Below are 56569 nucleotides of genomic sequence, written 5' to 3'. Positions count from 1 at the left end.
GGGGACGCCGGTGCACGAATCGGGAAAGATCAGCAGGTCAGGGGTAACGTCCGGCAGATGAAGGTCGGCATTCCCACCGAAATCAAGAACAACGAGTTCCGGGTGGCGATCACCCCGGCGGGTGTCTACGAGCTCGCCCGCAACGGCCACGACGTCGTCGTGCAGTCCGGTGCCGGTGCGGGTTCGTCGATCACGGACAGTGACTATCGCGCTGCTGGGGCGGCGATCCTGCCGGACGCCGACGAGGTCTGGGGCGCCGGTGATCTGATCCTGAAGGTCAAGGAGCCGGTGCCGGAGGAGTACCACCGGATGCGGCCAGGCCAGGTGCTCTTCACCTACCTGCACCTGGCGGCGTCCAAGGAGTGCACGGACGCGCTGCTGGAGCGGAAGGTGACCGGGATCGCGTACGAGACGGTCGAGCTGCCGGACCGCTCGCTGCCGCTGCTAGCGCCGATGTCCGAGGTGGCCGGACGGCTAGCCTCGCAGGTCGGCGCGTATCACCTGATGCGCCAGGGCGGCGGGCGCGGCGTGCTGATGGGCGGTGTGCCGGGCGTGTACGCGGCGAAGGCGGTGGTCATCGGCGCGGGCGTGTCCGGACTGAACGCGGCGGCGATCGCGCTCGGCATGCAGGCCGAGGTGCTGCTGCTGGACAAGAACGTGGCAAGGCTGCGGGCGGTCGACGCCGACTACCGGGGACACATCCAGACGATCGCGTCGAACGCGTACGAGATCGAGAAGGCCGTCCTCGACGCTGACCTTGTCGTCGGCGCCGTGCTGGTGCCGGGTGCGAAGGCGCCGAAGCTGATCTCCAACGACCTGGTGTCGCGGATGAAACCCGGCAGCGTGCTGGTGGACATCTCGATCGACCAGGGCGGATGTTTCGAGGACTCGCGGCCGACCACGCACGACGACCCGACCTACCCGGTGCACGAGTCGATGTTCTACTGCGTCGCGAACATGCCGGGGGCGGTGCCGCACACCAGCACCTACGCACTCACGAACGTCACCCTGCCGTACGCTCTCGAATTGGCCAATCGCGGATGGCGCGGCGCGTTGCGTGCCGATGCCGCCCTGGCCGCGGGTCTGAACACGTTCGACGGAGACGTGGTCTACGGACCGGTGGCGGAGGCGCACGGGATGCGCTCGATATCGCTGACGGAGGTGCTCCGCTGACTCTCGACCGGGTGATGAAGGCCTATCTGGACCACCTGACCGTGGAGCGTGGCCTGTCCCGCAACACGCTCGCGTCCTATCGGCGTGACCTCGACCGTTACGCCGAGGGTCTGGTGGCCGAGGGTGTCGAGGATCTCGGTGACGTGCGGGAGGCGCACGTCACCGGGCATCTGGCCCGGCTCCGCGAGGAGGGTCTGGCCTCGGCGTCCGCGGCGCGGGCCATCTCGGCGGTGCGCGGTCTGCACCGGTTCGCGGCCCGGGAGCGGCTCGTGGCGCACGACGTGGCGGCGGACGTACGGCTTCCCGCGCCACCGAAACGCCTGCCCAAGGCACTGGACTCCGATCAGGTCGGCCGGCTGCTCGCCGTGCCGGGCGCCGACTCGCCGCTCGGGCTGCGCGACCGGGCGCTGCTGGAGTTCCTCTACGGCACGGGCGCGCGGATCTCCGAGGCGGTCGGCGCCGACATCGACGACCTCACACTGGACACCGAGCCCGCGGTGATCCTGCGGGGCAAGGGCGGGCGCACGCGGGTGGTCCCGGTCGGCGGTTACGCCCGGGCCGCTGTTCAGGCTTATCTGGTACGGGCGAGGCCCGCGCTGGCCGAGTCGGGCCGGGGCACACCGGCCGTGTTCCTGAACGCGCGCGGCGGCCGGCTGTCACGGCAGAGCGCGTGGACGGTCCTGCACCGCTGCGCCATCGCCGCGGGTCTTCCGGTGGAGGGTCCGTACGCGGTGAGCCCGCACACACTGCGTCACTCGTACGCGACGCATCTGCTCGACGGCGGGGCAGACGTTCGGGTGGTGCAAGAACTGCTGGGACACGCCTCGGTCACCACGACGCAGGTGTATACCCTGGTGACCGTCGAACGCCTCCGGGAGGTGTACGCGACCGCACACCCGCGGGCTCGTTAGAGGCTATGGATGCGTAGGCGCGACACGCCGACGACTGAGCCCGGCGTGGCGGCACGGTTGGCGTACAGTCGGGCATCGGCTCGGCTGCGAGTCGAAGGGGGGCGAGGTTGATGTCAGGGAACAGCGGGCGTGCGGAGGCCTGGACTTCCACGCTCCGCGAACAGCAGAACTCCCTGGATCTCGGTGCCGATCTGGGTCCCGCCGACCCCACCGCCTACACGATGCGCCGCCCGATCCCCGAGCCGATGCCGAAGGACAAGCACGGCCCGGCCCGCATCATCGCGCTGGCGAACCAGAAGGGTGGCGTCGGTAAGACGACCACCACGATCAACCTGGGCGCAGCCCTCGCGGAGTACGGCCGCAAGGTCCTCCTGGTCGACTTCGACCCGCAGGGCGCCTGCTCGGTCGGACTGGGCGTCAATCCGCACAACCTCGACCTGAGCATCTACAACCTGCTCATGCAGGACGACGTCGCCACCGAGGACGTCATCATCAAGACCGACGTCGACGGCCTGCACGTGCTGCCCGCCAACATCGACCTGTCGGCGGCCGAGATCCAGCTGGTCAACGAGGTCGCCCGGGAGATGGCGCTGGCCCGGGCGCTGCGCTCGGTGCGCAAGGAGTACGACTTCATCCTGATCGACTGCCAGCCCTCGCTGGGCCTGCTGGCGATCAACGCGCTGACCATCGCGCACGGCGTGCTGATCCCCCTGGAGTGTGAGTTCTTCTCCCTCCGTGGTGTGGCGCTGCTGCTGGACACCATCGACAAGGTCCGCGAGCGGCTCAACTTCGACCTCGAACTCGAGGGCATCCTCGCCACGATGTACGACTCCCGTACCACCCACTGCCGTCAGGTCCTGCAGCGTGTGGTCGAGGCATTCGGTGACAAGGTCTACCAGACGGTCATCACCAAGACGGTCAAGTTCCCGGAGTCGACCGTTGCCGGCGCTCCGATCACTACGCTGGATCCGGCGTCGTCCGGCGCCCGTAACTACCGTCAGCTCGCTCGCGAGGTCATCGCCGCACAGGCGGAACGAGGCTAGGTCCTGCATCCGTGCTCTTCGCGCTAGGCGACCCGGTGGCGTTCGCCGCCCTGCTCGTCGCCTTCCTACTCGCTCTGGTGTTGCGCTCCGCCGCCATGCGGTTCACGGCGCGCGTCGTCGGGCTCGGTGACGGGCGCCCGGTCATGCGGTTCAGCCCGCGTCAGGACATCGACCCGTTCGGGGCGGTGTCGGCTCTGATCGCCGGCGCGGGGTGGGGCCGGCAGTTGTCCGTCGACGAGGTGCCGCGCTGGCGTGGCCGGGGCCGGGCCGCCGCGGTCTTCGCCGCCGGGCCGGTCGCGTGCATCCTCGCCGGTGAGGTGGTGATCGCCGGGTTCGCGCTGTTCTATCCGGCGGAGGTGCTGGGCGGGATCAATCCGGGCTGGATCCTGCGCGGGCTGCCGCTGCCGTACGGCGCGCAGGCCGTCCTGTCGCTCGGTGGCGGGCTGCTCTGCTTCGGCCTGCTGGCGCTGATCCCGATCCCTCCGCTGGACGGCTTCGGCGTGCTGTGGAACGCCCTGCGCACACCGGGCCCGAGCATGAGCTGGATGCGTCTCTGGTTCGAGGACAAGAACATCGGCGCGCTGGTCCTGCTGGTCTGCGCCTTCTTCCCGACCGGCTACCCGATCCTGCTGACGATCATCGACTTCCTCGGGTTCTTCTTCCTGCGAATCTGGGCCTGAATCCCGGCCGGTTCCGTGGTTTCCGTGTCCCGGAGCCGGAATCGCTGCTGATTTTCTCGGTCACCGGCGCTACTGTTTGAGCGATGTCGATGTCACTGGCTGTCGCTGTGCTGCTGCTCGGCGTCGCCGATTCGATGGTCGGCTCCTATTTCGTCCTCTTCGTGACCGAGGTCGCCGGACTGACGCCGCTGCAAACCGGCCTCTTCGTCTCGATCCACGGCGCCGGCGGCATTCTGATCGCCTGGCTGGCCGGGCGCGGCTTCGATGTGCGGCCGTCACGCGGGTACGCCGCGGCGGCCATGCTCTCCGGCGGTGTCGCCCTGTGGCTGATGACCGTCATCCGCTCGTACCCGCTGCTGATCCTTCTCGCCGTAACCCTGCTCGGCGCCCTGGCGGCAGCCTTCCCGCAACTGTTCTCGCTGGCCCGGCACGTCCTCGGCGACGGACCGGCGGCCGGCCGCTCGGTGCCGTTGCTGCGGTCGGTGTGGTCGCTGGCCTGGGCGACGGGCCCGCTGCTCGGCGCCGCCGTCCTCACCGCCGCCGGATTCTCCGCCATCCTCCGCTCGGCGGCCGTGGTCCTCGTCGTGGCGGCGGTCTGGGTCCTGGTCGCGGTGCCCCCACCGGGTCCGCCGGGCCCGCCCGGCCGGCACGGCGCCGACCCGGGCCCCGGCCTGCCGAGAACCGCCGCCGTCCTGCTGACCGGCAGCGTCACCCTCTTCTACACGGCGATGTTCGCCGGCTCGGTGGCCCTGCCGCTGTTCGTCACCCGTGACCTCGCCCAGTCCGACTCGGCTGTCGGCGTGCTGTTCAGCGTCTGCGCCGCCGTGGAGGTGGTCGCCGCCCTGCTGCTGGCCGCCGTGCCGGCCCGGATCAGTCAGCGCCTGGTCATCCTGGCCGGCATGAGCGGCTTCGTGTTCTTCTTCGCTGTCACCGTGGCGGCCCGCGGCCTGGCCCTGCTGATCGTCGGCCAGGTCATCCGTGGCATCGCCGTCGCCGTGGTCGGTGCCGCCGGCATCCGCTGGTTCCAGGACGTGATGGCTCCCGCCACCGGCCGCGCCACCACACTGTTCTCCAACGCCACCACCGCGGGCATGGTGGTCGCCGGAGTCTTCGCGGGCGGCGCCGTCTCGCTGCTCGGTTACACCGGCACGCTGTTGCTCTGCGGTGCCGTCACGATGGGCGCGGCCGTGACGTTCGCCCTCGGCACGGCCGCCCACTCGGGGCGACCACCACCGCAGGCCGGCAGTCCGTCCTCCCCACTCGGCGGCCCGCCGCCGTTGCCCGGCGGCGCCGCTGCCGAGCCGCCGGGCGGCCACCCGAGCGCACACCGCGTACCCCGCCACCCGGCGGCCGGGACGGGGTGAGACGGCTCGGTTGCGTCCGGTGGGGCGGCAGGGGCGGCTCAGTAAGCTGTGGCCGTGTACATCAAAGAGATCAGGCTCGAGGACGTGCGCGGGTTCCGCGGTGCGCGCCGCGTCTCGCTCGATCTCACCCGGCCGGACGGCACGCTCGCCGGCTGGACGGTGGTGGCCGGGCGCAACGGCTCGGGAAAGACCTCCCTGCTACGGGCGATGGCGCTCGCTGTCGCCGGTCCCGCGGTGGCGCGCGGCCTGGTCGACGATTTCGGGACGTGGGTGTCGGCCGGTGCCGACTTCGGCCTGTCGTCGGTGTGGCTGACACCCGACCCGGAGGCCGACGGGTTTCTCGGCGATGATCTCCCGGCCGCCGACATCTTCCGGATCGGCCTGGGCTGGCGCCTGCTGCGGCCCACCTCACCCAACCGGACCGAGTTGCGTCCCCTGTTGCGACCCGTGTACTTCGGGGACGGCGTGGATCGCCTCGCCGAGGCCGGGCCGTGGAGTGAGAACCCGGCCGGCTGGTTCTGCGCCGCGTACGGCCCGTTCCGGCGGCTCGCCGGCGGTTCCGGTGAGGCACACCGGCTCATGCTGAACACCGGTCCCGCCGGGCGGATGACCAGCCTCTTCCACGAGGACGCCTCCCTGGCCGAAGGCGTGACCTGGCTGATCGAGCAGCATCTGCGGGCGCTGGAGGGCCGCCCGGGTGCGGCCGAGCTCAAGCAGGCTGCCCTCGCGGTCCTCGGCGACGGGTTGCTGCCGGACGGCTTCCGGATCCATGACGTCGACTCGGACGGGTTGTGGGTGCGCGACGGGAACCGCCGATTCCCGCTGCGGGAGATGAGCGACGGCTACCGGACCGTCGCGGCACTCGTGGTCGACCTGCTCAAACAACTGCATCGGACGTACGGGCGGCTGGCGGTCGAGGAGCGGGACGGCACGACGACGGTCACCGATCCGGGCGTGGTCCTCATCGACGAGGTCGACGCCCACCTGCACGTGTTCTGGCAGAAGCGGATCGGGGTCTGGCTCAAGCGGCACTTCCCGCGGATCCAGTTCATCGTCACGACGCACAGCCCCTACGTCTGCCAGGCCGCCGACGAGCAGGGCCTGATCCGGCTGCCGGCCCCGGGTGAGGACGAGCCGCCGACGGTGGTCGACCAGGCCCGATACGAGCGGATCGTGTACGGCAGCGGCGACGACGCGGTCGTCTCCGACCTGTTCGGGCTGGACACGCCGTACTCGGAGGAGGCGGTCCGGCTGCGCCGCGAACTCGTCTCCCTGGAGACCGACGTGCTGGCCGGGCGGGCCGGTGCCGACGCTGTGCGCCGCTACGAGCAGCTCCGCCACCGGCTGTCGAGCTCACCGGCGACCCGGGCCGTGGAACTGGCCGCCGGGCTCCTGGCCGACGCCGGCTGACCGCCGACGTGATCCCGATCGTGCGGGCCGCGCTGCCGCCTCACGTCAGCAGCCGGATGGCGGTGCTGACCGCCGGGATCCGCGACGCGGACGCCGGCGAACGCGCGGGTACGGCACGTGAGCTGTGGCAGCGCAGCAGCACCCGCACGCAGGTCACCGTCCCGGTCCGGGCCGTGCTGGCGGGCATGGCGCCGGGTGCCGAGCGGTGCATGTACTGCGGCGACAACCAGGGCACCGACATCGACCATCACGAGCCGCTGGCCCGCAACCCGCTGCGCACCTTCGACTGGCTCAACCATCTGCTGGCCTGCTCGCACTGCAACAGCCACCACAAACGCGACCGGTTCCCGGTGGACGAGCGGGGGAGGCCGCTGTTGATCGACCCGTCTGCCGAGGATCCGTTCGAGCATCTGATGCTGTCGCTGTCGGTCGGCGAGTACCGCCCGCTGACCGACAAGGGCGAGCGCAGCATCGAGGTGTTCGGCCTGAACCGGCCCGTCCTGGCCCGGGGGCGTCTGCAGGCGTACAGCGTGGTGGTGATGTGCCTGCGGCATTGGCCGCAGGCCGCAGCCGGGAAGGGCGCCTATCGGCCGGAGGCCCTGGTCCGGATCATCCGGGAGCAGCCGTGCGCCGACGTCTGTCAGGCGATGCTGCGGCAGGTGAATCTTCCGGGTGCCGCGATCGTTCTCGCGGACGTCGCGGATGTCGTCGGCGTGCTGCGCGACGAGCGGCTGCGCGGGGAGTTGCTGAGGTGAGGACGGGGGTTCCGGCAGACCCCTCAGCTGCCGGAACCCCCGGGGATCAGGCGGCGGCCAGGGCCGTCCGGCGGAGGGTGGCGTCGGCCGTGGCGTCGTCGGGCTGTTCCTGGGCGGCCAGCTCGGCGATGACCCGCGACTCGTAGGCGGCGGCCTCGCGGCCGGCCTCGGCCCCGGTCCAGCCCAGGACCGGCGCGATCAGGGCGGCAGCGGCGCGGGCTGCCGCGACACCGCGGTCCGGGGTCTCGAAGGCGATGCGGGTACGCCGCGCGAGCACATCCTCCAGATGCCGCGCCCCCTCGTGGCTGGCCGAGTAGACGACCTCGGCGCGCAGGTGCCCGGGCGCCCCGTCGAGCGGCAGCCCGAGCGACGGGTCGGCCTCGATCAGGGCGAGCACCTCGTCGATCAGCGTGCCGTATCGACGCAGCAGGTGCTCGATCCGTGTCGGGTGCAGGCCGGACTCGCGGGACAGGGCGTTGCGCCGGTTCCAGGCGGCGCGGTAGCCGTCGGCGCCGAGCAGCGGGACCTGGTCGGTGCAGGACGGGGGCACCCGGGTGGCCATGTCACGGGCGGCGGCGTCGACGGCGTCGCGGGCCATCACCCGGTACGTCGTGTACTTGCCGCCGGCCACCACGATCATGCCGGGCACCGGGTTGCCGACCGCGTGCTCGCGGGACAGCTTGGCGGTGCTGGCCGCCTCGGCCGACAGCAGCGGGCGCAGACCGGCGTAGACGCCCTGCACGTCGTCGCGGGTCAGCGGGGTGGCGAGGGCCTTGTTGACCTCGTCGAGCAGGTAGTCGACGTCGTGGGCGGACGCTGCGGGGTCGGCCTTGTCGAGGTCCCACTTCGTGTCGGTCGTGCCGATGATCCAGTGCTGGTCCCATGGGATCACGAAAAGGACGCTCGTGGCCGTACGCAGGATCATGCCCGTGCGGCCGGCGATCCGGTCGCGCGGCACCACCAGGTGGATCCCCTTGCTCGCGGTGATCTTGAATTCGCCGCGCTCGCCGGCGAGCAGCGCCTGGCTGTCGCCGGTCCACACGCCGGTCGCGTTGATCACGGTGCGGGCGCGGATCGTCAGCTCGGCGCCGGTCTCCAGGTCGCGCGCGCGGACGCCGACGACCCGGCGGCCCTCGCGCAGGAAACCGATGACCTCGGTACGGGACGCCGCGTGCGCGCCGTGCGCGACGGCTGTGCGGACCAGGAACATGGTGTGCCGGGCGTCGTCGACCTGGGCGTCGTAGTAGCGGATCGCGCCGACCAGCGTCTCCGGCCGCAGCGACGGGAACGCCTTGAGCGCCTCGACCCGGCTCAGGTGCCGGTGCACGGGCACACCGGCACCGCCCCCGGACAGCGCCAGGATGTCGTACAGGGCCACGCCCGCGCCGACGTAGAGGCGCTCCCAGGCCCGCTTCTGCAGCGGGTACAGGAACGGCACCGGGCGTACCAGGTGCGGCGCCAGTTTCTGGATGAGCAGGCCGCGTTCGCGCAGCGCCTCGCGTACCAGGCCGAAGTCGAGCATCTCCAGGTAGCGCAGGCCACCGTGGATCAGCTTGCTGGAGCGGCTGGAGGTGCCGCTGGCGAAGTCGCGGGCCTCGAGGATGCCGACGGAGAGGCCGCGGGTGGCGGCGTCGAGCGCCGAGCCGGCCCCGACCACGCCGGCGCCGACGACCAGCACGTCCAGTTCCTCGCCGGACGACATGGTGGCGAGTGCCTTCTCCCGGGCCTGGGGTGAGATGACTCCGGATTTCATCGTGGTCCTTCTTCCGTGAGATTGACCCAGTCGAGGCTGCGGTCGATGGCCGCTCTCCAGCGGGTGATGCCGTCCGCGCGCCGGGCCGGGGTCCACGACGGCTGCCACCGCCGGTCCTCGTGCCGGTTGGCGCGCAGGTCGTCGAGCGATGCCCAGAAGCCGACCGCGAGCCCGGCGGCGTAGGCGGCGCCGAGCGCGGTGGTCTCGGCGACGGCGGGCCGGCTGACCGGCACGCCGAGGATGTCGGCCTGCAGCTGCATGCAGAGCGCGTTGGCGGTGACGCCGCCGTCGACCTGCAGACAGTCCAGGACGGTCCCGGAGTCCTGGGCCATCGCCTCGACGACGTCGCGGGTCTGGTAGCAGATCGCCTCGAGCGCGGCCCGGGTGATGTGGGCGGCGGTGTGGAAGCGGGACAGGCCGACGATCGCGGCGCGGGCGTCTGGCCGCCAGTAGGGCGCGAACAGGCCGGAGAACGCCGGCACGAAACAGACGCCGGCGCTGTCGTCGACCCGCCCGGCGAGGGTCTCGCTGTCACCGGCGGTGTCCAGGACGCCGAGCTGGTCACGCAGCCACTGGATGGCGGAGCCGCACGCGGCGATCGAGCCCTCCAGGGCGAACACCGGCCGCTGGTCGCCGAAGCGGTAGCCGACCGTGGTGATCAGGCCGTGGCTCGAGCGGACGGGGGTGGTGCCGGTGTTCATGAGCAGGAATCCGCCGGTGCCGTACGTGCACTTGGCCTCGCCCGGTTCGAAGCAGGTCTGCCCGAACAGCGCGGCCTGCTGGTCACCGATGGCGGCGGCGATCGGCACGCCGGGCAGCACCGTCCCGGCGGTGCCGTAGACCTCGGCCGACGACCGGATCTCCGGCAGCATCGCCCGCGGGATCCCGAACAGGCCGAGCAGCTCGGGGTCCCAATCAAGATCGGTCAAATTCATCAGCATCGTACGGCTGGCGTTGGTCACGTCGGTGACGTGCAGAGCTCCGCCGGTCAGGTTCCAGATGAGCCAGCTGTCGACGGTCCCGAAGAGCACCTCGCCGCGCACGGCACGGTCCCGCAGGCCGGGGGTGTGGTCGAGCAGCCACTGGATCTTCGGCGCCGAGAAGTAGGTCGCCGGGGGCAGGCCGGTCCGCTCGCGCAGGAGCTCCTCGTCGAGGCCGGCGACCAGGTAGTCGGTGCGGGTGTCCTGCCAGACGATCGCGGGCGCCACCGGGGTGCCTGTCGCGGAGTCCCACAGCACGACCGTCTCGCGCTGGTTGGTGATGCCGATCGCGGCCAGGTCGGACGCGGCGAGCCCGGTGTCGGCGAGCGCCACGGCGATGGTCTTGAGGGTGTTCTCCCAGATCTCCGCGGCGTCGTGCTCGACCCACCCGGAGCGCGGCTGGATCTGCCGGTGCTCCAGCTGGTGGCGGCCGATCTCCGTGCCCGAACGGTCGAAGATCATGAACCGCGTGCTGGTGGTGCCCTGATCGATCGCCCCGACGTACTGCGCCACGTGCCCTCCCCGCCGAACCCGGTGCTCTCTGACCGCCGACGCTATGAACGGATCCGGGGTGCGGCAACGGGAGGCGTGCGACAATGTCGCACGTGCCGGGGATGATCCAGTCGATCGAACGGTCGTCGGCCGTGTTGCGCCTGCTCGCCGCCGGGCCCGACCGGCTGCGGGTCAAGGAGATCGCCGACGCGCTCGGTCTGCCGAAATCGACGGCACACAGCATCCTGCGCACGCTCGAACACGTCGGGTTCGTCGAGCAGGACCCGCGGACCGCCCGCTACCGGCTCGGCCGTGGACTGCTCGACCTCGGCTCGGCCGGGATGGACGCCAACGAGCTGCGCGGACGGGCCCTCAACTGGGCCGACGCGCTGGCCGCGCGCAGCGGCGAGGAGGTACGCCTGGGCGTGCTCGACGACAATCGGGTCCTCGTCGTGCACCACGTGTTCCGGCCGGACGACTCGGCGCAGTCCCTCGACACCGGGGTCCGGTTACCGCTACACGCCACCGCGCTGGGCAAGGTGCTGCTCGCCTACTCGGCGCCGGCGGAGGAGTCGGCCGTGGCGGCCGGGCTCGACCCGTACACCAGAAGGACCTTGATCGATCGCCGTGAGCTTGCGGACGCGCTCACCGAGACCCGCACCCGTGGCTGGGGGCTCTCGGTCGAGGAGTGGCGTCCGGGTGTGGCCGGGATCGCCGCGCCGGTACGCACCTCGGGCGGCCTCGTCGTGGGGGCGGTGGGCATCGCCGGGCCGGTGGAGCGGCTCACCGACACCCGGCGGCAGGCCCGGCCGGCGCTGGTCGAGCACGTGGTGGCGGCGGCACGGTCGATCTCGCGGGACGTGGCGGGATGAGCTACGTGCTGGCGGTGGACCAGGGGACCACCTCGACGCGGTGCATCCTGTTCGACCGGCGGGCCACCGTGGTGGCGGTGGAGCGGGCCGAGCATCCGCAGTCCTACCCGCGGCCGGGGTGGGTGGAGCACGACGCGGCGCGGATCTGGCGTGACCTGCAGCGACTGATCCGCAAGGTTCTGCGCGGTGTCGACCCGTCGCAGGTGGCGGCCATCGGGATCGCGAACCAGCGGGAGACGACCGTGCTGTGGGACCGGTCGACCGGCGTTCCGGTGGCGCCCGCGATCGTCTGGCAGGACACCCGCACCGACGTCTCCACTCTGGACGCCGAGTTCCTGAAGAGCCGGACCGGACTGCCGCCCGCCACGTACTTCTCGGCCACCAAGATCCAGTGGCTGCTGGATCGGACGCCGGGCCTGCGTGAGCGGGCGGAGCGCGGCGACGTGCTGTTCGGGACCATGGACTCCTGGCTCATCTGGAACCTGACCGGCGGAGCTCTGCACGTCACCGACGTGACCAACGCCAGCCGTACGATGCTGATGAATTTGACCGATTTGGACTGGGACCCCGAGCTGCTGGACCTTTTCGGCGTCCCGCGCGCCATGCTCCCCGAGATAAGATCATCTTCAGAGGTGTACGGGACAGCCGGCGCCGTTCTTCCCGGCGTGCCGATCGCTGCGGCCATCGGTGACCAGCAGGCCGCGCTGTTCGGGCAGACCTGCTTCGAACCGGGCGAGGCCAAGTGCACGTACGGCACCGGCGGATTCCTGCTCATGAACACCGGCACCACCCCCGTCCGCTCGAGCCACGGCCTGATCACCACGGTCGGCTACCGGATAGGCGACCGTCCGCCCGTGTTCGCGCTGGAGGGCTCGATCGCGATCGCCGGATCGCTGGTGCAGTGGATGCGCGACGGGCTCGGCCTGATCGGCACCGCCTCGGAGATCGAGACACTGGCCCGGACGGTCGAGGACAACGGCGGCTGCTACATCGTCCCGGCGTTCTCGGGGCTGTTCGCGCCGTACTGGCACAGCGAGGCCCGTGGCGTCATCGTCGGCCTGACCTCGTACATCACCAAGGCCCATCTGGCCCGGGCGGTGCTGGAGGCGACCGGGTGGCAGACCCGTGACGTCGTCGACGCCATGAACGCCGACTCCGGCCTGGCCCTGACCGCCCTCAACGTGGACGGTGGCATGACCGCCGACAACCTGCTGATGCAGATCGTCGCCGACTTCCTGCAGGTCCCGGTGGTACGCCCGATGGTCGCCGAGACCGTCTCGCTGGGTGCCGCCTACGCCGCCGGGCTGGCCGTCGGGTACTGGTCGGACCAGCGTGATCTGCGGGCCAACCGGCACCGGGCGGGGAGCTGGAAGCCCGGACTCGACTCCGGCCGGCGCGCAGGCGAGTATGCGAACTGGCGGCGCGCCGTGGAGTGCGCGGTGATGTTCAGCCGTGACGGTCAGGACGGCTTGCGATAGACCGTGATGTGGTCGGTGCTCTCCGGGCCGAACTCCTCGCGCTGCCAGTTCGCGTAACGGGCCTCCAGTTCCAGGCCGGCGGCCGCGGCCATCGCGTCGATCTGCTCCGGCCACTGATAGCGCATGCCGAACGGCTGCAGGCGTACGCCGCCGTCGGTGAAGACAACGGTCTGCCGGACGAAGGACTGCTCGGTCCGGTCGTACCGATGCATCCTGACCCTGACCTCGTCCTCGGTGACCGACCAGACCTGGACCTCGCGCTCCTCCTGGTCGAACTTCGCGTCGTCGGGCACGAACGCCTCGATCACGAACCGGCCGCCGGGTGCGAGAACGCGGGCCACATTGTGGAAGCAGTCCTCCTGGCGGCCCTTCACGGTCAGATTGAAGAGGGTGTTGAAGACCAGATAGACCAGGGGGTACGGGCCGCCTGTCACCGGCACGTCGGCCATGTCGGCGACGGTGACCGGGATGCGGTCGCCGCCGGGCTTGCCTCGCATCAGCTCGATCATCTCCGGCGACGCCTCGATGCCCTCGACCTCGACACCGCGCTCGGCCAGGGGCAGGGCGACCCGGCCGCTGCCGATCGCCAGCTCCAGCACCGGGCCGTCGCCGGCGAGCGGGGCGAGGAAGTCCACGGCCGGTGCGGGATCGGGGTTGCCGGGGCTGTCGTAGTGCGCCGCCCAATGGCGGCCGAACAGTCCGGGATCGTCGAGTTTCGCCATGCCTCCACGTCTACCGGTGCCCGGGAGGTGCGGCAACTCGAATACGGAGTCCAGTTCGGACGGTCAGCGGATCTGGAAGGCGTCGAACCCCTCGGCCGGTTCGTCGTGGACCTCCACGCCGTCCACGCGCGCCCGGGTCGGGCCGGTCCGGGACCAGGTCAGCAGGCGTTCCACGCCATCGGCGTCGCCCTCGAAGACCGCCTCGACCCGGCCGTCGGGTAGGTTGCGAACCCATCCCCGGACCCCGTGCCGACAGGCCACCCGGCGGCAGGAATCGCGGAAGAAAACGCCCTGGACCAGGCCGGACACCAGGACTCGCTTGCGGACCACCGGCTCACCCTACGTCTGCTTGTGTCACCGGGAGTCGTAATTGGGTTTGGCCCGACCTTTCTTTCCGGTCTGCAGGATGGTGAACATTTGACTTCGCTCTCGCTAACCACAGGTTTCGCAAGATCATCTACAGTCACCTGCACACGCGCGCCGGTTGGTACCGCGTGAGGGTTACAGGTGAAAGGAGGCCGACGTGGCGAAGACCAAGAAGAAGGCCGAGAAGGCGGTAGAGGCCGAGGCTGCGCCGGTTGTCGAGGCGCCGGTAGAGGTCGAGACCGCGCCGGTCGTCGAGGCGCCGGTCAAGGCCAAGAAGGCCAAGAAGTCCAAGAAGGCCGCCGCCGAGGCGCCGGTCGTCGAAGAGGCGCCGGTTGTCGAAGAGGCGCCGGTTGTCGAGGAAGCGCCGGTTGTCGAGGAAGCCCCGGTCGCCGAAGAGGCCCCCGCCAAGGCCAAGAAGTCCAAGAAGGACAAGAAGAAGTGATCTGCCGGGCCGCCGCGCCTCTCGTCGGCGGCCCGTTCTTTCACTCGCCGGTCGTGAACAGCTCCAGGGTGACGTTGTAGTAGCGGTCGGTCGGCCCGACGTGCCGCATGCCGAGCCGCCGGCACACCGCCTGTGACGCGGTGTTCTCCGGATAGGTCACGGCCAGCACCGGATTCACCCCCGAACGGGCGGCGTACGACATCACCGCGTTGGCAGCCTCCGTCGCGTACCCCTTGCCCCAGGCGTCCGGGTGCAGGTGCCAGCCGATCTCGGTCTCCCCGGCCGGAAGCAGCTTCTCGCCCGACGCCAGCAGCGGGACAAGCAGTGCGGTGCCGAGCAGATGACCGGTGGCCCGGTCCTGGATCGCCCAGATCGTGTGCACGTCGTCCTGCCGGTCCCGCCAGCGGGTCAGCGTCGCGACCGCGTCGTCGCGACCGGACAGCACACGTGGCGCCGCGCCGAGAAAACGCGCCACCTCCCAGCGCGAATACATGTCGAGAAGGAAGTCGATGTCCTTCTCCTCCCACTCGCGCAGAAGCAGCCTGGGTGAGATCAGTGACCGCATCGCCGCAGCGTAACCGGGATCACGAGGAAATGTAACCGGCCGGTAACCCGCTCGCGGAGCAACCCCGCGCCGATTGTGACGTTGGAAGAGCGTGCGCCCGGAGGAACTCGTCACAGGCATGGTCTACGGTCGGCACGTGCTTGAAGAGCCCGCCCCGTCGCCACCGGAGACCGACGCCGCAGCCCCGGCCGCCGACGCCGGCGTTCCGACCGCCGGCGTGGAGATCGAGGCCAGCGGATTCACCGTCCGGCTGGAGAACTTCACCGGTCCGTTCGACCTGCTGCTGCAGCTGATCGGCAAGCACAAACTCGACGTCACCGAGATCGCGCTGCATCAGGTCACCGACGACTTCATCGCCTACATCAGGGCCATGGGCGACGACTGGGACCTCGGCGAGACCAGCGAGTTCCTGCTCGTCGCGGCGACGCTGCTCGACCTCAAGGCCGCCCGGCTGCTCCCCGCCGCCGAGGTCGAGGACGAGGAGGACCTGGCGCTGCTCGAGGCCCGCGACCTGCTCTTCGCCCGGCTCCTGCAGTACAAGGCCTTCAAGGAGGCGGCCGCGCACATAGCGGAACTCGAGGCCACCGGGGCCCGTCGCTGGCCGCGGATGGTCACCCTCGAGCAGCGGTACGCGGACGCGCTTCCCGAACTGGTTCTGGGCATCGGGCCGGAGCGCCTGCTCAAGATGGCGCTCAAGAGTTTCCTGCCGAAACCCGGTCCGCCGCAGGTCTCGATCGCGCACATCCACCAGGTGCGGGTCAGTGTCCGCGAGCACGCCAACCTGCTGCGCGACCGGTTGCGCCGGGCCGGTGTCGCCACGTTCAGCCTGCTCGTCGCCGACTGCGAGAACACCCTCGAGGTGGTGGCCCGGTTCCTGGCGCTGCTCGAGCTCTACCGCGAAGGGCTGATCGAGTTCGACCAGCCGGTCTCCCTCGACGAGCTGACCGTCCGGTGGATCGGTGGCGACGGTGACGTCGAACTCGACGTCGACGACTACGAGGGCAGCAAACCGGCAGACGACGACACCGGTTCGGACGATGCCCCGGCCGCGCGGCTTGACTCGGACGCTCCCGATAGCGATCTTGGCACGGGTGACGACGAGGCCCCGGCCGGCGGGCCGGTGGCTGTGGAGGAGACATCGTGAGCAGCGAGGAGCGTCCCGAATCCCTGGCCGCACAGGCGGCCGCATGGGTGCCGCCGTGGGAGCGGCGCCGGGAACCCGACCGCGAGTACCAGGCCGAAGCCGAGGCTGCGGCCTCTTCTGCCGAGCCCACGGTCTCTTCTGCTGAGGTCGCGGTCTCCGCCGCCGAGCCGGCGCCGCAGATTCTGTCCGAGCCGCCGCCTGGGTCTCCGTCCGAGCCGTCGGCGGAGTCGGCGTCCGGGCCGGAGTCCGACGCTGCGGCGGCAGGGGAGTCGGTCGGTGAGCCCGTCGCGGAGTCTGCGCGCTTGGCGGAGCCTGGGTCCGTCGCGGAGTCTGCGCGCTTGGCGGAGCCTGGGTCCGTCGCGGAGTCTGGGCGCTTGGCGGAGTCTGGGTCCGTCGCGGAGTCTGGGCGCTTGGCGGAGCCTGGGTCCGTCGCGGAGCCTGCGCGCTTCGTGGAGTCTGAGGCCATCGCGGAGCGTGAGGCCTTTGCGGGATCGGCCGTTACGCCTGTCGTGGAGGCTGGGCCTGTCGCGGAGACCGCGCCTGTCGCGGAGACCGCGCCTGTCGCGCAGACCGTGCCTGTCGTGGAGACCGCGCCTGTCGTGGAGGCCGAGCCGGAAGTCACAGTGCCGGCGCCCGTGCCCGTTGTGGTGGCCACGGTGCCGTCACAGCCGCGCCGGCCGCGGGACGACGTTCCGGCGGTTGCCGAGAGCGTGGCCCGTACACCCGCACCGGTTCTGATGGATGAGGCCGAACTCGCCGCCGCGCTGGAGTCGATCATGTTGGTGGTCGACGAACCGGTCGGTGAGCTGCAGCTCGCGCAGGTTCTGGAACAGCCGGTGGAGCGCATCGCGCGAACGCTGGAGAACGTGTCGGCGCGCTACACCGCGGCGGGGCACGGCATCGACCTGCGGCGGGTGGCCGGCGGCTGGCGCCTCTACACCCGTCCGGAGTACGCGGCGTACGTCGAGCGTTTCGTCCTCGACGGCCAGTCGGTGCGGCTCACCCAGGCAGCGCTGGAGACACTGGCCGTGGTCGCCTACAAACAGCCGGTGACCCGATCGCGCATCTCGGCCATCCGCGGTGTGAACTGTGACGGGGTCATGCGTACGCTGGTCACTCGCGGCCTCATCGAGGAGGTCGGGACCGAGCCGGAAACCGGGGCATACCTGTACCGGACGACCTCGCTGTTCCTCGAGAAGCTCGGCCTCAACTCGGTCGACCAGCTGCCGCCGATTGCTCCGTTCCTGCCCGACGATGTGGAAGAAGTGCTCGATGCCTCAGGCTGACACCGCCGAACGCCTCCAGAAAGTCCTGGCGGCGGCCGGTGTTGGATCCCGGCGCGCCTGTGAAGATCTGATCTTCCGCCGGCGCGTCACCGTCAACGGCCGGGTCGCCAAGCTCGGCGACAAGGTCGACCCCGCCACGGCGGAGATCCACGTCGACGGGCAGCGGGTGATCACCAACACCAAGCTCGTGTACGTGGCACTGAACAAGCCGCGTGGCGTCGTCTCCAGCCTCGACGACGAGAAGGGCCGCACCGAGCTGGCCGACTTCCTCGGCGCCAACTTCGAGCAGCGGCTGTTCCACGTCGGCCGGCTCGACGCCGACTCCGAGGGCCTGCTGCTGTTCACCAACGACGGCGGCCTGGCCCACAAGCTGATGCACCCGTCGTACGAGATCAACAAGACCTACCTGGCCGAGGTCGTCGGACCGCTGCCGCGCACCGTGGGCCGCGCCCTGCAGTCCGGTATCGAGCTGGAGGACGGCCCGGCCAAGGTCGACTCGTTCCGCCTGGTCGACGCGATGGGCAAGACCGCGCAGGTGGAAATCGTTCTGCACGAGGGTCGCAAGCACATCGTCCGGCGGATGATGGACGCCGTGGGACACCCGGTGACCCGCCTCATCCGTACCGCCGTGGGCCCGATCCGCCTGGGCGACCTGCGTCCCGGCGGTTTCCGCCACCTGTCAGCCGCCGAGGTGGCAGCCCTATTCAAGGCCGTCGGCGACTGACCCGAGCCAGTCCCCGGCCGGCCCACCTCGAGCCGGCCGGGATAGCGCCCCCGCGCCCCGCGCCCCGCGCCCCGCGCGTCGGCGTCCGCGCCCGCGGATCTCGGTCAGCGCTGGCACAGATCTTGGGAGGTTCTGGCTGCCTGAACGGCGCAACCTCCCAAGATCTGTGAAGGTCGCTGTCAAATTTCGCGGCGCAGGGTGGCCAGGTGCCCGCCCTGCCGCCCCGCCCACCAGCGCGGCCGATCTTGTGTGGTTCGGCCGCCATCTCGACCCGAACCTCACTAGATCTGTCGTCAAGAAGGCGTGGCGGCGAGGCGGCGGGCGATCTTGTGCGGCTGCGCCGCTCCAGCGACCCGAACCTCACTAGATCTGCCGTCAGGCGAAGCGGCGAGGCGGCGTGGCGGCGTGGCGGCGTGGCGGCGTGGCGGCGGGCAATCTTGTGCGGCTGCGCCGCTCCAGCGACCACAACCTCACAAGATCTGCCAGCTGACTCGCGCCTTCGGTAGATCTTGTGCGCATCTCATCGTTCCGGCGATTCTTCCTGGTGATCGCCGGCATCCAAGATCCACCACAGTCGGACGATGCTGTGCGCGGTTGCCGTCAGGACTGCTCCGGGGCCGTAACGGGGCACAAGATCCCGTCTGTCAGCCGTCGGGCCGGATGACCTGGAGACCGGGTCGGGCAGGCTGGCGGGCTCGCCAGACGGACGGCGGGTGGCATGGAGGAGGGCCGGGGCGGTGGGATGGGTGAGTGGCTGGGAACCGGTGGGATGGGGCGGGCGAGATGGGGCGGGTGACCGGTCGGGAGGGCTGGGGTGGGCAGACGGCTTGGCGGCCGCCGTGCCCGCGCGTGTCCCAGTGAGTTGCGTGGCCTAGTGAGTTGCGTGGCCCTAGTAAGTTGCGTGGCCCTAGTAAGTGCGGTCGGCGATCTCGTCGGCTGCGTTCTGCGGGTCGAAGACCGCCTTCTCGGACCTGATCTGTTTCTGCACCCGTCCGCCGTGGAACAGGTCGACCACGACGGCCATGAGTGGCTCGCCGATTTCTGGGCTGCATTCGACGACGTAGTTCAGCTTTCCGGCGATGAGGCCCTCAAGGGCCGCCTTCGTGCCGTCCACGGTGACGATTTTTGGCTCTTTTCCCGGTTCCTTACCGACCGCTTCGAGAGCGATAACAGCGCCTAATCCCATATCGTCGTTCTGTGCGAAGACCGCATCGATCCGCTTGTTCCGGCGGAGCAGCTTGGTCATGGCGTCCTTGCCGCCGTCCTTGGTCCAGTCGCCGGTCTCCTCGTCGATGATCTTGAGTCGGCCACCCTTCGCGGCGGTGGCGGCGAAGCCCTCGGCCCGCTGCTTGGTCGGGGTCGCGCCGGCCACCCCGAGGATCTGGACGACGTTCACCGTCTGCTGGGCGGCGGTGTAGTCGTTCTCCAGGTAGAGCGCGGCCAGGTTGCCCTCGGCGGCGAACTCGGCGCCGATCGAGCTGGCCCAGAGTGAGGTGTCCGGCTCGTCGATCAGGCGGTCGGTGAGCACCACCGGGATCTTCGCGTCCCTCGCCCGCCTCAGTACTTCGCCCCAGCCGGTCTCGACCACCGGGGCGAAGGCGATGACGCTCACCTTGGCGTCGATGAACGAGTGGACGTCGGCGATCTGTCTTTCCGGGTCGCCGCCGGCGTCCTTGAAGTTCAGGTCGATCCGGTTGCGTTCGGCGGCCTTCTTGATCGAGGCCGTGTTCGCCTTGCGCCAGCCGCCCTCCGCGCCGACCTGGGAGAAGCCCAGGATGATCGGCCCCCTGGGCGCGTCGCGCATGTTGAAGCCGTCCTTGTCCCGGCCGCAGCCGGCCAGGACCGAGCACACGCCTGCCGCGCTCAAGGTCACGAAAGAACGTCTTCGCATGGAGGAGCCCCCGTCATCTGCGAATCGAATGATCAATTCCCGGAACGGATGTTGACGATAACAACGAGGTGATCGCCGCTCTACCCCACTTATTGAATTGTCGGCCTTAATTGTCTCAGGCTGCTAAGTGCTGATTTATCGGGTGATCCCGGCATCGGCGACCATAAAGCCGATGCCGGGAACGAGTGTCAGGCGCGCATCACGGTGGCGATCGGGATACCGGCCGCACGGATGGCCGGGATGAACCCGCCCAGCACGCCCGCGACCAGACCGGCGATCACGCCGGCCACCCCGGCCTCCCACGGGAACTGCATGCCCTGCAGGAACGGCTGCGACGAGCCGGCGAAGGCGATCACCGCCTTCAGTGCCAGCGCGCTCGCCCCGATCGCCAGGGCGGCCGTCAGCAGGCCGGTGATCAGGGTCTCGGCCAGGACGATGCCGGCCAGCAGGGCACGGGGCGTGCCGACCGCCCGGCGCAGCGCGAACTCCTCGACCCGCTCGCCGACCGTGGCGAGGCCGACGTTGAGGATGCCGGCCACGCCGATCAGCAGCACCAGCCCGGCCATCGCCAGGAACACCAGCCGCATCAGCGACAGCTGGTCGGCCATGTCCTTCTTGGAGTTGACGGTACGAACCATCGGCTCGACCCCGACCGCCTTGAGCTTGGTGGACAGGACCTGCTCGACCGGGGTACCGGCGACCATCAGGACCCGGACCTCGCCCATGTTCGGGTCGACGAGCTTACCCTCCGGCACCCAGTGGCTCAGCTCGTCCAGCCGCACGTAGGCGCGCGGCTGCTGGTCACCGTCGTCGACAACGCCCACGAAGTGCGGGGTCATGTTGGCCGACGCGCCGGGCACACGCATCTCGGCGGGCACGCTGTACTGCGCGAAGCCCTTCGCGGCCTCCTTGTTGAGCACCAGCCGCGGGCCGAGCGACGGCATCGTGGAGAAGTCGAGCCATTGACCCGACTGCGGGCGGTACGGCCGGAACTGCCGCACATTGCCGGTCAGCGCTGTCAGGCGTACCTCAATGGCCTGGCCCTTGGGTTGGATCTCCGCGGCCGGCAACTCGCGGCAGCCGGTCTCGTCGCACTCCATCGGCGGGCCCGGATCGCCCCAGGAACCGTCGAACGGGGCGCCGCCCTCATTGACCGCCCGCACCCCGGGTTCACCGATGATCGCCTGCATGCTCGTCATGGCGACCGCGTCGGAGCGTCCGGCGACCGTGCTCGTGACAATGGTGCCCAGCCGCGGTGACGTGCCGCCCATGTCCATCACCACGGTGCCGTCGACGCCCTCGTACAGCTCCATGTCGGAGAGCAGCGCGCGCTCGGCGATGCTGGCGCCGGCCTGCACCACCACGACGGCGAGCACGCCGAGGAAGAGGCTCACCATCGACAGCAGGGTGCGTGTCTTACGGGCTCGGATGCCCTGCAGCCCGATGATCAGTGCCGACCGTCCGCGGCCGGAGAGGCGCCTCATGCGGTGGCTCCGGTCCGCTCGGTGAGCACGCCCGCTTCGAGGTGCATGATCCGGCCCATCCGGGCCGCGTGGTCGCGGTCGTGCGTGACCAGGATCAGGGCACAACCACGTGCCGTGACCGCCTGCAGGGCGTCGATCACGAGGGCGCCGGTCTCGGTGTCGAGGGCGCCGGTCGGCTCGTCGGCCAGCAGGATGCGCGGCTCGCGGACCAGCGCCCGGGCGATCGCCACCCGCTGCTGCTCACCGCCGGACATCCGGGACGGCCGGTTCTTCGCCAGATGGGCGATGCCGACCTCCTCGAGCGCCGCCATCACCTTGACCTTACGTTGCCGCCGGGGCAGCCAGCCCTGTCCGTTGACCAGGGCCATCGCCACGTTCTGTGCCGCGGTCAGGTGCTTGAGCAGGAAGAACCGCTGGAACACGAAACCGAAGTGCGAGCTGCGCAGCTTGGCGGCCTTGCGTTCCGGCAGCCGGCTGATGTCGTCGCCGGTCAGGATGTAGCTGCCCTGGTCGGCGCGGTCGAACAGGCCGAGCACGCTGAGCAGGGTGCTCTTGCCGGAGCCGGACCGTCCGACGATGGCGACGCTCTCTCCGGCGTGCACGTCGAGATTGACGCCGTCGAGGATGGTGCGGGGCTCCTCCTGGCCTTTGAGGACCTTGGTGATCCCGGAGAGCTGGATCAGAGCCGTCACCCGGTCACCTCGGCCGGGTCGGGGGCGGGCAGGTTGGGGCCGGGCACCGCGACGGTCTCGCCGCCGGTCAGGCCCTTTTTGATCTCGACGACCTTGCCGTCGGAGATGCCCAGCTCGACGTCGATGGTGGTGCGCTGCTTGTTCTCGTCGACCAGGTCGACCTTGCCCTTGCCCTGCAGGCCGGCGACCGCCTCGACCGGCAGCACCAGCGCGTCCTCGACCCGGCCGGTGATGACGTCGAGCGTCACGTCCGAGCCGTTGATCAGCCGTACCTTGGCCGGGGCGACGCAGACGATCCGCAGCCCGGTGGGTTCGGAGCCCTCGGGGGCGGACGCCGCCGGGTCCTTGTTCTCGATGGGGGCCGGTGCGCCGGACGGGCCGGCGGCCGGCGCCGTGGTCTTCTCGGGTTCGGGCTCGGGGAACGTCCCGGCGGGCAGGGCAGCGATGGTGCCGACCGGCTCGCACTCGAACGGTCCCGGACCGTTCTTGATCTGCGCCTTGATCGACTTGACCGCGCCGGAGATCCGGTACGCCTGCGCGCTGTCGATCTCGGCCGTGATGCCGTAACCGACATGCTTGGCCGACACGATCGGCATGCCCTTGGACACCTCGGAGCGGTCGGCCATGAGCCGGCCGGCCATCATGGCGCCCTCCGGCACGAAGACCTTGCGCGGGGCCCCGTCGTTCCAGACCGACGCCACCCACGTGTCGCGGCTGACCGCCACGGTGGTCGGCTGCCGGGTGGTGAACCGGAGCTCGCCGGCGACCGGGGCCACGATCCCGAACACCGGGTTGATGGTGACCTTGCCGCTCAGGCTGATCTGGTTGGTCAGGTCCTGCCGGGTCGGCTGCACGGTGGTGAGCACGGTCCCCCTGGCCTCGAGCTCTGGCGTATCGACCGTGCCGGAGTCCGACGTGCAGCCACTCAGGACCACCGCGACGGCGGAGGCCATCACACCCAAACGTCTCTTCACTCGCTGCCCCGTTCCGCTGTTATCGGACATACCGGCATCGAAGAAGGTGCCTGTGAGCCGGCGCGGCAGAACGGTACCGTACGGTCGCAACCCCTGGGGAGAGGGACCGTCCTCAGATCAGACGGGTGACGAGCACGACGCCGCCCTCGAAGACGCCGCCGTCGATCGCCAGGACACGGCCTCCGCCGTACCGATGGGGCCTGCGTGCCTGCTCCCGGCTGAGGCCGAACGAGCTGATCAACGTGCTGTGGCCATGGACGATGAGCGAGCCGCCGAAGGCGGAGAGAAGGAACCCGGCGGCCTCCGGCGAATGCAGCTCGCCGCGCCCGCTGACCCGCGAGCAGAAGGTGAGCCACTCGCCCGGGTCGTGTCCGGCGAGATGACCGGCGACCGCCTTGTTGACGGCCTCGACGGTGTCGCCGAACTCCAGATAACGGGTGCTGTCGCAGTGCATCAGCAGGTGCCCGTCGATCAGCGCCATCGCCGGCAGGGCCTCCAGCCAGGCGAGGTGCTCGCCGGTCAGGCGGCGCATGTCGTCCTGGCGGCCGCCCAGGGTCAGCCAGGCGCCGTAGTAGCCGTCGGTGCGGGCCGACCATCCGGGGATCGGTGCGACGCCGAACCGGTGTGCCGCCACCAGATGGGCCTCGTGATTGCCGAGCAGCGCGCCCACCTCACCGCCGGCGGCCGCCGCCTGCACGGTGAGCCGGCGGATGTCGTCGACGACGCCGATCCCGTCCGGGCCGCGGTCGAAGTAGTCGCCGAGCACCCACAGCCGGGCGTCGGCGCCGGACCAGTCTCCGGCCGCGTCGACGAGGCCGCTGTCACGGAGGGCGGCGCGGAACTCGGCGCGATGGCCGTGCATGTCGCTGGCTGCGAAAAGGGGGCGCACGGGCGGGGACTATATCGATCCTTTGTATCGGTGGTGTTGAGATTCGGCATGGGTTTTCACGGCACCGGTACCGGGTCGGCCAGCAGCGCCGCGATGTCGGCGGCCGGGACCGGCCGGGCGAAGTAGTAGCCCTGGGCGTAGCGGTAGCCGAGCGCGTGCAGCCGGTCCGCCTGATCGCGCGTCTCGACACCCTCGGCGACCGCGCGCAGACCGAGCGTGCTGGCGATCGTGCTCAGCGACGAGGCGATCGCCTCCTGCTCGGCGGTGCCGTTGAGGTCGTCGATGAACGACTTGTCGACCTTGAGCGTGGTGACCGGGCAGGTCCGCAGCAGAGTCAGCGAGCTGTGCCCGGTGCCGAAGTCGTCGAGCGCCAGACCCACGCCGAGCTCGCGGAGTTCCCGTACCGTCTCGAGGGCCGCGCCACCGGCGAAGACCGCGGTCTCGGTTATCTCGATGGTGATCCGGTCCGGGTCGAGCCCGTGCCGGTGCAGGGCGCTGGCGACCAGGCCGGGAAGGTCCGGGTCGAGCAGCTGCCGCGCCGAGACGTTGATGTTGACCCGCGGACCGGACGGGCCGTGGCCGCGCTGCCAGGCGGCCGCGTCGGCGCAGGCCTGGTCGAGGATCCACGCGCCCAGGTCGATGATCAGGCCGCTGTGCTCGGCGACCGGGATGAACTCGGCCGGCGAGACGATCGGCTTGTCGGTGGGCTGCCAGCGGACCAGCGCCTCGACCCCGGTGACGGCGCCGCTGGGCAGCTCCACGATCGGCTGGTAGAGCAGGCGGAACTCGCCGAGTTCCAGACCGCGGCGCAGCGCGGCGGCGAGTTCGGCGTGGTGCTGTGCGGTGGCGTCGAGTGCGCCGCTGTGCTCGCGGCTGCGGTCGGCGCCGGTGTACTTGGCGGCCTGCAGCGCCACCTCGGCGCGGCGCAGCAGGTCGGGCACCTCGTCGCCGGCGCCGGTGGCGACCCCGGCGGTCACGGTGACCAGCAGATCGCGGGAATCGACCCGCAGGGGAGTACGGAAAGCGAGCACCAACCGCTCGGCGAGCAGGGTGTCGCCGCCCGGGACGAGGAGGCCGAACTCGTCGCCGAGCAGCCGGGCCACCACCGCGTCCCGGCCGGTGACCGTGCCGACCCGCTCCGCAGCGGCGCGCAGCAGCGCGTCGCCGGTCTCGTCGCCGAGCTGATCGTTGAGCGCCGCGAAGCCGTCCAGGTCGCAGACCGCGACCGTGGTCGGCGCGGTCCGCCGGGCCAGCGTGGAGGTGAACAGGCGGCGATTCGGGAGCCCGGTGAGGTCGTCGTGGTTGGCCTGGGAGTCCAGGCGGTCGAGCAGTACGGCGTTGTCGAGCAGCGCGAGGAGCTGCCGGGTCACCACGAGAACGGTGAGCACTACGGAACCGCAGGCCAGACCCGAGGACAGATACCCGTTGCGCACTGTCACGACGGTCAGCATCGTGGCTACCGCGGCGACGGCGAGGTACGGGACCACGCTGATACTGCGCCACGCGCCGTGACGCCGGACGATCGTGGGCTGCGCCGCCGCGGCACGGCCGGAGGTGTTCGTCCGGGCCTGCACCCACGCGGCGGCCGAGACGAGGAGAGAGGCCACCGGCAGGGATGCCACCGAAGGGTCCAGATGCGGCCAGGGTGCCAGGACCGGGGTCAGGATCCAGGCAGCGGGAGAGAGCAGCCCGATCGGCGTCAGCGTCCACAGCGCGGGGGCGAGTACCGGCCCGGCGCCGGTGACACCGGCCTTGATGACCGCGGCCACCGCCGCGGAGCCGGCGATCATCACGATCATGAGGAACGCCGCGGTCGCAGCGCCGCCACCGATGGCCGGGTTGTCGGCGCTCCAGAGGAAGTGGCTGAAGACGATGGCCGCGGCGGTGACGACGATGGCCATGTCCAGGCCGGTCGCTACTCCGGCACGCCAGGTGCGGCGCGGGTGCGGCAGCCGGACGACGGCCATCATCCCGAACGCGGCCGCCACCGCGAAGCAGGCGCCGGCCGCGGGTGTGAGCTCCTCGGTGTCGGCGATGAACAGGCGGTGGCCGAGCTGCAGGACGGATCCGACGCAGAGCCAGACCATCGTCGCCGTGATCCGCCGCCAGAAGGCACTGATCACCGGCTGCCCGGTCGCCGCGGCGATCCGGCAGGCCAGCATCGCCGTGCCGGTCGCTCCGATGGCGGACGGCCACAACAACCACGCCGGCACCGGCATCAGCACGCCGGCGACGCCGAACGCGACGGCCACCAGCAGCCAGACCGCCGTCAGGGCGAGCACGGCGGTGGCCGGGCGGAGGGATGGTCTCGTCACGAGCCCTTCGATCGGCACCATGGGGGTGCCGCTTGAGTCATTCGGTCGTGAGCAAACTCTTCTGCACCTTGCCCATGGCGTTGCGGGGCAGGCTGCCGACCAGGTGCACCACCCGGGGGCGCTTGTGCGCCGCGAGCCGGGCTGCCACGAAGTCGATCAGCTCGGCCGCGCCGACCGGCTCGGCGACCACGAAGGCGGTGATCTGTTCGCCCAGGTCCGGGTGCGGGACGCCGACCACGGCGGCCTCCCGTACGGCCGGGTGCAGCAGCAGCGCGTCCTCGACCTCGCCGGCGCCGACCCGGTAGCCGCCCGACTTGATCAGGTCGGTGGAGGCGCGCCCGACGATGCGGTGCCAGCCGTCCGGGCCGATGGTGGCCACGTCACCGGTCGGATACCAGCCGTCGGCGAGGTCGGGTGGGCGTACCCCGCCGTCGCGCAGATAGCCGTCGAGCAGGGTGGGTCCCTGCACCTGCAGGTGGCCGATCGTCCGGCCGTCGTTGGGCAGCGGCGCGCCGGTCTCGTCGACGAGCCGGGTCCCGATGCCCGGCAGGGGCAGGCCGACGTGTCCGGGGCGGCGTTCGCCGTCGGAGCGGGCGCTGACCGTGATCAGCGTCTCGGTCATGCCGTACCGCTCGACCGGGGACTGCCCGGTGAGCGTGGCGAGGTCGTCGAAGACCGGGACCGGGAGCGGGGCGCTGCCGGAGACGAGCAGCCGGGCCGGGGCGAGGGCGCGGGCGGCGGACGGGTCGGCGGCGATCCGCGACCAGACGGTGGGTACGCCGAAGTACATGCTTCCGCGGCTTTCGGCGTACGCCCGCGGGGTCGGTCTTCCGGTGTGGATCAACCTGGAGCCGATCCGCAGCGGCCCGAGGACGCCGAGGACCAGGCCGTGCACGTGATAGAGCGGCAGGCCGTGCACCAGGGTGTCGTCGGCGGTCCACTGCCAGGCCCCGGCGAGGGCGTCCAGGTCGGCGGCGATCGCGGCCCGGGAGATGACCACGCCCTTGGGCGCGCCCGTGGTCCCGCTGGTGTAGAGGACGAGAGCGGCGGCATTCGCCGACGGCTCCGCGGGGACGTCACCCGCCGGCGGTGGCAGGTCCGGCAGCACCGTCGCTCCGGAGTCGCGCAGGATGTGCTCGCGTTCGAGGACGCCGGCGTCCGGCGGGATCGGCACGATCGGCACCCCGGCCAGCAGCGCCCCGGTCACCGTGACGATCGTCGACAGCGATGGAACGGCGTCCACCGCCACGATCGGAAGGCCCCGCAGCCGGGCGGCCACGCCGCCGGCGCGGGCGAGCAGTTCGTGACGGGACAGCGCCCCGTCCAGCGCGACCACCGCCCCGGGCCGGTCGTCGGCGGAGTGCAGCGAGGTGAGCAGGCGCATCACCGGATCCTACGAAAGGACGACCGGCCACCCTCTTGCCGCGCTGGCATCCCTCCCGGCTCGTTGCTGCCGTCCGAAATGCCTGCCTAACGTCGGGATCTCCTGGTGAGAGGGGGCGTCATGGCCGATCTGGCCCGGTGGCGGGACCTGAGCCGGCTGGCCCGCGGATACCGCCGGTCGATCCTCGGAGCGGCGGCGCTCAGCCTCCTCGGCTCATTGCTCGCCCTGACCCAGCCCCTGCTGGCCCGTGTGGCCGTCGACGGCGCCGCCGCGGGTTCCCTGCCGTGGCCGGTGATCGGTGCGCTGACCGGTCTGTTCGCCGCGCAGGCGTCGGCGCTGGCGCTGGCCCGGTACCTCCAGGCGCAGACCGGCGAGACGATGACGCGTGATCTGCGCCGCACCGTCGCCGGGCACCTGCTGCGGGTGCGCCTGTCGGTCCTCGACGACGGCCGGATCGGGGACCTGATCGCCCGCGCCTGCGGTGACACGGCCGTGGTGAAGACGTTGATCGCGCAGAGCCTCGGCACCGGGCTGGCCGGTGTGGTCGGACTGGCCGCGGCGATCGGGTTGCTGGCCTGGCTGGATCCGTGGCTGCTGGCCGCCGTGGTGGTGCTGTTCGGCGGCTCGTTCGGCGCCCTGCTCGCGGTGGTCCGGCGGGTACGTCTCGCCTCGCGGACCGCGAGCGCGGCCGAGGGGGCACTGGTCGCCGACCTGGAACGGGTCCTCGGCGGCATCCGGCTGGTGCGCGCCTGCCGTACCGAAGGGCTCGAGGCTGAGCGGCTGGACACTTCGGCCGGGCGCGTCTACCTGGCGAACCTGCGGATGGCCGGGATGGTGGCGCTCAGCGGACCGGCCAACGACCTGGCAGTCAGCGGCGCCTTCCTGACCGTTCTGCTCACGGGTGCGAGCCGGGTGGCGTCCGGGGCCATGACGCTCGGCGAACTGGTCGCGTTCACGCTGGCCATGACGTATCTGGCGGCACCCGTCTACGAGATCTTCCAGGCGGTCGGCGCGGTCCAGCAGGGTTCCGGGGCGCTGCACCGGATCAACGAGGTGCTGGCCCTGCCGGTGGAACGGGACAGAACGGTCGCGGTCGCCACGGTCCGCGGCGCGGCTCGCCGGGTGGCGCCCGTGCTGGAGTTCCGCGACGTCTGGTTCGGCTATCGGCCGGGCCGCCCGGTGCTGCGCGGGATCGGCTTCACGGTGCCGTCCCGTGGCCAGGTCGCGCTGGTCGGGCCGTCCGGCGCCGGCAAGTCGACGATCTTCGCGCTGGCGGAGCGGTTCTACGATCCGGATCGCGGGTCGGTGCTGCTGCACGGCCGGGATGCGCGATTCCTTCCGTACGCCCGATATCGTGCCTCGATCGGTCTGGTCGAGCAGGACTCCCCGCTGCTCGCCGGCACGCTGCGGGACAACCTGCTGTACGGCGCCGGGCCGGTCACAAGCCGCGAACTGCGCCGGGTGCTGGCCATGACCGGTCTGCTCCCGGTGGTCGCCGGGCTCCCGTCGGGACTCGACACACCCGTCGGTGAGCACGGGCGGCACCTGTCCGGAGGCCAGCGTCAGCGCGTCGCCATCGCCCGCTGCCTGCTGGCCCGCCCGGATCTCATCCTGCTCGACGAGCCGACCGCCCATCTCGACCCGGACAGCGAGAACGTCCTGGCCGCGACGCTGCACGAGATCTCGGCGGTCTGCGCACTGATGATCATCGCGCACCGGTTCTCCACCGTGCGATCCGCGGAGCGCGTGCTCGTGGTCGACGGCGGGCTGGTCACCGGCTCGGGCACCCACGATGAGCTGCTGCGATCCAGCCCCTATTACCGACGCCTGGCGGCACCCCTCCTACGGTACGGGTGAAGCGGTCCCGCCGGAGCGGTGGTCATCGGCCAGCACCATCCGGGTGAGCCGTTCACCGGCCCGGACCGAGGCGTCGAGACGACGGCTGCCGCTCACCGCCGCGAAGTCCGGCCCCAGGTGACGGACCGTGATCTCACCGTCCGCCCCGGTGTCCGGCTCCCGCTGTATCCGTTGCGGATCGAGGTGGCACACCGGACGGTCGCCGGGTGTTTCGCCGAGCATGTCCACGATCCGCTCGACGACCTCCTCCGGAGCCGCGCGGGTGGTGTCGCAGACCAGGTCGTAGTTGCGCAGGCGGGTCTTGTCCACGCCGTACCGGATGAGGAATCTGCGTCTTTCGCTCTCGCTGCGGTCGGTCAGCCGGCGGCGGGACTCGTCGAGGTCGCGGTAGTTCTCCACCGCGTCGCCCGGCCGGCCGAGCACCCGGCGGGCCGCCACCACCGGGTCGGTGATCAGGTGCACCTTCAGCGCCCCGGTGAAGAAGTGCCAGGCCAGCCGGCTGTCGACGACCAGCTCCTCACCGGCGGCCGCCATGTCGTGCTGCAGCGTGTCGATGTAGTGGTCGACCTTGTCGTCGAGCTCGGCGTGCAGGTTGAGCTGCAGGGCCGTCATCTGATGGTCGGCCGCCATCTGCCGGTAGAGGTCACCGATGCTGACCCGGCGCAGCCCCAGCCGCCGCGCGAGCAGAACCGAGACGGTGGATTTGCCGCTGCCGAGATCGCCGTTGAGAACGACCGTGCGGGGTCGTGTCATCGGCCAACCATAATCGCTTCCACCGGTCCCGCGCAGTGCCAGCGTGCCTCGGACAGATCCCACCAGCAGCGGTCGCACGGCGGAGGAACGGCCGGAACGGCCTCGACGAACGCCTCGTCGGCGACCCAGGCCGGATAGTCGGCACCCATCGCGGCGATCAGCGCCTCGGTCTGCGTGGCCTGCGCGGCCAGCGCGCGGACCTTGCGTTCCAGCAGCTCACCGGTCAGTTGAAGGTGCAGCGCCAGGGCCGGTTCCGGGCAGGTCACCGGGAAGCCCGGCAGGAACACGTCGAAGCGGTCGTTGAGCGGGCGCCAGCGTTCGGCCCAGTCGTCGGTGACGGCGGCCTGCAGCAGCCGGGTCCCCGCGGGCGCGGCCCGGTCGACGGCTGCGGCCGTCCAGCGGCCCACCGCACGATGGTCGGGGTGCCCGGTGTTGCCGTCCGGCCCGAACGTGACGACCGTGTCCGGCCGGATGCCGTCGATCAGGTCGCAGAGGCGCGCGACGGCCTCGGCTGCCGGAACTTCGGCGCAGCCGCCGTCGGCGTACCCGAGCCAGTGATGCTCCTCGACCCCGAGTACGCGCAGGCAGTCGTCGAGTTCGACGGTGCGGCGGGCGGCGAGCCGGTCGGGCGGCCAGCGCTCCGGGTCGCCGGTGCCGTGCTCGCCACGGGTCGCGGTCACACAGGCCACCCGCGAGCCGGCGTCCCGGGCCAGTGCCATCAGCCCGCCGGACAGGTAGGCCTCGTCGTCGGGATGCGCCCAGACCCCGAGCACGGTCCCGAGTTTCGCGATGTCGTCTCTCATGTGCCGACCATGCCCCGCCCCGCTTGCCGCGCGCTTGCGGCCCGCTGTCACCCCCCCAAAACCGCGTGGTGATGTACGGCTTGCCGGTGGGCGTAGGTCACCACGGTGCGGGTTGGGCGGTGTTGTGTGGTGATGTACGGCTTGCCGGTGGGCGTAGGTCACCACGGTGCGGGTTGGGCGGTGTTGTGTGGTGATGTACGGCTTGCCGGTGGGCGTAGGTCACCACGCGGGGTGGGCGAGGCTAGCCGGGGAAGACGGCCAGCTCCTTGACGGCGGCGGCGAGGCGCAGGTCGAGGCCGGAGTGGATGAGTTCGCGGCAGTCGTGGTCGCCGTCGGTGGCCAGGCGGCGGATGTCGTGGATGGCGGCGCTGATCCGGTCGCGGACCTCGCGGACCATGTCGGTGGCGGTACCGCGCCAGCCGTAGGCGTCGAGCAGCATCCGCAGGCGGCGGGGACGGTCGGTGAGGTCGGTCCAGCCCTCGGCGGTGGCGTCGGTGTACGCGGTGAGCGGCACCCAGGCGAAGGCGGTGAACGCGAGGTCGGCGTCGCGGCTGACCGGGCCGGCGAAGTCCCAGCCGACGAAGCCGGTGAGGCGGCGGCCGGCGCGGGTCGCGTTGTACGGCGCGGCGTCGTTGTGGCCGATGATCAGGCCGGGTTCCCAGTCGCCGCCCTTGCGCCAAACCGCGTCCGCGGGTGGTACGAAGTCGGCGACGGCCTCGTGGTACTCACGCAGCCACTGGGCCACCTGCCAGAGGGTGTCGTCCTCCCGGGCCCACTCCGGCCAGGGGAGCGCGGCGGCGGCCGGGTCGCCGCCGACCGGCGGCGCGCCGTCGAAACCCGACTTCTCCAGGTGCAGCAGCAGGGCACGCACCGCGGGCGCCCACGGCTCCTCGACTGAGACGCCGGGTAACTCCGCGTCGATGTTCATGATCAACCTCCGGGATGGACGGTAGCCCGGAGATCATCGATCATGCATCGGCCGGGTGTCCGACCGGAAGTTGCCGGATGAAGGAATCGGTGCAGGTCCGCGCCTTGTGGATCAGCTGATCCACAAGACGCGACCTATATCACCGATCAGACGAATTGCTCACCGGCGCCGGCCTTGGCCAGCAGCAGCGGCGGCGGGGTGAACCGGTCGCCGTAGCGGTCGGCCAGCTGACGGGCCCGCGCCACGAAGCCCGGCAGGCCACCCTCGTACTGGTTGATGTACTGCAGTACACCGCCGGTCCAGCCGGGGTAGCCGATGCCGAAGATCGAGCCGATGTTGGCCTCGGCGACCGACGTCAGCACACCCTCGTCCAGGCACTTCACGGTCTCGATCGCCTCGATGAAGAGCAGCCGCTCCTTGAGGTCCTCGAAGGGGATCGTCACGTCCGGCTTCGCGAAGGCGGACAGGCCCGGCCAGAGCCCGGTGCGCTTGCCGTCGGCGTACTCGTAGAAGCCCGCCCCGCCGGAGCGGCCGGGCCGCCCGAACTCGTCGATCATCCGGTCGATGACCACGTCGGCCGGGTGCGCCTCCCAGGTCTGGCCGGCGGCCTCGGCGGCGGCGCGGTACTCGTTGCGGATCTTGCGGGGCAGCGTGAGGGTCAGCTCGTCCATCAGCTGCAGCACGGGAGCGGGGTAGCCGGCCTGGCTGCTGGCCTGCTCGATGCTGGCCGGCGGCACACCCTCGGCGAGCAGCGCTATGCCCTCGTTGGTGAAGGTGCCGATCACCCGGCTCGTGAAGAAGCCGCGGCTGTCGTTGACCACGATCGCCGTCTTGCGCAGCCGCCGCACCACGTCGAGCGCACGGCGTACAGCAAGGTCTCCGGTCTTCTCGCCCTTGATCACCTCTACCAGCGGCATCTTGTCGACCGGGGAGAAGAAGTGCAGGCCCACGAAGTCGGCCTGGCGGCTGACGCCCTCGGCGAGCAGCGTGATCGGCAGCGTGGACGTGTTGGAGCAGAGCAGCGCGTCCGGAGCGACGACGCCCTCGATCTCGGCGAACACCTTGTGTTTGAGGGCCGGGTCCTCGAAGACGGCCTCGATCACCAGGTCGGCGCCGGCCAGGTCGGCGACCTGATCGGTGGCCGTGATCAGGTCGAGCAGGGCCCTGCCCTTCTCCTCCGAGATCCGGCCGCGGCCGACGTCCTTGGCGACCAGCTTCTCCGAGTAGCCCTTGCCGCGCTGCGCACCCTCCAGCGAAACGTCGCGAAGCACGGTCGGAAGACCGGATCGGGCGCAGACGTACGCGATCGCGGCGCCCATCATGCCGGCGCCCAGCACGGCCACCTTGGTGATCGGCGGCACCTCGCCGATGTCCCGCTGGCTGACCTCGTTCAGGTCGAAGAAGAACGCCTTGATCATGTTCTTGGCGACCGGACCGGTGACCAGCTCGACGAAGTACCGCGTCTCGATGACGAACGCGGTGTCCACGTCGACCTGGGCTCCCTCGACCGCGGCCGAGAGGATGTTGCGCGGCGCCGGGTAGAACGCGCCCTTGAGCTGCTTGCGCAGGTTGGCCGGGAACGCCGGCAGCATCGCGGCCAGCGACGGCGTGGACGGCGTGCCGCCGGGGATCCGGTAGCCCTTGGTGTCCCACGGCTGGGCCGCCTCGGGATTGGCCGCGATCCACTCGCGGGCCGAGGCGAGCAACTGCTCCGGGGTGTCCACGATCTCGTCGACCAGGCCGAGCTGCTTCGCCTTGGGCAGGCGGTGCCGGGTGCCCTTGAGCAGCACCTCCATCAGGGCGGTGGCAAGGCCGAGGAGCCGGACGGTACGGACCACGCCGCCACCGGCGGGCAGCAGGCCGAGAGTGACCTCGGGCAGGCCGAGCTCGGTCTTCGGGTTGTTCAGCGCGATGCGCCGGTGGGTGGCGAGCGCCAGCTCCAGGCCGCCGCCGAGGGCCGAGCCGTTGATCGCGGCGACGACCGGCTTACCGAGCGTCTCGAGCCGGCGCAGCTGGCCCTTGACCTTGGTCGACAGGTCGAACACGTCCTGGCCGCGGTCGGCCGGCACCGAGCCGAGCTGGTCCAGATCGCCGCCGGCGAACCAGGAGTTCTTCGCCGACGTGATGATCACGCCGGTGATCTGGTCGCGCTCGGCCTCCAGCCGGGAGACGGTCTTCTCCATGCTGGCCACGTAGGCGTCGTTCATGGTGTTGGCGCCGCGGCTCGGGTCGTCGAGGGTGAGCACGACGATGCCGTCGTCACCGCGGTCGTAGCGGATGGTGTCGGTCATGGAAGTCTCTCTCCTCAGAGCCGTTCGACGATGGTGGCGATGCCCATGCCGCCGCCGATGCAGAGCGTGGCCAGGCCGTACCGGCCGCCGCGCCGCTCGAGCTCGTCGACGAGGGTGCCGAGGATCATGGCGCCGGTGGCGCCCAGCGGGTGGCCCATGGCGATCGCGCCGCCGTTGACGTTGACCTTCTCCGGGTCGAGCTTGAGGTCGTCGATGAAGTGCAGCACGACGGCCGCGAACGCCTCGTTGATCTCGACGAGGTCGAGGTCGTCGACGGTGAGGCCGGCCTTGTCGAGGGCCTTGCGGGCGGCCGGGGCCGGACCGGTCAGCATGATGGTCGGGTCGGCGCCGCTGAGCGCGGCCGCCACGATCCGGGCGCGCGGGGCGAGACCGGCGCGCTGACCGGCCCGCTCGGAGCCGATCATGACCAGCGCCGCGCCGTCCACGATGCCGGACGAGTTGCCCGGGCTGTGCACGTGGGTGATCTTCTCGACCCAGTGGTATTTCTGCAGCGCCACCGCGTCGAAGCCGCCCTGGTCACCGATGACGGCGAACGATGCGGGCAGCTTGCCGAGGCTCTCCACGGTGCTGTCGGCGCGGATGTGCTCGTCACGGTCGAGGATCAGCAGGCCGTTGCGGTCACGGACCGGCACCACCGAGCGGTCGAACCAGCCGTTCTCCCAAGCGCGGGCGGCGCGCTGCTGGGAGCCGACGGCGTACGCGTCGACGTCCTCGCGGCTGAAGCCGTCGAGCGTGGCGATCAGGTCGGCGCTGATGCCCTGCGGGATGAAGTCGGTGTTGAGCGCGGTGTCCGGGTCCATCGCCCAGGCGCCGCCGTCGGAACCCATCGGCACCCGCGACATCGACTCGACGCCGCCGGCGAGGACCAGATCCTCCCAGCCGGAGCGGATCTTCTGGGCGGCGATGTTGACCGCCTCCAGTCCGGAGCCGCAGAAGCGGTTGAGCTGGACACCGGCCGTCTCGTGGGGCAGACCGGCCGCGAGCGCCGCGGTCTTGGCGATGTCGGCGCCCTGGTCGCCGATCGGGGACACCACGCCGAGGACGAGGTCCTCGATGTCGGCGGGGTCGACGCCCGGGTAGCGCCGCCGCAGCTCGTCGATCAGTCCCACCACCAGTGAGACGGGTTTCACCCCGTGCAGGGATCCGGTCTTCTTCCCCCGGCCGCGCGGGGTGCGCACGGCGTCGTACAGATAGGCCTCGGTCGTCATCGACTGCTCCCCTGGATGCGAATTGCGACTAACTTTTGCCGATGTTTCCGCTAGGTGTCAAGGATACGGAGACGAAGGTCGGGCGAACCACAGATCACCGTTAGGCTGTTCGTCATGAGCATCGCCGCGGCCGGTGAGCCGGCCCCAGCAGGGGCCCGCAAGCGGCCGAAGAACCGGAAGACGCAGCTCGCCCTGGCCGCCGCGGAGATGTTCTGCGAGCGTGGTTACCACAGAGTAAGTCTGGACGAGATCGCCACCGCCGTCGGCATCAGTGGTCCGGCGATCTATCGGCACTTCTCCAACAAGTACGCGATGCTCGTGCACGCCACCCGCCAGCTCGTCGAGGCGGTGCAGGCCGCCACTGATCTGCCGGAGGGCGGTGACCCCCGGCAGCGGCTCGACGACCTGCTCGCGGTGCTGGCCCGGCTCGCCGTCGAGCACCGCCGGGTGGCGGGGCTCTACCAGTGGGAGTGGCGCTACCTCGAGCCCGCGCACCGCGAGGAGTTCCTGGCCGAGCTCGGCGATTTCGCGGCTCGTCTGGCCGTACCGCTGCGGCAGTTGCGTCCCGAACTGACCAACCGCGACGCACATGCCCTGGTCCGTGCCGCCCTCAGTGTCTTCGGCAGTCTCGGCACGCACCGTGCGGCGATCGCGCGCGGCCGGGCCGAGGCCGTTCTGCACCGGGTGGCGTGGGCGCTGCTGTACGAGGAGCCGCCCACGCCCGCGCTGCCCGCCACCGAGTACCCGCCGCCCGAGCCGGTGCTCGGGGTGACCGCCCGTCGCGAGATCCTGCTGGCCGAGTCGATCAAGTTGTTCCACCGGCACGGGTACCACGCGGTCGGGGTGGAGGACATCGGCCGGGCCGCGGGGATCAACGCGTCAAGCGTCTATCGTTACTTTCCCGGCAAGGCCGACATCCTGGCCGCCGCCTTCTATCGGGCCACCGAGCGGGTCGCCGAGTCGACCGCGGCCGCGCTGGCCGGCGCCACCGGTGACGACGACGCGCTGGACCGGATGGCACGCTCCTACGTGGAGCTGACCTTCGAGCGCAGTGCCCTGGTCTCGGTCTATCTCGCCGAGAACAACAATCTGCCCGAGGCTGACCGGCATGAGCTGCGCAAGGTGCAGCGGCTGCACGTCGAGGAGTGGGTTCGCCTCCTCGGCCGGCTGCGTCCCGGTCTGGCGGTTCCGGAGGCCCGGGTGCTGGTGCACGCCGCCCTCAACCTGGCCACCGACCTGAGCCGGCTGGTCCGTTTCGATCGCCGTTCCGGCATGGACCGGCACCTCACCCGGTTGATGCTGACCGTGCTGCGTGCCTGACTGAAGTGCCTGAAAGATCGCTGAAAAGTTAGTCCAGATTCACATGGTGCCTTCCCAGGAAGTTAATGCGCGTTTACAGTCGCGCCATAGCCGCCCGTCTACGGCTTCCCAGGAGGCAGCTCATGGATCCCGCCCTCAATCAGCGGTGCGCCGACATAGCCCGCGAACTGACGACTCCCGCTCTGCTGCACCGCAACGCCACCGAGTTCCCCGACCTGCCAGCCCTCAGCCTGCTCGGATCGGCGGACACGCTGACCTGGCGGCAGGTGCGCGACGAGGTGGCAGTGCTGTCGCGAGGCCTGGCCGATCTCGGCCTGAGCTCCGGTGACCGCCTGCTCATCATGATGTCCAGCCGTCCCGAGCACTGGCTGGTCGACCTGGCCGCCGCCTGCCTCGGCGCGGTCCCGTCCACCGTCTACGCCACCCTCTCCGTCGACCAGCTGCGCTATCTGGCCCGGCACTCCCACGCCGGGATCGTCGTGCTGGAGAACGAGGAGGCGCTGCGCAAGTGGGAACCGATCATCGCCGACCTGCCGGAGTTGCGGCACGTCATCGTGGTCGACCGGGACGGTGACGACGAGAACCGCATCGTCTCGCTTCGGCACGTCGCCGCCCGGGGCACGGCCGCCCACCGGGCCGACCCGGAGACCTTCGAGAAGACCTGGCGGGAGGTACGGCCGGAGCAGCCGGTCACCTTGCTGTACACCTCCGGCACCACCGGAGACCCCAAGGGTGTCGTGCTCACCCACCACAACGTGCTGTACCAGTGCGTGGTCATGCAGAACACGATCGACACCCCGGATCACGCCGACTCGCTGGCGTACCTTCCGCTCGCGCACATCGCCGAACGGGTGCTCGGCGTCTACAACCCGCTCTACCGGGCCGGGCACGTCACCATCTGCCCCGATCCGACGCAGCTGCTCGCCGGGCTGGTCCGGGTGCGCCCGGTGTCGTTCTTCGGCGTACCCCGGATCTGGGAGAAGATGGTCGCCGGCGTGCAGGGCCAGCTCGCCGCCGCCGAACCGCCGGTGCAGGCCGCCGTCGACGCGGCCCGCGCCGTGGCCACCGAGGTGTACAGGCTGCGCGAGGCCGGACAGGAGATCCCGGCCGAGCTGGCGGCCAGGCACGCCGCCATGGACGCGCAGATCCTCAAGCCGCTGCGCGCCAAGCTCGGCATGGACAACATGCTCTGGGCCGGCAGCGGCGCCGCGCCGATCCCGGTCGAGGTGCTGCTCTACCTGGCCAGCATCGGGATCGACGTGCTCGAGGTGTGGGGCATGACCGAGACCACCGGCACGGCGACGATCAACATCCCGGAGGCGTTCCGTACGGGATCGGTCGGCCGGCCCAACGGCGGCATGGAGATCCGGCTCGCCCCCGACGGCGAGATCCTGGTGCGCGGGCCGCTGGTCTGCGCCGGTTACCTGCGCGCCGACGGCGGCATCGACCCGATCACCGACGAGGACGGCTGGCTGGCCACCGGTGACGTCGGTGTGCTCGACGATGCTGGGTTCCTGACGATCACCGACCGCAAGAAGGAACTCATCATCAACTCGAGCGGGAAGAACATCTCGCCCGCCCAGATCGAGAACCTTCTGCGGGCGCACCCGCTGATCGCCCAGGCCGTGGCGGTGGGCGACCGCCGCCCGTACATCACCGCCCTGATCGTCCTCGACGAGGAGATCGCGCCGCTCTGGGCACGCTCCAAGGGCCTGCCCACCACGGCCGTCGCGGATCTGGCCGAGGACCCGGTGCTGCGTGCCGAGATCGAGAGCGCGGTGGCCGTGGCCAACGCGAAACTGTCCCGGCCGGAGCAGGTCAAGACGTTCCGGATCCTGCCGCGCGGCTGGTCACCGGAGTCCGGCGAACTGACCCCGACGCTGAAACTGCGGCGCCGGATCATCCAGGACCGCTACGCCGACGAGATCGGCGCGCTCTACCAGGGCTGAGGCGACGTACCGGCCGGCGCACGTCCACCGGCCGGTACGTCCACTGTCCTCAGTAGCAGAACTCCTTGTAGCCCTCTGCGTAGCCGCGTTCCCAGCCTTCCTCGTACCCGCGCATGTAGGCCGACTCCGGGTCCTCCCACAGACCCTTCATCTTCGTCAGCGCCCTCTTCGGGTTCAGGCATTCGTCGCGGGCTTCGCGCCAGCCGTCCTTACGGCCGTCCCGGAAGCCCTGACGGAACGCCCTGCTCGGCTTCGGCGGCCACGGGTCGGCCGAGACCACGGTCTGCCCGGCGGGTGCGGGCGTCGCGACCGCCGGTGTCGTCGTGACGGCGATTCCGGCGGAGGCCAGGAAGATCGATCCTGCGGCCAGAGCGCAGCTCTTACGAAGGTTCATGACACTTTCCTCCCCGTGATTCCCGGGGCGCCGGCTTGGCGTCCCGGCGATGAAAAAACTACGCGCGGGCCGGAGGCGGGGCAGGAGAACCGGCGGCGGTGGGCCTTTCGGCCCAACCGGTTCGCACCGTTCAGCCGAACATTCTCCCAGCTCACCGACCGTTCGGCGGAGACGGTACGGCGGTCGCCGCGGGCATGATCGCCTGCGGTCACCTTCCGTCGTGGGCAGGAGAAATCCGTGAAGCGCCGTCAGCTGCTGTCCCTCGTCGGGCTCACCGGCCTGGCAGGCTGCGGCACCGCGGCGGCACCGGTTCCGCCTTCGTCTTCGGCCGCGCCGTCGTCACCCCCGGTAGCCGCGAGTCTGGCACCGGCGCTCACCACCACGTCACCCGTTCCGCCCACGCCCACGCCGGCGCGGCCGGCCGGCAGCGGCCGCGGTGGCGCCGTCGAGGCACCCGACGGCGCCGTGATGCTCGGTTCCTACCTGGCCCTCGGCGGCCGGACGCTCCGGCAGAGCCTCGCCCTGCGCCGCGGGCAGCTCGGCCGGGAACAGCGGATCGTCCACCGGTTTTACCCGTGGGACGGCTACGTGCCCACCTCCGAACCGGATATCGCCGACGACAGCGTCCTGATGGTCTCCTGGCACGGTGCGCCCTGGGCCGGGATCCTCGACGGCGGCTCCGACGCGAACATCCGCTCTGTCGCGCGCAAACTCAAGGGCATGCGCCGCCGGATCCTGCTGCGCTGGGGCTGGGAGATGAACGGCGACTGGTTCGAGTGGTCCGGCGCCCGCAACGGCAGCGACGCCGACGACTACGTCAAGGTCTGGCGCCGGCTGCACCGCGTCTTCGCCGCCCAGGACGTCACCAACGTGTCGTGGGTCTGGAGCCCCAACTGGAACTCGTCACCGGAGGAGAGCTGGAACCGGGTGCAGCGCTACTACCCGGGTGACGACTACGTCGACTGGGTCGGGATCTCCGGCTACAACTTCTACGACGAGTCACCGTCCACCCTGTTCGATCCGGTCACGTCGCTCTACGGCAGCCGCAAGCCGATCATCCTCAGCGAGACGGCGGCGGTACGCGACAGGACGCGCTACATCAAGCGGCTGCGGTCCTGGGTGGAGGACACGCCACAGGTCGGCGCGGTCGTCTGGTTCGACACAGACATCCAGGAGGGTACGGACCACAACTTCCGCTTCGACACCGACAGCGCCTCCCTGTCCGCCTACCGGACGATGGCCCGAAGTCCGCACTTCTCCGGCTGACGCGATCAGTCGTACGGCGGACGATTGGTCAGGAATCCGGTAGCCAGAGGATCTGATCCCGGCCGGGCGGAGTCTCGGTGGAGAGGAAGTCGGTCAACGCCTTGCCGAGCCGGTGCAGGCCGGATCGCGTTCGAGGGAATCGCCGGCGGGTGACGAGGATCAGCCCCGCATGTCCGGCGCCCTGGTGCGCCAGGCGGAGAAAATCGGCCACGTTCTCGGTGACCACACAACGGTTGTTACGCGCCGCCCAGGCGAGTACGTCCTCGTCGGTCTTCGAGGCGAGCCCGACCTCGATGTCCAATACGGCGACCGCGTCATGACCCGCGTCCCTGAGTTGCTGCGCGAGGCTCGGCGGATACATCTCGCCGAGAAGGAGGCCCGTCACGTCTTCCGCTTCCGGAGAAGGCTCTGCTGGGCTTCCCACAACTTCTCCTCTCGGTCGGCGACGTCCCGGTTGAGTGCGATCCGCTCGTCGATCTCGTCCGGGTACGCCGCGTAGTAGCGCACCGCGATGCCGATCTGCGTGGTCGTCAGCCCGGTGACAGTGCCGAGCTCTTCGAGCAGGTCAGCCTCGCTGATTTGAGGGTCTTCGTTGCGGATGTCGTCCAGAGCGGTGATCACCTCCCAGACGTCCGGGCCGCCGGCGAGTGCCGCCCGGCGACCGGTCGGGCCGGGCCGGAAGTTGACTCCTGGGTGTTCATACGACTTGAGGGCCTCGTCAATGAACATGTTGGCGACGGACGACGACGAGGTCCCCGGGTGTTCCCGAACGTATCGGTCCAAGCGGGCGAGCACCCCCTCATCGAAGCGAACTGAACGTGGAGCAGTCATGACTACAGCGTAGTCGGGTGTAGTGCGGTAGTGACTGTAGCGGAGATACTCATGTCGCTCAAATTCTCTACTCATTCTCCTCCTGAGGAGTTATATGCTCGTTGATGTGGTGAAGATCGAGATCGACAACGGCACCTACCGTGACCTGACACTCATCGCCAGTGCGGTCGGGATGACACCCGGCGAGGCCGTGACGCTGCTGGTGGAACGGTTCCGAAGTTCGGCGGTCGCGCCGAAGCCGGTGCTGGCACAACCGGAGGCGGTTCCGATTCATGCGGTCTACCAGGGGCAGCGCGTTACGGCGGAGTTCGATCCGGAGACCTCGAGTCTGACGATCACCTCGGGTCCGCTCAGTGGAAAGTGGTTCCGCTCGCCCAGCGGGGCGGCGAAGGCGGTTGTCGAGGTGCTCAACCCCGGTGTTTCGCCGAACCGGAGCGGCTTCGACTTCTGGTTCGTCACCGAGACCGGGAAGACCTTGCAGTCCATCCGCTCCAGGCGTTGAGCCGCCCGTCGGAGCACGCCGGAAAATGGCAGGCGGTGGACGTGGCGCGACGGCAGACTCTCTGGGCATGTCGATACACAGCGTCGCCGACCTGACCGCCGCGAAGGCGGCGGGGGAGAGGCTCAAGTATCTGTACTTCTGGAAGCACGACCGGGAACGCGACGGCAGCGCCGGCCGTGGCTGCCTGAGCCAGTGGTGGCCGGGCCGGTTCGAGGCCGAGGGGCGGAGTTTCGCAACCGCCGAGCACTACATGATGTGGCGTAAGGCGGTGCTGTTCGCCGACGAGCCGATGGCAGAGCGGATCCTGGCCGCCCGGCACCCGCACGAGGCCAAGAAACTCGGCGGTCGCGTGGCCGGTTTCGATCAGCAGGCCTGGAACGAGCACCGCACCCCGATCGTGGTCGCGGGCAACCTGGCCAAGTTCCGTGCCGACCCGGAGCTGCACGACTACCTGCTCACCACGGGCAGCCGCGTGCTGGTCGAGGCGAGCCCACTGGACCGTATCTGGGGCATCGGCCTGGCAGGCGACGACCCGCGGGCGGCTGACCCGTACCGCTGGCGTGGTCTCAATCTTCTGGGTTTTGCCCTGATGCGGGTCCGCGCCGAATTGGCAGCGTGAGGATCTGGCGTGGGGCGTAGCCCTCGCGGCGCAGCCAGTGCTCGGTGTAGACGATCCGGTCCGGGGTGATGACACCGATCGTGCCGAGTGGTGGCTCGTCCAGGGAGCGGGAGCGTTCCACGTGGTCGGACTGCCAGCGCACCACCGGCCAGTAGTCGCCGAAACCCGGATCGCCGGGTTCGAGGACGCGGGCGTTGCCGAAGAGCTGCGCGCCACGGCTGCTGGCCTGGCCCACGAGTGGGGCGAAGACACCGGCCGAGACCCGTGGGTCGGCGCGCAGGTTGCGCATCTTCGGTGAGCTGCCGAGCGCCGTGAAGACGAGTTCGAGGCCGAGGTGGAAGTAGCGGACCGGGGTGGCGGCCGGGCTGCCGTCCGGCGCCGTGGTGGCCAGCACGCACATGTTCTGCGAGGACAGCAGGTTGAGAATGCGTTCCTCGAGCCGGTCACGGTCGAGCCGTCGCGTCGGAGAGGGGCCGGCGAGCCACGGGTTGGTCGTCATCGGTGAATGATCACACCGGGCGCCCGCGGAGATCGCGGGCGCCCGGTGTGATCAGAGAAGGCGTCAGCCCCCGAGTGAGGTGGCGGCGGAGCGGATCGCGGAGGAGAAGTAGCTGACCTGGGTGTAGACGCCCGGCTTGTTCGGGCGGGCACAACCGTCGCCCCAGCTCACGATGCCGACCTGGACCCAGCCGGACGCGCCCTGGCGGAACATCGGGCCACCGGAGTCGCCCTGGCAGGTGTCGACGCCGCCGGAGGTGAGACCGGCGCAGATCTCCTCGGCGGCGATCACCTGGCCGCCGTACATGGAGCTGGAGTTGCAGGTGCTGTCACTGACGAACGGCACGGTGGCCTTGAGCAGGTAGCGCTGCTGTGCGCCACCCTCGCGGTTGGCGCCCCAGCCGGCGATGGTGAAGGTGCCGGAGTCGTACGCCGTGGAGGTCACGATCGGCAGGGTGGCGATGTTGGCGCCGCTCACCGGGCTGGCGAGGCGGATGAACGCCCAGTCGTCACCGTTGCCGTTGTAGCCGGGCGCCCGGTAGACGTAGTTCGACTTGCGGGTGACCCGGGTGCTCGACTGCAGGTCGATCGCGCCGAAGGTGGCGGTGATCGACGTGTTGGCGCCGGTCCGGCTGACGCAGTGGGCCGCCGTGAGAACCAGGGTGGGGCTGTAGAGCGCGCCGCCGCAGCCCATCGAGAGCCGCACCATGAACGGGAACTCGCCGAGAGCGGCGCGGCTGCCCCCGACGACGTAGGGGACGACCGGGTCGGCTGCCGACGCGGGTGCCGGTGACATCGTGGCAGCGGTGACGACCGCGGCCAGCATCGCCAGAAGGGTTCGCCATCTGCGCATCTCGGTTCTCCTCTGATCTGGGGGTGCACCGAGCATGGCATTGATGTTCATAGATATAAACATCCCGCTTCGCTTATATCGCGACGGAAGGCCCGGCGGCCGCCGGGCCTTCCGAAAGGGCGGGTCAGCAGTAGGTGGACTGCTTGTTGATCACCTTGTACGGACAGTCGGCCGCCTCGGCGAGCATCAGCGCCGCCGTCCGGTTGCGGGCCGTCTCGGTCGGGATCACGCTGGCCGGCGGGTAGAAGCCGCCGCCGCCCGAGCTTCCCGGGTACAGCTCGAAGGTGTACGCGAAGATCTTGTGCTGCCCCCACAGCCAGTCGAGCGAGTCGCCGTCGGTGATGTAGAGGTCGCTGGACTGCTGCGGCGTGTAGCCGTTGGTGGCGGCCATCTGCCGGCCCAGTGTGGCGAACGTGTTGGCCTGGTCGGCGTTCATGCCGGTCGCCGTGTTGGCGGTGGTGTGCCCGTACGGCCACAGCACCAGCTTCGAGTACGAGTGGAAGTCGATCGCGGCCTTGATCTGCTGGACGCCACCGACCACGCGGCTGTTCACGAAGTCCCGGATGACCCGGGTCTCCGGCGACGAGAACGCCGACGGGCCGCGGTACGTGGCCGACGACGTGCTGCCCGACGAGCCGCCGCAGCAGCCCCAGTTGTAACCGTAGTTGCGGTTCAGGTCGGTGCCGACGTAGCTGGAACCGCTGTTGGGCTGCCGGTTCTTACGCCACGAGCGGTAACTGCCGGAGGCGATGTCGTACTCGACGCCGTCCGGGTTCACCATCGGGATGATCCAGATCTCGCGGGTGTCCACGATGTTCTTGACCCGGGTGTCGGACGCGTACGTCTTGGTGAACTGCCCGAGCAGGTACAGCGCCTGCTCCACGGTCAGGTGCTCGCGGGCGTGGTGGTTGGCGTCGTACAGGACCTCGGGCTCGGACTCGTCGGTGCCGACGTTGTCGGAGATCTTCACGGCCACGATGTCGCGGCCCTCGTACGTCTTGCCGAGCACCCGCTTGCTGGCGATCGCCGGGTAGGCGGCCACCACTGAGTTGATCTCCGCGATGGTCTCGGCGTAGTTGTGGTACGCGGAGTCGGCGGGCGGGAAGTCGAGCGTCTGCAGCACCGGTTCGACCTTGAACCCGAGCCGCTTGAGCCGGGTGACCTCACCGCCGGTGGCGGTGACCGTCGCGACGCCGTGCTCGAGGTCCTCGATGGACACACCGGTGCCGGCGATGGTGTTGCGCTGCTTGAGCGTACGAACGTCGTAGATCTCGTATTCGGCGGTTGCCGAGGCTTCGACGACCGGTTCCGCGCCGACGGGGGAGGAGGCGGACACTGCCGCGGTCGCGCAGAGCGCAACCGCGGCAAGGGCCGCGAAGGACCGTCGTCTCATGAACGACCTCCGGGATCTGGGGGATCAGTGCCTCACAGCAAACCCTCAGACATCGAAAGTCAGCAATCCATCAGGTCATGTCAATATGACCCTGATCCTGACGTGATGACCGCAGGAACTCGGCCGGCATGTCCGCGGGCGGAGGAGGTGCGCCCAGGTCGGAGGGCCGGCGGCCGGTCGGATAGCCGGGATAGGTGCGGTTGTGCTTGGGCCGGCCGAGGACCGATTCCCTGCGGGGCGGGAAAAATCGCAACGCGAACGCACGGGTCCTCAGCCCCGCCGTGGCGGCCACGCCCACCCAGCGCGGCGCCGGGCCGAACCCGAAGGCGGTCAGCATCCGTTCGTCGAGCATGCCGCGCACCCCGAGCCGGACCGCGGGGCGAAGGAACCCGGGGAACCACGCCGCGAACAGCTCCACCGTGTACTTCCCGATCTCCGCGTTCGTGTCGCTGTAGACGAAGTGCTCCGTCTCGTAGGCGTTCTTGAAGGACAGGAATTCGTCGTACGACTCCGGAATGTCCTTGATCCCCATCCGTCTGCCGACGGCCCGGTAGTAGTGGAACGCGGCCAGGCGTTCGTTGTCGTGCAGCGGCCGCCAGCCGTAGCGCGCCAGCCAGTCGATCGGGTCGTAGACGAACGTCGACAGCACGTACAGCATGTCGTCGTTGGTGATGGCATAGCGGCCGTGCGCCCGGTTGACCACCTTGAGGGCCTCCCGCCCCCGGTCCGAGTCGTAACCGTGCGCCGCCATCTCCGCCATCAGCAGCGCCGTGTCGTCGTAGCGGCGCTGTGGCCGGTCCCGGAACTCGCCGGTCGCCGCGAGCAGCTTCGAGATGCTCGGCACGCAGTATGTGCGGAACAGCGCGAACTCCAGCGCCCGCGTGTAGTCCCAGGGGAACTCCTGCCCCGACGAGATCTGGTAGATCTCCAGGTGGTCACGCTCCGGATCGAGGCCCGCGATCCGGTCCCGCAGGTCATAGCGGCCCATCGGTCACCTTCCCTCTTTTTTGATATTTGATACGGTGACGGCCGATAAAGCGAGAGGTGAGGGGATTGCTTTCCGAGGAGGTCGCCGGCGCCCTGCGCGCCCGGATCATGTCCGGCGAGCTGCGTCCCGGCGCGCGGATCCGCCTCGAGGAGGTCGCCGCGACCCTCGACGTGAGCATCACCCCGGTCCGGGAGGCGCTGCTCACCCTGCGCGGCGAGGACATGGTCGAGTTGCAGCCCCGCCGGGGGTACGTGGTGGCGCCGCTCTCCCGGCAGGACATCCTCGACGTCTTCCAGCTGCAGGGCGACATCGCCGGTGAGCTGGCCGCCCGGGTCGCGGCGGGGATCGGTGAGGCGCAGCTGGCCGAGCTGCGGGTGGCGCACAACAAGGTGGCCCGTGCCCGCAAGGCCGCCGACGTCGAGACCTTCGAGTACGAGTTCCATCGCGCGGTCAACCGGATGGCGCGGTCCCGCAAGCTGAGCTGGTTCCTGCACACCGCCACCCGCTACACCCCCGCCCGCGTCTACTCGGCCGATCCCGGCTGGCGCGAGGGGATGCGCGCCGACCACGAGGCACTGCTGACCGCGTTCGCCGAGGCCGACGCGGACGCCGCGCGCACCGCGATGACCAGGCACTTCACCGATGGGGCGGAGCGCCTGGTCAAACACCTCGACGGCCTGGGCATCTGGGACGCCTGAACCTCACCGGCGCGCCATCACCTGCCGTGGCGGAATCGGAACAGTTTCAGCGCCCGGGCCATCGCCTTCGGATCCCGGTCCAGGCGCATCAGGTCGAGTGGCGCGTGGAAGCGCTGCCGGGTCACCGACTGGGCCCGGGAGAACTCGCGCAGCCCGTCCGCGCCGTGGATGCGCCCGAACCCGGAGTCGCCGACGCCGCCGAACGGCAGTGACGGCACCCCGGCGAACCCGAGCACCGCGTTGATCGAGGCGGCGCCGGTGCGCAGCCGCCGGGCGATCGCGGTCCCGGCGTGCGAGTCCTTCGTGAAGATCGACGCGGCCAGGCCGTACTTCGACGCGTTGGCCAGCCGGATCGCCTCGTCCACGCTGTCCACCGGGTTCACCACGAGCGTCGGCCCGAACGTCTCCTCGGTGACGGCGAGGCTGTCCTCCGGCACCTCGGCCAGGACGACGGCTCCCACCTGGGCCGGCTGGACCGACTCGATCCCGCCGACCACCGCGCGACCGCCACGGGCCAGCGCGTCCTCGACGTGGGAGCGGACGATCGAGGGCTGTTCGGGGGTGGTCATCTTCTGCGGACCGGGCGCCAAAGAGCCCAATTTGTCCAGGAAGGTTTGGTAGACAGAACGTTCTATGTAGACACGCTCCACGCCCGCGCACGTCTGACCCGCGTTGCCGAAACCGCCGAACGCCGCAGCCTGCGCCGCCGCCTCCAGGTCGGCGTCCGCCGCGACGATCATCGCGTCCTTGCCGCCACCCTCCACGACGAGCGGCGTCAGCGTCTCCGCGCACGTGGCCATCACCTTGCGGGCGGTCGCCGCCGACCCGGTGAACGCGATCTTGTCGACGCCGGACCAGGTGAGGGCGGCGCCGACCGTACCGTCCCCGAGAACCACCTGCAGCACCGGCTCACCCGGCACTGCCTGCGCCCACGCGTCGGCCAGCCACTGCCCGGTGCGCGGGGTGTGCTCGCTCGGCTTGAACACCACGGCGTTGCCGGCGGCCAGCGCGTACGACACCGAGCCGAGCGGCGTGTAGACCGGATAGTTCCACGGCCCGATCACCCCGACCACGCCGAGCGGCAGGTACTCGAGGGTGGCCACGTGGTTGGACGCGAGCATCCCCGAGGAGACCTTGCGCCGCCCGAGCACCTTGCCGGCGCTGCGGGCCGCCCAGTCCAGGTGCTCGACGGCGAGCATCACCTCGAGCGCCGCGTCGTCCTGTGACTTGCCGGTCTCCTCCGCGACCAGGGCCGCGAGCTCGCCGATGTGCTGTGCGATGTGCCGTTTCCAGGCCAGCAGGCGGGAGCGGCGTCCGTTGAATCCGAGCCCTCCCCACCAGCGGGCGGCCTCACGGGCCTGGGCGACTGCGGGTCCAACAACGTCGGTGGTCGTCATGCCGGGCTCCTCGGCGTAAATTTGATATTTGATATGTTACGGTCGCTGTCAACATAGCGATTCACCTGCAATAACTCCAGGAAGGTGATGACATGAGTATCGATCTCAGCGACGAGCAGAAGGCCTTCACTCAGGCCGTCGACGACTTCTGCCGCCGCGAGGCCGGCACCCGGGAGCAACGCGGCGACGGCCCGCACCACCCCGGGCTCTACCGCAAGATGGCCGACCTCGGCTGGCTCGGCGTCACCGTCCCCGAGCAGTTCGGCGGCTCCGGCGCCGGCATGCTCGACACCTGCCTGTTCCTGGAGCGCGTCGGATACGGCCAGGCCCCCGTCGGCGGCTTCACCACCAGCGCGATCGTCGCCGCCGCCGTCGAACGCTCCGGCACCGACGAGCAGAAGAAGACCGTCCTCGGCGGTCTGGTCAACGGTCGCGTCTACTCCATCGCGATGAGCGAACCGGAGGCCGGCTCCGACGTCGCGAACCTCTCCTGCCGCGCCGTGGCCACCGACGACGGCTGGGTGATCAACGGCCAGAAGACGTGGATCTCCAACGCCCACATCGCCGACGCGATCCTGCTGGTCGCCCGGACCGGCGGCAGCCCCGGCGACCACCACGGCCTCACCATGCTGCTGATCCCCGCCGACGCGACCGGCCTGAGCATCAAGGGCATCGAGACGATGGGCGGCAAGGAGGTCAACGACGTCTACTTCACCGACGTACGGGTGCCCACCGACGCCGTGGTCGGCGCCGTCGACAAGGGCTGGCAGCAGCTGATGGCCGGCCTCAACGTCGAGCGGCTCATCCTCGCCGCCCTCATGCTCGGCACCGCCCAGCGCGCCTTCGACGACGCGCTCGACTTCATCCGGCAGCGCAAACAGTTCGGCCGGCCGGTCGGCTCGTTCCAGGCGCTACGCCACCGGATCGCCGATCTGGCCACCGAGATCGAGTGCTGCCGCCTGCTCGTCCACCGCGTCGCGACCCTCGTCGACCGCGACCCCGCCAAGGTCCTCCCGCGCGAGAGCTCGATGGTCAAACTCAAGACCACCGAGGTCGCGCGCCAGGTGGCACTGGCCGGCATGCAGATGATGGGCGGCTACGGCTACGCCACCGAGTACGACATGGAACGCCACGTCCGCGCCACCCTCGTCTCCACCATCTACGGCGGCACCAGCGAGATCCAGCGGGACATCATCGGGAAGACCTACGGCCTCTGATCCGGTACGGGCCACGCGCCCGCCGGCGATCCGTGTCACGGCCCGCAGCACCCGCTGCGGGCCGATTGCCGTGGTCAACAGCCAGGTAGTCTCGCCGAATGCTGATCATCGGGAACGTCCTCGCCGCGATCGTGGCGCTCATCCACGTGTACATCGCGGTTCTCGAGATGTTCCTCTGGACCAAGCCGCAGGGCCGCAAGGCGTTCGGTTTCACGCCCGAGTTCGCCGAGCAGACGAAGGTCCTCGGCCTGAACCAGGGCCTCTACAACGGGTTCCTGGCCGCCGGCCTGTTCTGGGGCCTGCTCGGCGGAGGCAAGGCAGTCGTGATCTTCTTCCTGCTCTGCGTGGCGATCGCCGGCATCGTCGGAGCCCTGACCGCCAGCCGCCGCATCATCTACATCCAGACCGTCCCCGCGGCTCTGGCCCTGATCCCGCTGCTGCTGGCCTGACCCCACCCACCCCAGCCACGAAGATCCCGCTGCCACGCACCGCGTCCCAGACGGCCGACCCGGTTCCGCCGGGGTCGAGAACCAGTTCGCCGGCCGTTGTCTCGACGCTCTCGAGACAGCGGTATGACACAGCCGTCCGGAAGCGGCTGAAATCTGTGGGGCGGCGTGGTCCGTACCGAATGGTTAGGGTGTGGCCGTGCCTGAAGCGATCCTGCTCGATGACAAGGACCGGTGGATCGCCGGTGAGGCCGGCATCGCCGTTTTCGCGGACCGGCTGATTCTCGACGCGCGGCCGCCGATCGACGACGTGACGCTGGAGGCGGTCGCGGCGCGGTGTGCGGGGCCGCTGCCCGAGGCGCTGATCGCGTTGTGGCGGACGACCTTCGGCGGGCGCATCGACTACCAGCTGGACGGGCAGGTCTCGTTCACCGAGCTGTTCTTCCCCGGCTCGGACGGCTACAACGACCTGTGGGGCTGGATCGAGCACGAGACCGGATCGGGGACGGTGCGGTTCCTGCCGTTCGGCGGTTTCGAGTACCTGGACCGGCTCTATGTGGACACAGCCGACGGTCCGGGGCACGGCGGGGTCGTCTACTGGCAGCAGGGTCTGCCGCCGGGCTGGGAGTTGAGCGAGGGCGACCGGGCGGACGCGATGGCCGCGGACGTACGGGAACTGTTCGGCCAACTGGCGCTCGAGGACGACCCGTGGGAGTCCGGCGACGCGGATGCCGGCGCTGAGATGCGCGACGCCGTCGACGAGCTGGCCGAGCGGGAGCCGCGGGTCGCCGGGAAGCTGCGGGAGCTGGTGCGGGCGACCGTTCTGGACTGGCGTTCGGCGCTGACCGCGGGCACGATCGCGGACCGGCCCCGGTTGCGGCGGCTCGCCCTGGACCGGGCGGCCGCGGCCGGCGATCGGGATCTGCTGGAGCGGCTCGCGACGGCCGGCTGCGATCTGGCCGAACCGGTCCGTGGCGGCCTCACCCCGATCGATATCGCCCTGGTGAACCGGCGTCTGGACGCGGCCGTACGGTTGCTGGAGCGGCGGGTGCCGGTGACGAACACTCTGCGGACCGGCGCCCACGCGGTGACCGCCGATCTGGCCCGCACGCTGCTGGCGCGCGGTGCGCTGGTCACCGCGGACGCGGTCGGCGGTGCGATCGACAACGAGGATCCGGAGGTGTTGCGCCTGCTCGCGGACCGGCTGCCGTCGTCGGCGGAGATGCGCGCGCACGTGCCCCGGCTGCGGATGCTGGCCGCGCAGGCCGCACACGCCGCCGACCGGTCGGGTGACGGTCGGATGCGTGACCGCGCAACGGTTCTGCGGGAGCTCGCGGCTATGATCACCGCAGGTGCGGGCTCGTAGCGCAGAGGTCGTCGCGTCGGTCTCCAGAACCGAAGGACACCGGTTCGAATCCGGTCGGTCCGCACCCCTGAAGGCCGGTCCGCACCCCTGGAACCTCCCGGTCAGTCCGGCGGCCGCGTGGGTAGGATTCGCGGCGGTGCGGGCTCGTAGCGCAGAGGTCGTCGTGCAGCCTTGCTCAGGCTGAGGACGCCGGTTCGAATCCGGCCGGTCCGCACCCCTTGCTCCTCGGACTGAACCCAGCCCGTCGTCAGCAGGAACAGCGCCGCCGCGTACGTCGTCATGACGAGGACGTCGTGCGCCGGCGCCCGGATACCCGCCGCGCCGAGGCCGATGAGCAGGTCGGAGACGAGGAACAGCGCCCCGCCCGCGGCGACCCTCCGGGAGATGCCGGCCGCTGCCGCCGCCATCGTGGTCAGCGCGAAGCTGTAGATCAGCACCGGCAGGGCGAGGTCGCCGAGCCGTTCCCACAGCAGCAGGTTCGCCAGCGCCCAGAGCAGCCAGTAACCCGCCGCGTGAATCGCCCGGATCGGCCGGAACGCGATGACGAAACAGATCTGCGCGCCGAGGAAGAACCCCATACCGATCAGGAAGGCCATCTGATCCGGTACGAGGAGCGCGATGTCGCCGGCGGTGGCGAACCCGAGTGCCAGGGTGGCCACGTCGCGCCGTCCACGCTGGAGCATCCAGGCGATCAACAGCGGCCCGAGCAGCGGTTTCGCGACCCATTGCACGGCGGTCCAGTCCGCCGCCACGGCGATGACCTCGACCGCGGCGACGACGGCGAAGAACGGGAGGATCATGACGCGGGCTGCCAGCCGGGACGGCCGAAGAGGTATCCGGCCCGGTGCCGCCACGTCTCGGCCCCGCGCAGGTCGCGCCAGATCGCCGTGTACTCGTGGGTGGCGACCCTGAGCGGGTTGTACGTCTGGATGTTGGTGGTCAGGCCGTACCGTACGTGCTCGCCCTCGGGTTCGAAGCTGCCGAACAACCGGTCCCAGACGATCAGGATGCCGCCGTAGTTGCGGTCCAGGTACGGATCGTTGGCGCCGTGGTGCACCCGATGATGCGACGGGGTGTTGAAGAACCATTCGATCGGCCGGGGCAGCCTGTCGATCCGTTCGGTGTGCAGGAAGAACTGGTACGCCAGGCTGATCGACTGCTGCAGGAAGATCATCCACGGCGGGAAGCCGAGCGCGGCGAGCCCGAGCCAGAACGGCAGCGCGGTCATCGGCGTCCAGCTCTGCCGCAGCGCGGTCGAGAGGTTGAAGAACTGGCTGGAGTGGTGCACCACGTGCCCGGCCCACAGCACCCGCACCTCGTGGTGCAGCCGGTGGAACCAGTAGTAGGCGAGGTCGTCGGCGAAGAACAGCAGCACCCAGACCCACCAGTCGCCCGGGTCCAGCTTGAACGGGCTGATCACGTACAGGCCGGCGAACGCCACCGCGGTGACCAGTTTCCACGGCACGCCGATGACCTGGCTGCCGAAACCCATGGTGAGGCTGGTGGCGGTGTCGCGTGCCTCGTAGCCGCGCTCCTCGTCGTCCGGCAGGAACCGGAACGACAGGACTTCCATCACGATCAGCAGCAGGAACGCCGGTACGGCGTAGAGGACGGCGGGAATCATCGGCGCTCGGCCCTTTCGCTGGGGGCGGGAGGGGCTTCTCCGCCGCCGGAGAGGGCAGCGGGGACGGGTGGGGTGAGCAGCGACCGGGCCGCGGCTTCGGCGCCCGCGGCGTCGCCGGAATCGATCAGCGTGGCGAGGCGGCGGTGGGCCGCCACGTCGAGCAGCTCGGCGGCACGCAGATGCGGCGGCACGTGGCCGACGGCCAGGTCGCCCGCGGTGAGGCTGTTGTACGCCAGCAGGTACGCGATGTTGCCGCAGCCCTCGATGATGCGCCGCCACACGGCCAGGTCGGCCGCGCCCATCGCCGCGAGATCGGGAACCGCGGCGGCGTACGCCTCGACGGCCTCGATGACCGCGGCGCGCGCCTGCCCGCTGCCGCGTTGCGCGCAGAGCCGGGCCGCGTCGGCGCCGATGCTGACCCGCATCTCCATCATGTCGCGGGCCAGCGTCGGCACCGGCAGCACGTCACCGGCCTGGGTGAGCGCCATGGCCAGGTCGAGCCCGGCGGTGGCCCGCCAGTCCTGCACGCGGGTCGCGCCGCCCTGACTGACCCGGACCAGGCCGAGCTGCTGCAGGCGGCGCAGCGCCTCGCGGATCGCATGCCGGTTGACCCCGAACGAGGTGGCCAGCTCCCGTTCGCTGGGCAGGGCGTCGCCGGCCGCATAGCGACCGCCGAGGACGGCGTCTCGTAGCCGTCCGAACACCTGATCCGAGACGGACTGCCTGTCGAGCGGTGCGAACGTCATGGCGGGCAGTGTGCCCGCCATGACGTCAACCCGTCAACTGGTTGGACCAGTTGGATTCAAGACCGGATTCAACGGCCGATGCTGTACGGGGAGACCGTGATCCGGTCGATCAACGGCGCGAACCTCGAGCGCAGCAGCACGTCCGGCCAGGTCTGGGACGCGTACGTCGTGCCGTCGAAGTTCGGCAGTTCCGCCGACGAGAACGTCACCGTGTTCTGACCCTTCTTCAACGTCACCGGCACCGTCAGCTCCCAGAAGTTGTTGTCGTGGAAGCTGTGCGGGAACAGCACCCGCTCGGCCGCCGCGCCGTTGACCGTGATGTCCGCGTGCCGGGCCAGCGGATCCGGGTTGTAGTGCGTGGCCACGGCCTGTTCCGGGTTCGAGTAGCGGATCCGCATCGCGTGGACGCCGGCCCGGTCCGCGCCGACCGTGAACGTCAGCGTGTTCGCACCGGTCACCCCGGTGACCGCCTGACCGCCGCCGGCCAGGGACTTCGCCGTGACCGTGGCGGTGCCGGCCAGGGTGGCGGCCTCGGCCTCGTAGGTGACCGCGCGCAGCCCTCCGCTGGTCCGGCGCACGTCGAGACGGTCGATCGTGCTGTTGCGATCGATGCCGGTCACCACGACCTTGTTGACGCCGCCGGAGAGCGAGACCGCCGCCTTCCGGCCCTGCACCGCCTGACCGTTCACCATGATCTTGACGTTGCCGCTGGTCACCGCGGCGATCGTGGACTCGGTGTCGGCAGGGGAGTACACCCAGAACGTGGCCGTCCCGCCGCGGCCCAGCTCGGCGCCACCGGTGACGGCACGGGCGCGATCGAGATCGGCCAGCTCCGCCTCGTAGACGTCGGTCGCCGCCGCCGGATTCGGCAGGGACAGCGTGATCCGGTCGACGATCGCGTCGCCCTTCGTGGCCCGTACGCCGTCGAGGCTCCTCGCCGCCAGCGAGATGGTGTGCGTTCCCTTGGTGAGCTGCACCTTCGTGTCGGTGTGGTCCCAGACCACCCACTTGTAGCCGAGCGGCAGGAACACCTCCTGCTCGGCGGCACCGTCGACGCGCAGGAACACGTTCGTCGGCCCCTGCTCGCGTACCAGATCGAAGGTGTTCAGAGAATTGGCGAACACGCTCAGGTCATAGGCGCCGTCCCGGGGCACGTCGACGGTGAAGTCGAGGACACCGTCACTGCCCGTGCGCAGACCGCCGACGTTGTAGCGACCCGACGTGTAGAACTTGGACACGTCCGACGGCGACCCCTCGGGCCCGTTGCGGCTGTAACCACCGCCGGTGTACTTCGCGTCCTCCGCCTCGAACGAGCCCCGCCACAGGGCGGGCGTCTTCGCGGTCGAGCTCTTCCCTGCCGGGGCGAGGATGATCTCGTACGCCGACGACTCGGCCAGCTCGTCGAACTCGAACGCCACCGCACCGCCACTGACCTTGACGTCCCTCTCGGCGATCAGCCGGGGCTGCGCCGAGTCGCCGACCTGCCCGGTCCACGGGATCTCCCGGATCCACGCGTGCACGGTCCGGCCCAGGTACTTCGGCACGTTGTCGAACCGGATGTAACCGGCGCTCGTGGCACCGCCGAAGATGGCCCGCGCCTGCTTGCGGGCCGAGTCGACGGTCGCGACGCCCTGGAGCGAGTAGTTGCGGCCCGGGTACGGCGGTGTCACCTTGACGGTCTGACCGGTCATGCTCCCGTAGGCGTTGTACAGCCACCACTGGCCGTTGCCGCGGTTGGCCTGCACCGCCGAGTCGGACAGGTTGCCGTCGATGTTCCAGTACGCGATGTCGGCGTCGACCTTGGACTCCTCGATCGCCGAGATCCACTGGATCATCTGGCCCGGCACCGAGGTGTGGTAGTTGAACGCGTACTCGTTGATGTTGATCGGCAGTTCCTCGCCGAGGATCTCCTTCTCCCACTGCCGGTACTTCGCGACGCTCTCGCGGACCGCCTCGGGGTGGCTCAGTTCGTGCCAGGTGATGACGTCCGGGACGGTGCCGGCCGCCTTCGTGTGCGTGAGGAAGCCCTTGACCTGGTCGAACAGGATGCTGGTGTTCGGGCCGGCGATCCGCGCGCCCGGCATCCTGGCCTTGATCAGCGCGTACACGTCGTCCCAGGCCTCGAAGTAGTCGTCCGGGTCGCTGAGCCAGCTGACGCCGTCGTAACTCCACTGGCCGGTGCCGAACATGTTGCCCTCGGGCTCGTTGAACGGCACGAAGACGACGTTGTCCTGATACTCCGGCTCCAGCGTGAGGACCTGGTCGACCTGCTTGGCGATCTTGTCCTTGAAGAGGTTCAGCTTCTCCTCGGGTGTGGTGCCCGGCCACTGGTACGGGAAGCCGCGGTGGATGTCGGTCATGTAGATGTAGGTGTCACCGCCGGTGCTGTCGGCCAGCGGTTTCACGACTTCCAGCGCGTCGGCGCCGGGATGCTGCGGTCCGTCCTGGGCCTTGGTCGAGACGGTACGCAGGCGCATGCCCTCGATAAGGTTGTTCGTCGGGACACCGTCACCGTAGAGGCCGTACAGCGTGCCCGACGCGCCGCCGTGGAACGGGCCGGTCGTGTCGGCCAGGTCGATGACCAGCTCACCCTCGCGGATCACCGTGACGTCTGCCGTCACCGTGCGTCCGGCAGCCGTACCGGTCACCGTGAAGGTGCCCCGCTGTGCGTACTGGGCGGGGTCGACGGCTCCCCACGTGATCGGGACGCTCCGGTCGTACCCATCGGTGAATTGGCCCCTGACGTCTGCCGGCATGGCCGGCGCCGTCCCGATCGTGGTGCGCACGTCGAAGGTGGTCTCGGCGAGGCCGG

At 70.2% G+C, this 56569-nt stretch carries 50 protein-coding genes, 2 tRNA genes and 2 pseudogenes (1 of these 54 running past the window's edge); 25 read left to right on the top strand and 29 right to left on the bottom strand.

The genetic code is table 11. The features are described 5' to 3' along the window. Window positions 1-57: 57 nt before the first annotated feature. From ald to CLV67_RS42225, 7 genes are all read left to right on the top strand, one after another. Window positions 58-1173 (top strand): alanine dehydrogenase, encoded by a 1116-nt coding sequence (gene ald / locus CLV67_RS42255; protein ID WP_106329038.1) that lies wholly within the window; start codon window positions 58-60, stop codon window positions 1171-1173. A 14-nt stretch (window positions 1174-1187) separates the two neighbouring features. Next, on the top strand, window positions 1188-2084 hold the full coding sequence (locus tag CLV67_RS42250) for a site-specific tyrosine recombinase XerD (protein ID WP_106329036.1): 897 nt from the start codon (window positions 1188-1190) through the stop codon (window positions 2082-2084). 110 nt (window positions 2085-2194) lie between these two features. Further along, complete coding sequence (locus CLV67_RS42245; RefSeq protein WP_106329034.1) at window positions 2195-3127, top strand: ParA family protein; 933 nt, start codon at window positions 2195-2197, stop codon at window positions 3125-3127. An 11-nt stretch (window positions 3128-3138) separates the two neighbouring features. After that, the gene (locus CLV67_RS42240) at window positions 3139-3807 is read left to right on the top strand and encodes a zinc metalloprotease (protein ID WP_106329032.1); all 669 of its coding nucleotides are present in this window, start codon (window positions 3139-3141) and stop codon (window positions 3805-3807) included. Between the two features lie 83 nt (window positions 3808-3890). Beyond that, window positions 3891-5171, top strand: a complete 1281-nt coding sequence (locus CLV67_RS52360; protein ID WP_106329030.1) for an MFS transporter — start codon at window positions 3891-3893, stop codon at window positions 5169-5171. A gap of 54 nt (window positions 5172-5225) precedes the next feature. Continuing rightward, entirely contained in the window at window positions 5226-6581 is a 1356-nt protein-coding gene (locus CLV67_RS42230) for an AAA family ATPase (protein WP_203737481.1), read from the top strand. Between the two features lie 8 nt (window positions 6582-6589). After that, window positions 6590-7336, top strand: a complete 747-nt coding sequence (locus tag CLV67_RS42225; RefSeq protein ID WP_106329028.1) for an HNH endonuclease family protein — start codon at window positions 6590-6592, stop codon at window positions 7334-7336. Between the two features lie 46 nt (window positions 7337-7382). Here CLV67_RS42225 and CLV67_RS42220 read toward each other — a convergent pair whose 3' ends face one another. Together CLV67_RS42220 and glpK (CLV67_RS42215) are read right to left on the bottom strand one after the other, a co-directional pair. Then, window positions 7383-9089: a glycerol-3-phosphate dehydrogenase/oxidase gene (locus CLV67_RS42220; protein ID WP_106329026.1), complete on the bottom strand. Its 1707-nt coding sequence runs from the start codon at window positions 9087-9089 to the stop codon at window positions 7383-7385. Continuing rightward, a complete protein-coding gene (gene glpK, locus CLV67_RS42215; RefSeq protein ID WP_106329024.1) occupies window positions 9086-10582 on the bottom strand; it encodes a glycerol kinase GlpK in 1497 nt (498 codons plus the stop codon). Before glpK (CLV67_RS42215) ends, CLV67_RS42220 begins: the two co-directional genes overlap by 4 nt. Before the next feature lie 92 nt (window positions 10583-10674). Between glpK (CLV67_RS42215) and CLV67_RS42210 the strand changes: the two genes are divergently transcribed. Together CLV67_RS42210 and glpK (CLV67_RS42205) are read left to right on the top strand one after the other, a co-directional pair. Then, entirely contained in the window at window positions 10675-11433 is a 759-nt protein-coding gene (locus CLV67_RS42210) for an IclR family transcriptional regulator (protein ID WP_106329103.1), read from the top strand. Continuing rightward, window positions 11430-12911 (top strand): glycerol kinase GlpK, encoded by a 1482-nt coding sequence (glpK, locus tag CLV67_RS42205; RefSeq protein ID WP_106329022.1) that lies wholly within the window; start codon window positions 11430-11432, stop codon window positions 12909-12911. The genes CLV67_RS42210 and glpK (CLV67_RS42205) overlap by 4 nt, the downstream gene beginning before the upstream one ends. On the opposite strand, the gene CLV67_RS42200 is transcribed toward glpK (CLV67_RS42205), so the two are convergent. Next, window positions 12893-13633: a class I SAM-dependent DNA methyltransferase gene (locus tag CLV67_RS42200; RefSeq protein ID WP_106329020.1), complete on the bottom strand. Its 741-nt coding sequence runs from the start codon at window positions 13631-13633 to the stop codon at window positions 12893-12895. The genes glpK (CLV67_RS42205) and CLV67_RS42200 overlap by 19 nt on opposite strands. 63 nt (window positions 13634-13696) lie before the next feature. Further along, a complete protein-coding gene (locus CLV67_RS42195; protein WP_203737483.1) occupies window positions 13697-13963 on the bottom strand; it encodes an acylphosphatase in 267 nt (88 codons plus the stop codon). Window positions 13964-14156: 193 nt separating this feature from the next. Between CLV67_RS42195 and CLV67_RS42190 the strand changes: the two genes are divergently transcribed. Then, the gene (locus CLV67_RS42190; RefSeq protein ID WP_106329018.1) at window positions 14157-14441 is read left to right on the top strand and encodes a hypothetical protein; all 285 of its coding nucleotides are present in this window, start codon (window positions 14157-14159) and stop codon (window positions 14439-14441) included. 40 nt (window positions 14442-14481) lie between these two features. Here the strand turns inward: CLV67_RS42190 and CLV67_RS42185 are convergent, their stop codons facing one another. Beyond that, entirely contained in the window at window positions 14482-15006 is a 525-nt protein-coding gene (locus CLV67_RS42185) for a GNAT family N-acetyltransferase (protein ID WP_106329016.1), read from the bottom strand. Between the two features lie 118 nt (window positions 15007-15124). On the opposite strand from CLV67_RS42185, the gene CLV67_RS42180 reads away from it, so the two are divergent. The 3 genes from CLV67_RS42180 to CLV67_RS42165 are packed head-to-tail and all read left to right on the top strand — an operon-like array spanning window position 15125 to window position 18160. Further along, the gene (locus CLV67_RS42180) at window positions 15125-16150 is read left to right on the top strand and encodes a segregation and condensation protein A (RefSeq protein WP_106329014.1); all 1026 of its coding nucleotides are present in this window, start codon (window positions 15125-15127) and stop codon (window positions 16148-16150) included. After that, window positions 16147-17436 carry an SMC-Scp complex subunit ScpB gene (gene scpB, locus CLV67_RS54880; protein ID WP_428839498.1) on the top strand — a complete coding sequence of 430 codons (1290 nt, stop codon included), beginning with the start codon at window positions 16147-16149 and terminating at the stop codon, window positions 17434-17436. The genes CLV67_RS42180 and scpB overlap by 4 nt, the downstream gene beginning before the upstream one ends. Further along, window positions 17405-18160, top strand: coding sequence for a pseudouridine synthase (locus CLV67_RS42165; protein ID WP_106329012.1), 756 nt, complete (start codon window positions 17405-17407; stop codon window positions 18158-18160). The genes scpB and CLV67_RS42165 overlap by 32 nt, the downstream gene beginning before the upstream one ends. A 907-nt stretch (window positions 18161-19067) precedes the next feature. On the opposite strand, the gene CLV67_RS42160 is transcribed toward CLV67_RS42165, so the two are convergent. The 7 genes from CLV67_RS42160 to CLV67_RS42130 all read right to left on the bottom strand — a co-directional run bounded on the left by CLV67_RS42160 (window position 19068) and on the right by CLV67_RS42130 (window position 27789). Beyond that, window positions 19068-20051, bottom strand: a complete 984-nt coding sequence (locus CLV67_RS42160; RefSeq protein WP_106329010.1) for an ABC transporter substrate-binding protein — start codon at window positions 20049-20051, stop codon at window positions 19068-19070. A gap of 188 nt (window positions 20052-20239) precedes the next feature. After that, a complete protein-coding gene (locus CLV67_RS42155; protein WP_106329008.1) occupies window positions 20240-21535 on the bottom strand; it encodes an ABC transporter permease in 1296 nt (431 codons plus the stop codon). After that, window positions 21532-22227 (bottom strand): ABC transporter ATP-binding protein, encoded by a 696-nt coding sequence (locus tag CLV67_RS42150; RefSeq protein WP_106329006.1) that lies wholly within the window; start codon window positions 22225-22227, stop codon window positions 21532-21534. The genes CLV67_RS42155 and CLV67_RS42150 overlap by 4 nt, the downstream gene beginning before the upstream one ends. Further along, complete coding sequence (locus CLV67_RS42145; RefSeq protein WP_239166682.1) at window positions 22224-23201, bottom strand: efflux RND transporter periplasmic adaptor subunit; 978 nt, start codon at window positions 23199-23201, stop codon at window positions 22224-22226. The genes CLV67_RS42150 and CLV67_RS42145 overlap by 4 nt, the downstream gene beginning before the upstream one ends. Window positions 23202-23313: 112 nt before the next feature. Further along, window positions 23314-24090 carry a metallophosphoesterase gene (locus CLV67_RS42140; protein ID WP_239166683.1) on the bottom strand — a complete coding sequence of 259 codons (777 nt, stop codon included), beginning with the start codon at window positions 24088-24090 and terminating at the stop codon, window positions 23314-23316. A 56-nt stretch (window positions 24091-24146) separates the two neighbouring features. Further along, window positions 24147-26405, bottom strand: coding sequence for a putative bifunctional diguanylate cyclase/phosphodiesterase (locus CLV67_RS42135; RefSeq protein ID WP_239166684.1), 2259 nt, complete (start codon window positions 26403-26405; stop codon window positions 24147-24149). A gap of 37 nt (window positions 26406-26442) precedes the next feature. After that, complete coding sequence (locus CLV67_RS42130; RefSeq protein ID WP_106329002.1) at window positions 26443-27789, bottom strand: AMP-binding protein; 1347 nt, start codon at window positions 27787-27789, stop codon at window positions 26443-26445. A 120-nt stretch (window positions 27790-27909) separates the two neighbouring features. On the opposite strand from CLV67_RS42130, the gene CLV67_RS42125 reads away from it, so the two are divergent. Continuing rightward, window positions 27910-29646, top strand: a complete 1737-nt coding sequence (locus CLV67_RS42125) for an ABC transporter ATP-binding protein (RefSeq protein ID WP_106329001.1) — start codon at window positions 27910-27912, stop codon at window positions 29644-29646. On the opposite strand, the gene CLV67_RS42120 is transcribed toward CLV67_RS42125, so the two are convergent. The 5 genes from CLV67_RS42120 to CLV67_RS42100 all read right to left on the bottom strand — a co-directional run bounded on the left by CLV67_RS42120 (window position 29632) and on the right by CLV67_RS42100 (window position 35650). Beyond that, window positions 29632-30399: an AAA family ATPase gene (locus CLV67_RS42120; protein WP_106328999.1), complete on the bottom strand. Its 768-nt coding sequence runs from the start codon at window positions 30397-30399 to the stop codon at window positions 29632-29634. The two genes, CLV67_RS42125 and CLV67_RS42120, sit on opposite strands and share 15 nt — an antisense overlap. Continuing rightward, on the bottom strand, window positions 30396-31202 hold the full coding sequence (locus CLV67_RS42115; protein ID WP_106328997.1) for a PIG-L family deacetylase: 807 nt from the start codon (window positions 31200-31202) through the stop codon (window positions 30396-30398). The genes CLV67_RS42120 and CLV67_RS42115 overlap by 4 nt, the downstream gene beginning before the upstream one ends. A 241-nt stretch (window positions 31203-31443) precedes the next feature. After that, window positions 31444-32130, bottom strand: a complete 687-nt coding sequence (locus CLV67_RS42110; RefSeq protein ID WP_203737485.1) for an aminoglycoside phosphotransferase/kinase family protein — start codon at window positions 32128-32130, stop codon at window positions 31444-31446. A gap of 146 nt (window positions 32131-32276) precedes the next feature. After that, the gene (locus CLV67_RS42105) at window positions 32277-34421 is read right to left on the bottom strand and encodes a 3-hydroxyacyl-CoA dehydrogenase NAD-binding domain-containing protein (protein ID WP_106328995.1); all 2145 of its coding nucleotides are present in this window, start codon (window positions 34419-34421) and stop codon (window positions 32277-32279) included. 14 nt (window positions 34422-34435) lie between these two features. Next, a complete protein-coding gene (locus CLV67_RS42100; protein WP_106328993.1) occupies window positions 34436-35650 on the bottom strand; it encodes an acetyl-CoA C-acetyltransferase in 1215 nt (404 codons plus the stop codon). 114 nt (window positions 35651-35764) lie between these two features. On the opposite strand from CLV67_RS42100, the gene CLV67_RS42095 reads away from it, so the two are divergent. Both CLV67_RS42095 and CLV67_RS42090 read left to right on the top strand, forming a co-directional pair. Continuing rightward, window positions 35765-36970, top strand: a complete 1206-nt coding sequence (locus tag CLV67_RS42095; RefSeq protein WP_106328991.1) for a TetR/AcrR family transcriptional regulator — start codon at window positions 35765-35767, stop codon at window positions 36968-36970. 122 nt (window positions 36971-37092) lie between these two features. After that, window positions 37093-38919: an AMP-dependent synthetase/ligase gene (locus CLV67_RS42090; protein WP_106328989.1), complete on the top strand. Its 1827-nt coding sequence runs from the start codon at window positions 37093-37095 to the stop codon at window positions 38917-38919. 49 nt (window positions 38920-38968) lie between these two features. Here CLV67_RS42090 and CLV67_RS42085 read toward each other — a convergent pair whose 3' ends face one another. Then, window positions 38969-39313, bottom strand: a complete 345-nt coding sequence (locus CLV67_RS42085) for a hypothetical protein (protein ID WP_106328987.1) — start codon at window positions 39311-39313, stop codon at window positions 38969-38971. A gap of 237 nt (window positions 39314-39550) precedes the next feature. Between CLV67_RS42085 and CLV67_RS42080 the strand changes: the two genes are divergently transcribed. Beyond that, window positions 39551-40579: a glycoside hydrolase family 26 protein gene (locus tag CLV67_RS42080; RefSeq protein ID WP_106328985.1), complete on the top strand. Its 1029-nt coding sequence runs from the start codon at window positions 39551-39553 to the stop codon at window positions 40577-40579. Between the two features lie 28 nt (window positions 40580-40607). Here the strand turns inward: CLV67_RS42080 and CLV67_RS42075 are convergent, their stop codons facing one another. Both CLV67_RS42075 and CLV67_RS42070 read right to left on the bottom strand, forming a co-directional pair. Beyond that, window positions 40608-40964, bottom strand: coding sequence for a DUF5615 family PIN-like protein (locus tag CLV67_RS42075; RefSeq protein WP_203737487.1), 357 nt, complete (start codon window positions 40962-40964; stop codon window positions 40608-40610). Then, complete coding sequence (locus CLV67_RS42070) at window positions 40961-41308, bottom strand: hypothetical protein (RefSeq protein ID WP_239166685.1); 348 nt, start codon at window positions 41306-41308, stop codon at window positions 40961-40963. Before CLV67_RS42070 ends, CLV67_RS42075 begins: the two co-directional genes overlap by 4 nt. Window positions 41309-41504: 196 nt before the next feature. Here CLV67_RS42070 and CLV67_RS42065 point away from each other — a divergent pair, with 196 nt between their 5' ends. Beyond that, entirely contained in the window at window positions 41505-41912 is a 408-nt protein-coding gene (locus CLV67_RS42065) for a hypothetical protein (protein ID WP_106328981.1), read from the top strand. A gap of 67 nt (window positions 41913-41979) precedes the next feature. Continuing rightward, window positions 41980-42531 (top strand): riboflavin biosynthesis intermediates N-glycosidase, encoded by a 552-nt coding sequence (ybiA, locus tag CLV67_RS42060; RefSeq protein WP_106328979.1) that lies wholly within the window; start codon window positions 41980-41982, stop codon window positions 42529-42531. Here ybiA and CLV67_RS42055 read toward each other — a convergent pair. The 4 genes and pseudogenes from CLV67_RS42055 to CLV67_RS42040 form a co-directional block, all read right to left on the bottom strand. Further along, entirely contained in the window at window positions 42479-43030 is a 552-nt protein-coding gene (locus CLV67_RS42055; protein ID WP_106328977.1) for a pyridoxamine 5'-phosphate oxidase family protein, read from the bottom strand. The genes ybiA and CLV67_RS42055 overlap by 53 nt on opposite strands. A 63-nt stretch (window positions 43031-43093) precedes the next feature. Further along, window positions 43094-43882, bottom strand: coding sequence for a S1 family peptidase (locus CLV67_RS42050; RefSeq protein WP_106328975.1), 789 nt, complete (start codon window positions 43880-43882; stop codon window positions 43094-43096). A gap of 127 nt (window positions 43883-44009) precedes the next feature. Continuing rightward, window positions 44010-45275 (bottom strand): annotated as a pseudogene (locus CLV67_RS42045) (M14 family metallopeptidase); the annotation flags it as partial. 70 nt (window positions 45276-45345) lie between these two features. Further along, a complete protein-coding gene (locus CLV67_RS42040; RefSeq protein WP_106328971.1) occupies window positions 45346-46263 on the bottom strand; it encodes an oxygenase MpaB family protein in 918 nt (305 codons plus the stop codon). A gap of 56 nt (window positions 46264-46319) precedes the next feature. Between CLV67_RS42040 and CLV67_RS42035 the strand changes: the two genes are divergently transcribed. Beyond that, the gene (locus tag CLV67_RS42035; RefSeq protein ID WP_373873185.1) at window positions 46320-46961 is read left to right on the top strand and encodes a GntR family transcriptional regulator; all 642 of its coding nucleotides are present in this window, start codon (window positions 46320-46322) and stop codon (window positions 46959-46961) included. 17 nt (window positions 46962-46978) lie between these two features. Here CLV67_RS42035 and CLV67_RS42030 read toward each other — a convergent pair whose 3' ends face one another. Further along, the gene (locus CLV67_RS42030) at window positions 46979-48358 is read right to left on the bottom strand and encodes an aldehyde dehydrogenase family protein (protein ID WP_106328969.1); all 1380 of its coding nucleotides are present in this window, start codon (window positions 48356-48358) and stop codon (window positions 46979-46981) included. Window positions 48359-48450: 92 nt separating this feature from the next. Between CLV67_RS42030 and CLV67_RS42025 the strand changes: the two genes are divergently transcribed. The 5 genes from CLV67_RS42025 (at window position 48451) to CLV67_RS42005 (ending at window position 51601) form a co-directional block, all read left to right on the top strand. Further along, entirely contained in the window at window positions 48451-49575 is a 1125-nt protein-coding gene (locus CLV67_RS42025; protein WP_106328967.1) for an acyl-CoA dehydrogenase family protein, read from the top strand. 98 nt (window positions 49576-49673) lie between these two features. Next, window positions 49674-50024, top strand: coding sequence for a DUF1304 domain-containing protein (locus tag CLV67_RS42020; RefSeq protein ID WP_106328965.1), 351 nt, complete (start codon window positions 49674-49676; stop codon window positions 50022-50024). A 196-nt stretch (window positions 50025-50220) separates the two neighbouring features. After that, a complete protein-coding gene (locus CLV67_RS42015) occupies window positions 50221-51387 on the top strand; it encodes an SMI1/KNR4 family protein (protein WP_146169513.1) in 1167 nt (388 codons plus the stop codon). Further along, a tRNA-Trp gene (locus tag CLV67_RS42010) sits at window positions 51376-51451 on the top strand. The genes CLV67_RS42015 and CLV67_RS42010 overlap by 12 nt, the downstream gene beginning before the upstream one ends. A 74-nt stretch (window positions 51452-51525) precedes the next feature. Continuing rightward, window positions 51526-51601, top strand: a tRNA-Ser gene (locus CLV67_RS42005). A gap of 85 nt (window positions 51602-51686) precedes the next feature. Here the strand turns inward: CLV67_RS42005 and CLV67_RS42000 are convergent. From CLV67_RS42000 to CLV67_RS41985, 4 genes and pseudogenes are all read right to left on the bottom strand, one after another. Then, window positions 51687-52070 (bottom strand): annotated as a pseudogene (locus tag CLV67_RS42000) (lysoplasmalogenase family protein); the annotation flags it as partial. Between the two features lie 113 nt (window positions 52071-52183). Then, window positions 52184-53011, bottom strand: coding sequence for a sterol desaturase family protein (locus tag CLV67_RS41995; protein ID WP_106328961.1), 828 nt, complete (start codon window positions 53009-53011; stop codon window positions 52184-52186). Beyond that, the gene (locus CLV67_RS41990; protein ID WP_106329091.1) at window positions 53008-53757 is read right to left on the bottom strand and encodes a FadR/GntR family transcriptional regulator; all 750 of its coding nucleotides are present in this window, start codon (window positions 53755-53757) and stop codon (window positions 53008-53010) included. Before CLV67_RS41990 ends, CLV67_RS41995 begins: the two co-directional genes overlap by 4 nt. 68 nt (window positions 53758-53825) lie before the next feature. Beyond that, window positions 53826-56569: the 3' portion of a LamG-like jellyroll fold domain-containing protein gene (locus tag CLV67_RS41985; protein WP_106328959.1), read on the bottom strand. 730 nt of this gene lie beyond the right edge of the window; only the last 2744 of its 3474 coding nucleotides appear in the window; its start codon lies off the right edge, out of view — the gene reads right to left on this strand; the stop codon is at window positions 53826-53828.

The sequence above is a fragment of the Actinoplanes italicus genome (genome assembly GCF_003001815.1).
In the GTDB taxonomy this organism is placed as follows: domain Bacteria; phylum Actinomycetota; class Actinomycetes; order Mycobacteriales; family Micromonosporaceae; genus Actinoplanes; species Actinoplanes italicus.
The sequence above is the reverse complement of the archived record's forward strand: the minus strand, read 5'-3'. Positions and strand labels throughout refer to the sequence as shown.

What these genes read in the sequence shown, in the direction of transcription:
- ald (WP_106329038.1), top strand. Translation starts at nt 58, where the DNA reads ATGAAGGTCGGCATTCCCACCGAAATCAAGAACAACGAGTTCCGGGTG.
- CLV67_RS42250 (WP_106329036.1), top strand. Translation starts at nt 1,188, where the DNA reads ATGAAGGCCTATCTGGACCACCTGACCGTGGAGCGTGGCCTGTCCCGC.
- CLV67_RS42245 (WP_106329034.1), top strand. Translation starts at nt 2,195, where the DNA reads ATGTCAGGGAACAGCGGGCGTGCGGAGGCCTGGACTTCCACGCTCCGC.
- CLV67_RS52360 (WP_106329030.1), top strand. Translation starts at nt 3,891, where the DNA reads ATGTCGATGTCACTGGCTGTCGCTGTGCTGCTGCTCGGCGTCGCCGAT.
- CLV67_RS42220 (WP_106329026.1), bottom strand. Translation starts at nt 9,089, where the DNA reads ATGAAATCCGGAGTCATCTCACCCCAGGCCCGGGAGAAGGCACTCGCC.
- glpK (WP_106329022.1), top strand. Translation starts at nt 11,430, where the DNA reads ATGAGCTACGTGCTGGCGGTGGACCAGGGGACCACCTCGACGCGGTGC.
- CLV67_RS42200 (WP_106329020.1), bottom strand. Translation starts at nt 13,633, where the DNA reads ATGGCGAAACTCGACGATCCCGGACTGTTCGGCCGCCATTGGGCGGCG.
- CLV67_RS42185 (WP_106329016.1), bottom strand. Translation starts at nt 15,006, where the DNA reads ATGCGGTCACTGATCTCACCCAGGCTGCTTCTGCGCGAGTGGGAGGAG.
- CLV67_RS42180 (WP_106329014.1), top strand. Translation starts at nt 15,125, where the DNA reads ATGGTCTACGGTCGGCACGTGCTTGAAGAGCCCGCCCCGTCGCCACCG.
- CLV67_RS42165 (WP_106329012.1), top strand. Translation starts at nt 17,405, where the DNA reads ATGTGGAAGAAGTGCTCGATGCCTCAGGCTGACACCGCCGAACGCCTC.
- CLV67_RS42160 (WP_106329010.1), bottom strand. Translation starts at nt 20,051, where the DNA reads ATGCGAAGACGTTCTTTCGTGACCTTGAGCGCGGCAGGCGTGTGCTCG.
- CLV67_RS42155 (WP_106329008.1), bottom strand. Translation starts at nt 21,535, where the DNA reads ATGAGGCGCCTCTCCGGCCGCGGACGGTCGGCACTGATCATCGGGCTG.
- CLV67_RS42130 (WP_106329002.1), bottom strand. Translation starts at nt 27,789, where the DNA reads ATGCGCCTGCTCACCTCGCTGCACTCCGCCGACGACCGGCCCGGGGCG.
- CLV67_RS42125 (WP_106329001.1), top strand. Translation starts at nt 27,910, where the DNA reads ATGGCCGATCTGGCCCGGTGGCGGGACCTGAGCCGGCTGGCCCGCGGA.
- CLV67_RS42120 (WP_106328999.1), bottom strand. Translation starts at nt 30,399, where the DNA reads ATGACACGACCCCGCACGGTCGTTCTCAACGGCGATCTCGGCAGCGGC.
- CLV67_RS42115 (WP_106328997.1), bottom strand. Translation starts at nt 31,202, where the DNA reads ATGAGAGACGACATCGCGAAACTCGGGACCGTGCTCGGGGTCTGGGCG.
- CLV67_RS42110 (WP_203737485.1), bottom strand. Translation starts at nt 32,130, where the DNA reads ATGAACATCGACGCGGAGTTACCCGGCGTCTCAGTCGAGGAGCCGTGG.
- CLV67_RS42105 (WP_106328995.1), bottom strand. Translation starts at nt 34,421, where the DNA reads ATGACCGACACCATCCGCTACGACCGCGGTGACGACGGCATCGTCGTG.
- CLV67_RS42100 (WP_106328993.1), bottom strand. Translation starts at nt 35,650, where the DNA reads ATGACGACCGAGGCCTATCTGTACGACGCCGTGCGCACCCCGCGCGGC.
- CLV67_RS42095 (WP_106328991.1), top strand. Translation starts at nt 35,765, where the DNA reads ATGAGCATCGCCGCGGCCGGTGAGCCGGCCCCAGCAGGGGCCCGCAAG.
- CLV67_RS42090 (WP_106328989.1), top strand. Translation starts at nt 37,093, where the DNA reads ATGGATCCCGCCCTCAATCAGCGGTGCGCCGACATAGCCCGCGAACTG.
- CLV67_RS42085 (WP_106328987.1), bottom strand. Translation starts at nt 39,313, where the DNA reads ATGAACCTTCGTAAGAGCTGCGCTCTGGCCGCAGGATCGATCTTCCTG.
- CLV67_RS42070 (WP_239166685.1), bottom strand. Translation starts at nt 41,308, where the DNA reads ATGTTCATTGACGAGGCCCTCAAGTCGTATGAACACCCAGGAGTCAAC.
- CLV67_RS42065 (WP_106328981.1), top strand. Translation starts at nt 41,505, where the DNA reads ATGCTCGTTGATGTGGTGAAGATCGAGATCGACAACGGCACCTACCGT.
- ybiA (WP_106328979.1), top strand. Translation starts at nt 41,980, where the DNA reads ATGTCGATACACAGCGTCGCCGACCTGACCGCCGCGAAGGCGGCGGGG.
- CLV67_RS42055 (WP_106328977.1), bottom strand. Translation starts at nt 43,030, where the DNA reads ATGACGACCAACCCGTGGCTCGCCGGCCCCTCTCCGACGCGACGGCTC.
- CLV67_RS42050 (WP_106328975.1), bottom strand. Translation starts at nt 43,882, where the DNA reads ATGCGCAGATGGCGAACCCTTCTGGCGATGCTGGCCGCGGTCGTCACC.
- CLV67_RS42040 (WP_106328971.1), bottom strand. Translation starts at nt 46,263, where the DNA reads ATGGGCCGCTATGACCTGCGGGACCGGATCGCGGGCCTCGATCCGGAG.
- CLV67_RS42030 (WP_106328969.1), bottom strand. Translation starts at nt 48,358, where the DNA reads ATGACGACCACCGACGTTGTTGGACCCGCAGTCGCCCAGGCCCGTGAG.
- CLV67_RS42025 (WP_106328967.1), top strand. Translation starts at nt 48,451, where the DNA reads ATGAGTATCGATCTCAGCGACGAGCAGAAGGCCTTCACTCAGGCCGTC.
- CLV67_RS42020 (WP_106328965.1), top strand. Translation starts at nt 49,674, where the DNA reads ATGCTGATCATCGGGAACGTCCTCGCCGCGATCGTGGCGCTCATCCAC.
- CLV67_RS41995 (WP_106328961.1), bottom strand. Translation starts at nt 53,011, where the DNA reads ATGATTCCCGCCGTCCTCTACGCCGTACCGGCGTTCCTGCTGCTGATC.
- CLV67_RS41990 (WP_106329091.1), bottom strand. Translation starts at nt 53,757, where the DNA reads ATGACGTTCGCACCGCTCGACAGGCAGTCCGTCTCGGATCAGGTGTTC.